Raw genomic sequence first — 56,863 nt, 5'->3', positions numbered from 1 at the left:
GCACCCCCGGGCCAACTGGTCACCCCCTCAAGGACGGCCCTGCCCTCACCGCCCGCCGGTCGCCGAACTCCGCCGCGGACCGCCCACTAGGCTGGCGTGCGTGAAGGTACTGGTCACCGGCGGCGCCGGCTACATCGGGTCGGTGACCGCGACGGCGCTCGAGCAGGCCGGGCACACCCCGGTGATCCTGGACTCGCTGCTCAGCGGCCCGCGCACGTTCACGACGGGCCGGATCTTCTACGAGGGCGACGTCGCCGACCGGGACCTGCTGCGCCGGGTCGTCGCGGAGCACCCCGACATCGAGGCCACCATCCACATGGCGGCCCGGATCGTGGTCCCGGAGTCGGTGGCGCAGCCCTACCTCTACTACCGGGACAACGTCGCCAAGTCGTTGGAGCTCTTCGACGAGCTGACCGCGCTCGGCAAGCCACGGGTGCTGTTCTCCTCCTCGGCCTCGCTGTACGCGCCGAAGGAGGGGTTCGAGGTCACCGAGGCGGACCCGCTGGACCCGACGTCCCCGTACGCGCGCACCAAGCGGATCATCGAGCAGATCCTGCAGGACCTGGCCGTCGCCACCGATCTGCGCGCGGTGATCCTGCGCTACTTCAACCCGATCGGCTCGGATCCGGACCTGACCAGCGGGATCTACGACAAGGAACCTTCACACGTGCTCGGCCAGCTCGTCCTCGCCGCCCGCGGGGAGCAGGCGGCGTTCACGATCACCGGCACCGACCTGCCCACCCGGGACGGCACCGGGCTCCGCGACTACATCCACGTGTGGGACCTGGCCCGCGCCCATGTGCGCGCGATCGAGACGTTCGACGACGTCCTCGCGCGAGTCGACGCCCCGAGCGTGATCATCAACATCGGCACCGGCTCGGGGGTGACGGTGCGGGAGCTGATCACCGCGTTCGAGCGGGTCGTCGGTGCCGAGGTACCCACGGTGACGGCGCCGCCGAGGCCGGGGGACGCCGTCGGGGCCTTCGCGAACGCCGACCGGGCGACCGCGTTGCTCGACTGGCGGGCCGAACTCAGCCTCGAGGACGCGATCGCGTCCGCGTTGGCGTGGGCGGATAGACGCGCACAGGTGCTCGGCCAGGGGTGAGCCCGCGAGCAGACAGCGGCGCACCCTCAGTCCGGTAGCAGCGCAGCCAGCTCAACGGCGACGGCCCGGGCGGTCTTCCCGTCGGTGTGCAGGACATGGTCCGACGGCGTCCGTTGCGCCTCGTCGTAACGGCGCCGATAGAAGTCGCCCAGTTCGGGACGACCGGGGTCGGCCTCGAACCGGCGTCGCCAGGTCGCGGGCTCGGCGTGCAGCTGCACGCTGACCGTAGCGAGCCCGGTCGGCGCGAGCGAGCGGACCAGGTCCTGCATCCGGGCGTCCTGGAACACCCAGGTGACCAGGACGAGTTCCATCCCGGCTGCGTCGGCATTGGCGATGACGGCTCGTAGGTTCGCCTGCACCATCGCGGTCGTCCGATCGCTCACCTCCCAGGGTTGGTGCGCCCAGAGAGCGTCCACATCCACCCATTGGGTGAGGCGGGCGCCGGCGGCGGCGAGGCCCAGGCACTCGCGGGCCACGGCGGACTTCCCGATGCCTGGCGCGCCCCCGAGAAGGACCATGCACATCGGAGCGGCCCGCTTCTGGCTGGGATCTGGCGTCGTGACCGGATCTGGCATGCCTGCACGGTGGCAGTCATTCGGGCACGGATCAACCGGATTGCTTTCGAGGGATCCGTCCACAAAATCAAGTCTCTACGGAACGAGGGGATTGCCACCACCCTTCTGATGTGGGCCGATGATGTCGGCCTGCTCCCGGCCGCGAGCAGCGGCAAACTAGGACCCATGCGATACACGACGACGATCCATCAGACCGGAAACAACACTGGCGTTCCTGTTCCGGAGGAGGTCATGACGGCCCTGGGGCCCGCGAAACGGCACCTCGTCGTCGTGACCATCAACGGACACACCTACCGCAGCTCGGCCGTCTCCTATGAGGGCCAGTTCATGATCTCTCTGAGCGCCGCGAACCGTGCGGCGGCGGGCGTCGCCGGCGGCGACACGGTCGAGGTGGACGTCGTGCTCGACACCGAACCCCGCGTGGCCGAGGTTGCACCGGAGCTCGCGGCGGCACTCGCCGAGGACCCCGCAGCCAAGTCCTTCTACGAGTCGCTCTCGGCCAGCAAGCAGAAGCGCTTCACGCTGCCGGTCGCCGACGCGAAGACCGACGAGACCCGGACCAGGCGGGTCGAGAAGGCCATCACCGCGTTGCGCGAGGGTCGGGTGCTCTGACCCCGGACCGATACGGATCGAGGCGATACCAATCGCCGATCACTTGCGTCTGACAAGGGCAATCGGACCTACCATCACCAGATGGCTTCCAACATCGTCTCCGTCAACGGCACCGTCGGGATCCGGGAGCGCATCGCGCTGCCGGAGGGCTCGGTCTTCACGGTCAAACTGGTCGCCCACGACGGCGAGGTGCTCGCCGGGGCGGCCTTCGATGCGGGCGTGGGGGACGCGGACTTCACCCTCACCGTGGACGCGGCCGACGCTCCGAACCGGAAGAAGCTCGGCCTGTGGGCGAAGCTGACCTCATCGGCGGGCACGTGGGGCACCCCGGAGCTCGTCCACGTGTACGAGCCGCTGACCGACCTGCTCCTGGTCCGCGTGGAGAACTGACGAGTCCGCGCGGAGAGTTGACCGCCGCGGGAGTGCGAGTCTGCGGCTCACCCGGGGGATGCGCCGCAAGATCGCACGCTCACGGGCCTGATCAGCCGGGGATCCGGTTCCGCAGTCGGTGCTCCAGGTTCGCTCGGACCGCCGGCCACTCCGAGCGCAGGATCGAGTAGAGGACCGCGTCCAGCAGGGCGCCGTTGCGGTAGCGCCGGTTCGCGCGCAGCACGCCGTCCTGCTTCGCACCGAGACGTTCGATCGCGGCACGCGACTGGTGGTTCACCCACTGCGTCCGCAGGCCCACACACTCACACCCCAGGGTCTCGAACGCGTGCGTGAGCAGCAGCAGCTTCGACTCCGCGTTCGTGCCGCTCCCGTGGGCCGAGGCCCGGTTCCAGGTGTATCCGATCTCCAGGCGCGGCACCGCGGGGTCCCAGTCGTAGTAGGTGGTCATCCCGAGCACGGTGTCGTCAGGCCGGATCGCGGTGAACGCCAGCATCTCGCCGCGAGCCTGACGCTCCAGCCGGCTCCCGATCTCACCAGCCATGTCCTCCGGCCGGGGGATCGAGGTGTACCAGCGGTCCCACATCTGCCCGTCCTGCACCGCGTCCACGAGGCCGTCGTGGTGCGCGGGGGAGAGTGGCTCGAGCCGGACCAGGTGGCCGGTCAGGGTGACTTGTTCGAGCGGATTCGACATGCGCCAAGGGGATCACGGCCGGCCGGAGCCGCTCCACTCGCCACGCCCGGCGAGACAACGGCCAGTCCTGCACCCACCCAGGACTCAGGCCCGGGCGGCGGCCACGTCGGCCATGCGCATCCGCCCGAGCCAGCCCGGGATCGCCTGCCTGACGTCCGCGGGCCCGTCGACGGTGACGTCCCCGGAGCGCAGTGCGCCCTCCCATCGGGCCTCCCCGCGCCACAACCGGACCAGGGTACGCAGCGTCGTCCGGACCGTGGCGACCGTCTCGAACCCGGGGTCGTAGTCGCAGACGTCCACGTCGTCACCGGTGACCACCAGCCACCACCCGCCGACCCGGTGGGGTAGGTCGGAGAGCCGGAACTCCAGCACCGTGCGCGTGCGTGGCCACGCCGCCACCGGGATGGTCCGGCGCATGTCCCAGAACAGCAGGTGCGGGTCGAGGTCGTCCTCGCCGAGGTCACCGACCCACCGCAGGCCCCAGACCCCGAGTGCCTCGACCACCTCCTGCAGGTCCAGCCCGGACTCGGTCAGGGCGTAGCTGACCTTGCCGCCCACCTCCACCCGGCGCACCAGGCCGGCCCGGTCGAGGGTGCGCAGGCGCTTGGAGAGCAGCGCCGGTGACATCTTCGGCAGCCCGCGCCGCAGTTCGTTGAAGTGGCTGCTCCCGGAGATCAGTTCCCGGATGATCAGCAGCGTCCAGCGCTCGTCGAGCACCTCCATCGCCTTCGCGACAGGGCAGAACTGACCGTACGTCGCCATCGTGACCTCCTCGTCCTGCGCCAATTAGACGCCTGTCGCGTCCCGCGGACCAGTACAGATCGTGAACCGCCTCCGGTTCAGAGATGGCACTGGAGGCGCGGGCCCGCCGGCCGCACGCTGGGAACCCCTAACGAAGGAGCGCCGAACCATGGCACAGCCGATCACCACCGACCCTGTCGACCGCGAACTCAAGGCGAAGCACCGCACCATGTGGGGCCTCGGCGCCTACGACCGGGTGGCCGCCGAGATCATCCCCTCCCTCGGACCCGTGCTCGTCGAGGCCGCCGGCATCACCCCGGGACAGCGGGTCCTGGACGTCGCGGCCGGCACCGGCAACGCCGCCATCCCTGCGGCGCGCGCAGGCGCACACGTGGTCGCGAGCGACCTCACCCCCGCCCTCCTCGAGATCGGCGAGCGGACCGTCGCCGGCACCGGCCTGCACCTGGACTGGCAGGAGGCGGACGCCGAGGCGCTGCCGTTCGACGACGGCGCCTTCGACGTCGTCGTGTCCTGCGTCGGCGTCATGTTCGCGCCGCACCACCAGGAGGCCGCCGACGAACTCGTCCGGGTCACCCGGCCGGGCGGAACCATCGGGCTGCTGTCCTGGACGCCCGAGGGGTTCATCGGCCAGATGTTCGCCACCATGAAGCCGTTCGCCCCACCGCCCCCGCCCGGAGCCCAGCCCCCACCGCTGTGGGGTCGGGAGGACCACGTCCGCGCGCTGCTCGGAGACGGCGCCGAGATCCGCTCGGCGCAGCGGCGCAGCCTCGTGGTCGACGCCTTCGCGGACGGCGAGGCGTTCCGCGACTACTTCAAGGAGACGTACGGGCCGACGATCGCGATCTACCGCGCCATCGCCGCCGACCCTGAGAAGGTCGCCGCCCTGGACACCGCGCTGGCCGATCTCGGCGAGCAGTACGGGCGTGACGCCGGCGGGTCGTTCGGAATGGAGTGGGAGTACCTCCTGCTCACGGCGACCCGAACCTAGCGAGCAGGTGCCAGACCCGCTTGAGGTCCTGCTCGTCGTAGTGCCCGCCGTGGGCGGCGGTGCCGATCATGGTCGCGTCCAGAACGCCGTCGACGGCGAGGCGCAGTCCGAGGTCCACGAACCGCCGCCCGCGGTACTCCGGGTGCGCCGCCAGCACGTCGGCGGTGATCCGGAACCCGGGATGCCACTCGACCACGCAGCCGAGCCGGGCCGCGCCGGTCTCCACGGTGGTCCCCCGGAAGCACGGGTCGAGCACCAGCGCCTCGACGTCGTCGGGGATCCGGACCGGCCCGTGCACGTGCGCCTCGATGCAGTCGTCGAGCAGGTCGACCGAGTCCGCCTCGGCAATCTCGATCAGGGGCATCCGCTCGGCCACCCCGAAGTCCACCGGCTCGAGCACGCTGTCCGGGTAGCAGAACGTGGTGCGGGCGTTGACGTCGGCGGTCAGCCGGAGGTGGGCGGAGCCGAAGCGCTGCGCGCCTCCCACGGCCCGACGGCGGTGGTTCAGCGCGCCGTACACCGGTCGCTGGTCCGGCGGTGCGTCGTCGTACGCACTGCCGAACAGGCGGCTCTCCCAAGCCCAGCGGTCGCCGCCCGGGTGGGCGGTCAGCCCGCCGTTGCTCGTGCCGGTCTCGAACTGCGAGCGGTACCGGCCGTCGTCGGCCATCGCCGCCAGGATCGGACGGCCGCCCGCGAGCCGGTCCGGGTGGAACTGCAGGGTCACCCGCTCCTGCGCCCCGAGCGGCGGCCCGGCACACTGCGCGGCCACGTGCGCAAGCGCACGTTGCTGTGCCGGGGTGAGCGGGGGGCCATCGCGCAACGATTATGCCGCCGGGGGCGGCCACGTGTGCGCGCGGCCGCGTGACGCGCGCACGTTGGCCCAATCGCTAGGCAAATCCGTGCCGTGGGGTACAGAGTTGGCAAGGCAGTGTCGGTCCTCACGCCGTCGGCCCATCGCCGGGGCGCAGATGCGAAGGAGCAGTCATGAAGAAGTTGATCAACGACCCGCAGAACGTGGTCGCCGAGAGTGTCGAAGGTTTCGTGGCCGCCCATGCGGACCTCGTCATCGCCAGCGACAGTCCCGAGGAACTGTTCGTGTCCCGGGCCGGTGGGGCGGTCCAGGGCAAGGTGGGTCTGGTCAGCGGCGGCGGTAGCGGGCACGAACCGCTGCACGCGGGCTTCGTCGGTGTCGGCATGCTCGACGCGGCGGTGCCCGGCCCGGTGTTCACCTCGCCCACCCCGGACCCGATCCTGGCCGCCACGAAGGCGGCCGACGGCGGCGCCGGCGTGCTGCACATCGTGAAGAACTACACCGGCGACGTGCTCAACTTCGAGACCGCCGCCGAGCTGGCCGACGCCGAGGGGATCAACGTCAGGGCCGTGGTCACCGATGACGACGTGGCCGTGCAGGACTCCCTGTACACGGCCGGCCGCCGCGGTGTGGCGGGCACCGTGCTCGTCGAGAAGATCGCCGGCGCCTCCGCCGAGCGTGGCGACGACCTGGACACCGTGGCCGAGATCGCCACCCGGGTGAACGCCGGAGCCCGCTCGATGGGCGTCGCACTGACCGCCTGCACCGTGCCGCACGCCGGCAAGCCCTCCTTCGACCTCGGCGAGGACGAGATCGAGATCGGCATCGGCATCCACGGCGAGCCGGGCCGACGTCGCATCCCGCTCGCCGGCGCCGACGAGATCACCGACCTGCTCCTGGACCCGATCGTCGAGGACCTCGCCGTCACGAGCGGCGACCAGGTGCTCCTGTTCGTCAACGGCATGGGCGGGACACCGTCCTCGGAGCTCTACATCGTCTACCGCCACGCCCGCGCCCAGCTCGAGGCCAAGGGTGTCACCGTGGCCCGCTCCCTGGTCGGCAACTACATCACCTCCCTGGAGATGCAGGGCGCGTCCATCACCGTGCTGCGCCTCGACGACGAGCTCACGGCCCTCTACGACGCGCCCGTGCACACCCCGGCGCTGCGTTGGGGCATCTGATGGCGGACGTTCTGGACGTCGCCTGGGCGACCGAATGGGTCCGCCGCAGCGCCGCCGTCGTCGGTGAGCACCGGATGGAGCTGATCGATCTGGACCGCGCCATCGGCGACGGCGACCACGGCGAGAACCTCGACCGCGGCTTCAAGGCGGTCCTGGTCAAGCTGGACAATCCGGACACCCCGGAGCCGGAGTCGGTCGGCGACGTGCTCAAGCTGGTCGCGACCACGCTGATGTCCACGGTCGGCGGGGCGGCCGGCCCGCTGTACGGGACGGCGTACCTGCGTGCCGCCAAGGTCGCCGACGGCGCCACGGTCGATGCCGCCGGCGTCGCGGCACTGCTCGACGCCGCCGTCGGTGGCATCGTCGCGCGCGGCAAGGCCGAGGTGGGCGACAAGACCATGGTCGACGCGTGGACCCCCGCCGCCGCGGCCGCTCTGGAGGTCGCCGACGGCGGTGGGACGGCCACGCAGGCGCTGCGCGCGGCGGCGACGGCGGCCCGCACCGGTGCCGAGTCGACCGATCCGTTGGTGGCGCGCAAGGGCCGGGCCAGCTATCTGGGGGAGCGGGCCATCGGGCACCGCGACCCAGGTGCGGAGTCCTCCGCCCTGCTGCTCGCGGTGGCCGCCGACGTGGCCGAGGGGGCGGAGTGAGCGCCGCCACGGCGCTCGTGCTCGTCTCCCACTCCGCGCAGCTGGCTGCGGGCGCCGTCGAGGTGGCCCAGCAGATGGCACCGGACGTCGCCATCAGGGCGGCCGGGGGGACCGAGGACGGCCGGATCGGGACGAGTTATGACCTGGTCGAGCGGGCGGTCACGGCACTGCTCGACGGCGGCGCTGCCGCGGTCGCGATCCTCACCGACCTGGGGTCGGCCGCGCTCACGGCGGAGTCCGTCGTGGACGTGCTCGACGACGACCGCGTGGTCATGGTCGACGCCCCGTTCGTCGAGGGGGCGGTCGCGGCCGCGGTCGCCGCCCAGTCCGGCGGCGATGCTTCCGCGGTGGGCACCGCCGCCCGCACGGCGATCGACTCGTTCGGCGGTTCGACGGCGGTCGGGGCGAGCACCACGGCGGGCGACGTCGCCGCGGAGGCCGCGGACGCCGTCGAGCGCTCCGTGGTGCTGCGCAACCGGCTCGGGCTGCATGCCCGGCCGGCGGCAACCCTGGCCCGCAAGGCGGCGGACTTCGACGCCGAGGTGACGCTGAACGGGGTGGACGCGGCCAGCGTGCTGGCGCTGATGGGCCTTGGCCTGACCGGCGGTGCCGAACTGCGCCTGCGCGCCACCGGGCCGCAGGCCGCGCAGGCCCTGGAGGCGATCGTCGCGGACGTGGAGGCCGGTTTCGGCGAGGAGTGAGGCATGGCGACGGGGCTGATGTGGTGAACGCCACATCGGCCCCGTCGGCCTGCGAGGCCCGGCGAACCGCGTCGTCTCCACCCCAGGACGGACCCTGGTGGGGCACATTTCCCCACTGGGGACGATTCACGCGCCGTCGGCATCCCGCACCATTGATCTGATCGGTGCGCCCTGCCCAGCAGCTCCGCACGAGAACCGAACGCCGAGGAATCCATGGCACACGCCCCCACGCTGACCGACGACAAGCCGAAGATCGTCCTGAACCAACGCATGGTCTGGCTCATCTTCGGTGCACTGATGGCCGGGATGTTCATGTCCTCGCTGGACCAGTCGATCATCGGCACCGCGATGCCGACGATCGTCGGCGAGCTCAGCGGCGTGGAGCACCAGGGCTGGCTCGTCACGATCTACATCCTGTCGCTCGCGGTCGTGATGCCGCTGTACGGGAAGTTCGGTGACCTCTGGGGCCGGCGGTGGCCGTTCCTGATCGCCATCGCGCTGTTCACGATCGCCTCGGCGGGTGCCGGGTTCGCCCAGGACTTCAACCAGCTGGTGATCTGGCGGGGTGTCCAGGGCCTCGGCGGTGGTGGCCTGATGATCCTCTCGCAGGCGATCATCGCGGACATCGTCCCGGCCCGGGACCGGGGCAAGTACATGGGTCCGATGGGCGCGCTGTTCGGCATCTCCGCGGTGATCGGCCCGCTCCTCGGCGGCCTCTTCACCGAGAACGCGGACTGGCGGTGGTGCTTCTGGATCAACATCCCGATCGGGCTCATCGCGTTCGCGATCGGCTGGTTCACGCTGAAGCTGCCGAGCCACCGCTCGGGCCGGCGGATCGACGTCGGCGGCATCGTCTTCATGGTGCTGGCCACGTCCGGGCTGGTCCTGGCCACGAGCTGGGAGAGCTGGAGCGGCTCGCGGGGCTACGACTGGAGCGACCCGATGCTGCTCGGCCTGGTGGTCGGCACCGTCGTCTCGGTGGTGGCGTTCGTGATCGTCGAGAACCGGGTCGCGGACCCGCTGCTGCCGATGCACCTGTTCAAGAACCGCACGTTCTCGATCTCCACGGCAGTCGGGCTCATCATCGGGGCCGGCATGTTCGCCGCCCTCGGCTTCCTGCCGACGTTCCTGCAGATGTCCACCGGCGCCGGGGTCACAGAGTCCGGATTCCTGCTGCTGCCGATGATGGTCGGAGTCATGGTCACCGCGATCGGTTCCGGTCTCGCGATCACGAAGATCGGCCGGTACCGGATGTTCCCGATCGCCGGCATGGCGATCGCGACCCTCGGCCTGATCTGGCTGACCCGGATCACCGGGGACATGTCGATGGTCCTGTTCGGGGCGATGATCTTCACGCTCGGTGCCGGCCTCGGCCTGGTGATGCAGACGATCGTGCTCGCGGTGCAGAACTCGGTGGATCCGCACGAGATCGGGACGGCCACCAGCGCCAACAACTTCTTCCGGGAGATCGGCGCCGCCGTCGGCGCCGCCCTGTTCAGCACGATCTTCACGACCCGCCTCGTGGACAACCTCAACGAAGGGCTCGCCACGATCCCACCGGACGAGCTGCCCGCGGACGGGCTCGGCATCGAGACGCTCACGCCCGGGGTGGTGAACCAGCTGCCCGACGCACTGAAGGAACTCGTCGTGAACAGTTACGCCGAGTCGCTGGCGCCGTCGTTCTGGGCGTTCGTGCCGCTGCTCGCGTTCGGGTTCGTCCTCACCCTGTTCCTGCGTGAGGTGAAACTGTCCGACACCGCCGGGATGGTCGCCCGGGGAGAGGCCGTGGTGGAGGGGCCGCCGCACGACCACGGGCACTGGCACGGCCGGCACGTGGCCGATCACGAGGACGAACCGGCTCCGGACGGCACGGTGGGCGCACCGGGACCTGCCGACGGGGAGCCGGTCGCGGAGGATGCTGGCTCCCGGGCCGGCTGAGCCGCATTAGCCTGGGATCGTGACCACGCCCCCCAACCCAGAGCCCGAGGCGCGCCGCGCCGGTGAGGCGAGTTCCGCCGTCGAGGGTTCGGCGCCTGTGCGACCGGCCCGGCGTCCGCAGCGTTCGGCGCGCCTGATCTTCTGCCTGACCGTGCTCTCGCTCGAGGTGTTCGTGGTCTTCTTCGCCACCCTCGTCGCGTTCGGGCTGGAGCTCTCCGAGCCGGGGGTGACCTGGGTCGTCGGTGGCGTCGGCATGCTCCTGTGCATCGTGGCCGCCTACCTGCAGAAGTACCCGATCGCTCTGGTGGCCGGGTACGTGGTCCAGGCGCTGCTCCTGCTCAGCGGGATCCTGGTCCCGATGATGCTCGTGATCGGCATCGTGTTCGCCGCCATCTGGGTCACGGGTGTCTGGCTCGGCGGGAAGATCGACGCCGAACGCCTCGAGCGGCTGCGGGCCGAGCGGGCCGCCGCAGCATCCTGACGCCAGTACTGTGAGTGCCATGACGACCAGCACCGAGCGCACCCTGATCCTGATCAAGCCCGACGGCGTCCGGCGCGGTCTCGTCGGCGAGATCCTCCGGCGGGTGGAGGCGAAGGGGTACACCCTCACCTCCGTCGAGCTCCGGACCGCCGACGACGACCTCCTGGCTGCGCACTACGCCGAGCACGAGGGCAAGCCGTTCTACGCCCCGCTCGTGGAGTTCATGGGCTCCGGCCCGGTGCTCGCCGCGATCGCCGAGGGCAACCGGGTGATCGAGGGTTTCCGCGCGCTCGCCGGGGCCACCGACCCCACCGCGGCGCTGCCCGGCACCGTCCGCGGCGACCTCGGTCGCGACTGGGGCTTGAAGGTACAGCAGAACCTGGTGCACGGCTCGGACTCCGTGGAGTCCGCCGAGCGTGAGATCGGGCTCTGGTTCCCGGGTCGCTGACGGCTCGAAAGGGGTGACGCGGGGCCTCGCGACGGGTAGAACTGTGGGATACCCCAACGAGGAGGACCCCATGGGCGCACCCACTGTGGAGCACGTGATCAACGGCCGGCGGCGCAGCACCGGCGGCGATCCCATCGACGTCACCGATCCCGCCACCGGCAGTGTGATCGCCGTGATCCCGGCGGCCGGTCAGGCCGAGCTGGACGAGGCCGTCGCCGCGGCACAGGCCGCGTTCGACCAGTGGTCCCAGACGTCGCTCACCAAGCGGGCCGGGGTGCTGTTCGCGTTCCGGGAACAGGTTGCGACCCGGCGCGCGGAGATCGAGGAGATCATCTCCCGCGAGCACGGCAAGACCCGCCCGGACGCCGCGGGGGAGATCACCCGCGGGCTGGAGATCATCGAGTTCGCCTGTGGACTGCCGCAGCTGCTCCAGGGGTCCTACGCCGACCAGCTCTCCACCGGGGTGGACACCTACGCCTACCGGGAGCCGCTCGGGGTGTGCGCCGGGATCACGCCGTTCAACTTTCCGGCCATGGTGCCGCTGTGGATGGCCCCGATCGCGATCGCGGCCGGGAACTCGTTCATCCTCAAGCCGTCCGAGCGGGACCCCAGTGCGTCGCTGAAGCTCGCCGAGCTCTGGGCCGCGGCAGGACTGCCCGACGGCGTGTTCTCGGTCCTGCAGGGCGGGCCGGCTCTGGTGGACGCGATCCTCGCGCACCCCGGCATCGAGGCCGTCTCGTTCGTGGGCTCCACCCCGATCGCCAAGCACGTCTACGAGCGCGGCTCCGCGCACGGCAAGCGGGTGCAGGCCCTCGGCGGCGCCAAGAACCACGCCGTCGTGATGCCGGACGCCGACATCGACGAGGCCGCCGACCACCTCGTCGCGGCCGGCTACGGGTCCGCCGGGCAGCGGTGCATGGCAATCTCCGCCGTCGTCGCCGTGGGCACCGAGGAGGAGACCGGGCCGCTGATCAAGGCGATCGCCGAGAAGGGCAAGGCCGTGGTGGTCGGGCCCTCGACGAGCGAGGACTCCGAGATGGGACCGGTCATCACGGCCGCGTCCCGGGACCGGATCCTCTCGATCATCACCGAGACCGAGGCCGAGGGCGCCCAGGTGGTGCTCGACGGCCGGGGCCTGACCGTCCCCGGCCACCCGGAGGGCTACTTCGTGGGTCCCACGCTGATCACCGGGATCGACCGGTCCTCGCGGGCGTACACCGAGGAGGTGTTCGGGCCCGTGCTCGTGGTGCTGCGCGCGGCGGACGTCGACGAGGCCATCCGGATCGTGAACGAGGGCCCCTACGGCAATGGGGCGGCCATCTTCACCTCCTCCGGTGCGGCGGCGCGCAAGTTCCAGCGGGAGGTGCAGGCCGGCATGGTCGGCATCAACGTGCCGATCCCGGTGCCGGCCGGCTCCTTCTCGTTCGGTGGGCGCAAGGCGTCCCTGTTCGGTGACACCCACATCTACGGCCGTGAGGGGCTGAACTTCTACACCCGCGCCAAGGCCGTCACGAGCCGGTGGCCGGACAGCGCACTGCGGCCGGCGGCCTCGCTCGCGTTCCCGTCCGAGCCCCGGCACTGAGCCCGGGTGGGGGAGAGCATGAACCGGGTCCTGGCCTGGGAGCCGCGGACCGTGCCCGCGCGGATCGCCGTGACCGCGGCGATCATGTTCGCGGGCGGGATCATGCTGAGTCTGATGAACGGCGAGACCTGGTACGGCCGGAGCACCTGGTTGATGTTGGTGCTCGGGACGGTCGTGGCGGGGATCCGGGAGACGGTCCGGTACTGGTTCGGCGCGCGACGGCGACGCACCTCGACGACCTGAGCGCCGCCGTCGGGCCTCGACGGCGACCCGCGCACCTACGCGGGTGCGCCGACGTGGGAAACTGCCTGTCGTGAGCAAGGGACGTATCGCGTATCAGGGCGAGCCGGGCGCCAACTCGGACATCGTGTGCAAGCAGCACTATCCGGAGTGGGAGGCCGTGGCGTGCGCGTCCTTCGAGGACGTGTTCGCGGCTGTCGAGCACGGCGACGCCGATCTGGCGCTGATTCCGATCGACAACTCACTCGCCGGGCGGGTCGCGGACATCCACCACTTCCTGCCCACATCCGGGCTGCACATCATCGCCGAGCACTTCCTGCGGATCCGGTTCAACCTGATGGCGATCCCCGGGGCGTCCCTGGACACGATCCGGACCGTGCACAGCCACGTGCACGCGCTCGGGCAGTGCCGCAACGTGATCCGGGCGCTGAACCTGACGCCGGTGATCTCCGGTGACACGGCCGGCGCCGCCCGGGAGGTGGCCGAGGCCGCCGATCCCACCATGGCCGCCATCTCACCACCGCTGGCGGCCGAGATCTACGGGCTGGAGATCCTCGCCACGGACGTGGAGGACGAGGACCACAACACCACCCGGTTCGTGGTGCTGTCCCCGGACCTGGTCCGGGCGCCGGCGGGGAACGGGCCGGTGGTGACGAGTTTCATCTTCAACGTGCGCAACCTCCCGGCCGCCCTCTACAAGGCGCTCGGTGGGTTCGCCACGAACGGCGTCAACATGACGAAGCTGGAGAGCTACATGGTGGGCGGGGAGTTCGCCGCCACCCAGTTCCTCGCGGAGGTCGACGGCCACCCCGACGAGATCGGGCTGCGGCGCGCGCTGGAGGAACTGGAGTTCTTCACCACCGAGGTGAAGATCCTCGGCGTCTACCCCGCGGACGAATACCGCCAGCACCAGCCCAGGAGGTGACGGCGGGCGTGGGCGCGCGGCGCCGGACCGCTGGCCCGGGAGCCGCCGGTGCCCGGGGGTGGGCCGCCCCGACCCGGTTCGACGCCGTGCTGCGGGCCCTCGGGCTCTCGACCGCGGCATTCCTCGCGACGGGCATCTTCCTGACGTTCGTCGGCGTCCCGATCGGCCGGGACGTGCTGTATCTCGGATGTGAGGTCTCCGGTGCCCCGGGCCACCAGGACTCAGTGTGCCCGGACGGGATCGGTTACGCGGCGGGCGGTCTACTCATCCGCGCCGCAGTGGCCCTGGTCGTGTTCGCAGTCGTCCTCATCCGGGAGTTGCGAACCGGCTCGGGCGTGGGTGGCGGCGCGGCCACGGACGGTCCACTATGGGCAGACCCGAGTCGAGGAGGAGTCATGAGCACGCTTCCCGGTCACGAGTCCTGGCGCGACGCCGGTCTCGTGGAGGACGACGAGACGGACCCGAAGAACCTCGTCGAGGAGATCGCGCACCCGGACCCGACCGGCGTGGGGGAGGACTACCACCCCGGGACCGCGCGTCCCGACCTCGACGACCTCGCCGAGGAGGCGGACGTGGTCGACCAGTCGGTCGTGGTGCCCGACGAGGACGCGGACGCCGAGGGCGACTGAGTCACCGAGTGCCGGGTCGCCGAGCGCGGCCGGCAACCCTGACGCGGAACCCCCGATCGAGTCCTGGTCACGATCAGGGGAGGTTCAGGGGCACCACCGATACCGGCGGGCACCCTGGGCCGCTTGGCTTGAGACATGAACCCGAGCCAGGGGCAGGTCCTGAGCCAGCTCACTCGAAACGCCATCCGGCGCAACCCGACGACCGCCGTCGTCCTGGTGCTGTTCGTGGCGCTGTCCGCCGCACTCGCGAGTTCGGCGGGCGCGCTGATCGTCACCGTCACCGGCGCCAGTGCCGCGCTCATGCAGCGAGCACAGACGCCGCACTTCCTGCAGATGCACGCCGGGTCCGTCGATGAGGGGCGGATCGCCGCGTTCGCCGCCGGCAACCCCCTGGTGGACGCCCACGACGTGGTCCCGATGCTGAACGTGGACTCCTCCGCCATCCGGGTCACCGGCGAGGGCACCGACACCACCCTGGCCCCCGGGCTGCAGGACGACGCGTTCGTGACCCAGAACGAGCAGTTCGACCTGCTCCTGGACACCGACGGCGCAGTCATCGACCCCGAGCCCGGCACCGTCTGGCTGCCGCTGTTCTACCAGCAGCTGCTTGGCCTGGCGGAGGGTCAGGTTCTCACCGTGTCCGGCCCGGGCGGGCACGTGGAGCTGGCCGTGGCCGGGTTCCTGCGGGACTCCCAGATGAACTCCTCCTACGCCTCGTCCAAGCGGCTGCTCGTCTCCGCCACCGACCTCGAGGAGCTGACGACCGCCGTCGGCCCGGCCGGTGCCATCGAGTACCTGATCCAGTTCCGCCTCACCGACGCCGACGCCGTCGGGCAGTTCGAGACCGAGTACCAGGCCGCGGGGCTGGAGGCGAACGGGCCGACGATCACCTGGACCCTCTTCGTCCTGGTCAACTCCCTGTCCGGGGGGATCATCTCGGTGATCATCACCTTGGTCACGGTGCTCCTGGTCGCGATCGCCCTGCTCTGCGTGCGGTTCACCCTGCTCACCACGCTCGACCGTGACTACCGGGAGATCGGGGTCCTCAAGGCGATCGGCGTCCGCGACCGGGACCTGCGCCGGCTCTACACGCGCCGGTACCTCGTCCTCGCCGCGGCCGGTGCCGTGGTCGGCCTGATCGGCTCGCTCGCGCTGAACCAGCTGCTCCTGGCCGACGTGCTGCTCTACTTCGGGCCGGCCGGCCGCGCCCTGCCCGCCTTCCTCGTCGGCGCCGGGCTGAGTGCCCTGATCGTCGCCGTGGTCGCGCTCGCGGTCCGGAGCACGCTCCGGCGCCTGCAGACCGTCTCCCCGGTCCAGGCGATCCGCACCGGTGAACCCGCTGCCTCGGCCTCGCGCCGCCGCCCGGCGCGGTTGCTCTCCGCGCTCGGCGACCGCCCCGGGGCCCCGGTCCGGCTCGGTCTGCGGGACCTGCTCCGGCGCCCCGCCCTGTACCTGGTCCCGCTCGTGGTCTACGCCCTCGGCGCGTTCATCCTGATCCTCCCGCAGAACCTGCACACCACGGTGACCGCCCCGACGTTCGTCACCTACATGGGCGCCGGCGTCAGCGACCTCCGGGTCGATGCCCAGGGCGGCGCGACCACCGGCCGGATCGCCGACCTAGACCGCGATCTGGCGCAGGACCCGCAGGTGACCGGCCATGCCATGTTCACCACGGCTTCCTACACGGCCCTCGATGCCGATGGCGTGCCCGCCATCGTGAAGATCGAGTCCGGGGACCTGGCCGCGTTCCCGCTCACCTACTCCGAGGGCGTCGCTCCGACCGCCGACACCCAGATCGCCCTCTCCCGGCTGCAGGCTGACGCGCTCGGTGCCGCGGTGGGGGACCGGATCGCCGTGACCCCGGTCGCGCCCGTCCCGGAGTCATCGGGCGCGCTCGAACTGACCGTCACCGGGATCTACCAGGACATCACCAACGGCGGGCGGACCGCGAAGATGGTCGGCCCGCACACCAGTGCCGACCTCTTGGGGAGCACCGTCTACGCCGACGTCGACCGTGGCGTCGACGTGCCCACGACGATCGCGAGGTACGCCGCGGCGTACCCCGAGCTCGAGGTCAGTTCGGTGCGTGACTTCGTCGACGCCAGCATGGGCGGCACCATCGACTCCCTGCGCACCGTCGCCATCGCGGCGCTCGCCATCGGGTTCGCCGTGGCCGCGCTGATCACGGCCCTGTTCATGAGGCTGCTGATCGTTCGTGACGCCTTCGGGATCGGCGTGATGAGGGCGCTCGGCTTCCGTGACCGCCAGGTGCAGATCCAGTACGTGGTCCGGTCCGCGGCGGTGCTCGCCGCCGGCGTGCTCGTCGGTGCGGTCGGTGCGAAGGTGCTCGGCGGCGGCCTCGCCGGAGTGTTCCTCTCGGGCATCGGCCTGTCCGAGCTGCACCTGGTCGCGGATCCCTGGCTCGCCTACGCCGCCTCCCCGCTCGTGCTCCTCGCCGTCGTCGCCGTCGCCACCGTGGCGAGCACGCGGCCGGACGCCCGCCTCGCCATCTCCGCCACCATCAAGAACCAGTGAGGACTCCGCCGATGATCACCACCGTTTCGCCGACCGACACCGGCACGGCACTGCTGAGTGCCCGCGGCCTCAGGAAGAGCTTCACCCTCGACGGCCAGGACGTCGAGGTGCTGCACGGTGTCGACCTGACCATCGCCGAGGGCGAGTTCGTGACCGTGATGGGCGCCTCGGGCTCGGGCAAGTCCACCCTGCTCCACAGCCTCTCCGGGATGGACCCGGTCGACGCCGGGACCGTGCGGCTCGACGACGTCGAACTCACCGCGCTGAGCCCCGACGAGCTCGCCGACCATCGCCGGGAACACATGGGGTTCGTGTTCCAGCAGCCCACCCTGCTCAGGGATCTCGGCCTGCTCGAGAACATCGTCCTGACCAGCTCCCTCGACCGGGTCGGCACCCCCGCGGACCGCGTCGCCAGGGCCAAGGAGCTCATGACCAGGGCCGGGATCTGGGACCTGCGGGCCAGGATGCCGGCCCAGGTCTCCGGGGGTCAGCTGCAGCGGGCCGGGATCTGCCGGGCCCTGATGCGCCGACCCCGGATCGTCTTCGGCGACGAGCCCACCGGGGCGCTCAACCGCGACTCCGCCGAGCAGATCCTGGCCCTGCTCGCCGAACTCAACCGCGAGGGCACCACCATGCTGGTCGTCACCCATGACGTGCGCGTGGCCGCGCGCGCCGACCGGGTGGTCTTCATGATCGACGGCCGGATCGCCGACGAGCTCACCCTCGACGATCGCGGCCCGGTCGCCGGTCCCGCCCGGGTGGACGCGGTCATCGCCCGGATGCGGCGCCTCGGGATCTGACCTGGCACCTGAGTGGGCTCGCTCAGCCGCACTCCGGCTGCGCCACCCTGACCTCGGTGTCGATGAGGACCGTGACCGACTCCGCGGAGCAGGTCAGGGTGCCCACCACCTCGGAATCGAGCAGGACCAACGTGCCGCCGGGGGCCAGTGCACCGACCGGCCCCCGAACCGTGCTGGCCTCCACCCACATCGAGGAGGAGTCCCCGGACAGCTGCACCGGACCGTTGATCGTCGTGTCCGTCACGATCACGGCGCCAGCGCTGGGCACGGTCACCGGGCCCGCGATCGTGGACCCATCGATCCGGACGGACGTGCCGTCCGCGGCGGTCACCGGCCCGCGCACATCGGCGTCGACGATGCACGCCATCGACCCCGTCAGGGCGATCGCGCCGGAGAGCGGTCCGGTCACCGTGGACGTGCACGCCGTCGCCTCGGCCCAGTGCAGGACGAGCGTGGGGCCGCCCGCGCCGCGCTCGCGGGACCACACGGAGGTGCCGAAGGCCTGTCTGTCCTGAGCGTTCTGGAGCAGCGCGAAGCCGAGGCTCGCCTCGCCTTCGCCGAGCGCCGCCGCCGCGGCGCCGGTCACGTCGATGGTCACCGGGGCCACCGCGCTGCCTGCCGTGAACTGCGCGATCGGGGTGCCGACGGCGGGGCGTGAGTTCCAGGTCAGCGTCGCCTCGGTCCAGTCCGCGGCCGCGGTGCTCACGTCGACCACCATGGTGCGGTCCGTGGTGACTCCCGCCGTCAGGACGAGTTCGGCACCGACGAGCTCCCGCCCGTCGGCTGGCTCCAGGTCGAACGCCAGGTACGTCTCCCGGTTGAAGCCGGCGTTGTTGCCGCTCGGGTCGCGCTTGACCGTCATCGAGGCGGCCGAGCCGAAGGAGGTGTCGGCATAGGTGCCGTCGCGCACATAGCCGTCGCGGGCCGCGGTCAGCATGGTCGTCGCCGGATCGGTCACCGCCACGGTGGCCCGCCCACCCACCAGAGTTCCGGTCGGTGAGCGCCAGAGCGCCGTCAGGACGGCGCTGCCGAGCGCCCGGGCCACGACCACGCCATCGCCGGTGAGTTCGGCGACCGCGGGATCGGAGGACCGCAGGGTCGCCGTCGTCGGATCCAGCGCGGTCGTCGAGCCGTCTGTCATCGATACGCTCAGGTCCGGGGTCTGCACGGTCTGTGGGTGTATCCCCAGGGCGCCGGATCCGATCGTGATCGCGGCCGGCTCCGGAGCAGGCCGTTCGATCTGCGGCCACTCGCCCGCGGTGGTGACGACGCGTAGCTCCGTCAGGCTCATCCACATGTTGGCGTTGTTGCCGTGCGCGAGGATCCGGACGTGAGCCGCCTGGACGGGGTCGAACGTGACGTCCTCGAGCTGCAGCGTGGTGCCGGAACTGGCGCCGGACCACACCGTCGACCACTGTTCGCCGTCCAGCGAGGTCTGGACGTCGTAGGTGTACACCCGCGAGGCGCCCTGGCTCCACGCCACGCGGACCCCGTCCACGGTCCTCACCTCGGGGAGGTTGGCGCGCAGCCACTGGCCGTCGCCCTGGGCCGACCAGAAGGTGCCGAGATCGTCGTCGATCGCATACGACGTCGGGTTCGTGCCGACGATGCTCCCCGTGAGCGGGCCGGTGTACGGGCGGGTCAGATGGACCTGGTACCGGGTCTGGCAGTCCTCACCCGCGGGGCCGACGCAGACGACGGCGGTCCCGGGCAGTGCGGTCGGCATCTGGACGTCCACCTGGTCGGTGCCCGTCGCCGGGACCGCCTGGATGGCGCCGAGGTCGGCGGTCTCGAGCACGAACGTGCGGGCGTCGGTGGAGAAGCCCGGGATCGTGACGCCGTCGTGGGTCAGGTCGCTCAGCGTCGCGGCGCCGGAGGCCGGCACGGTCCAGTCGGCCAGGTCGGTCACCGCCGGAACCGGCTCGCCCGTGCCACCGACCGGTAGGGGCTCCAGCAGGATGGACAGGCGCAGGTCGGTGACCCCGGGCAGGTGCACGGTCAGCTTGGACTGGCCGTTCGCCGCCTGCCCGTCCGGGTTCGGCGACGTGGGCAGCGGCTGCGCGGCCATCACCGAGAACTGCGCCTGCGCCGGGGCGTCGACCAGCCGGGCGAGCAGTTGCCGGCCCTCGATGGTCAGCACCGCGCTGCGTCCGTCCTCGGCGATCTCGACGTCCGCCGACGTGTGCATGAACCACCACGCCTCGACCGGGGTGGTCGAGCTCAGCTCGTCCTGGACGACCACCCGGGAGCGGTCGTCGATCATCGCGACGCCCCGCTGCCAGGAGGTCACGTCCTGGTCGGCGTAGGCCTCGGTCAGGTCCGCCACGGCGAACGAGCCGGCGGGGGAGTACCCCTGGTCGATGATGTGCCCGGTCGCCGCGACTGACTGATCCGCTCCCGACCCGGGGTTGATGACGAGGGTGTTCTGGCCCTCCGCGCGCTTGCGGTAGTAGGTCCAGCGCTCTCCGTCGGGCCCGGTGCTGAAATAGCCCGGCAGGCTGTAGGAATCGGCGCCGAGCTCGTCCGCCCAGCGGGTGCCGAGGGCGTCGAGGACGAACGTGCCCATGTCCAGGTCGCCGTGGTTGCTGGAGTTGTCGCCTGCCTTGAACCCGGTGAACAGCGCCGTCGGGGCATCCCACGCCGAACGCGACAGGACGGTCTCGGTGCCGCTGAAGTACCGGTCCAGGGGCATCGCGCTCTCTGCCGGCGTGGCCCGTTCGGACAGGCCGTACCAGAGCAGGTCCTGGGGGTTGGCCGGCGTGGTCAGCCCTTCGTCGCCCCACCACGCGTACCCGGGCTGGTCGTAGCGGTCGGCCATCCAGTAGGTGGCGGGGGAGCCGCCGTAGCTCGAGGACGCGTCGGCGTAGTTGAACGTCCGCCCGGACGGCCCGGCCATGTACATGGAGAAGTCCGCGGTCCGGTCCAGACCCGGCGCGTCCGAGAGCCCGAAGTCGTCCCCGACGGCGGTGCCGAGGCTGGCCAGGTACGGCACCAGGTAGCGGGTGGCGTAGTCCCAGTACGTCGCGCCCTCGGGGTAGCCGCCGTCCGGTGCGAACTCGTCGAGCGCGATCCCGACGTGCGACAGGCCGGCCTGCAGCAGCGACTCGGCCCGGTCGGGTTCGACGTCCGCGAGGGCGAGCGCGGCGATCCCGATACCACTCGTGCACACGACGTTCCAGTTGCTGTTCGTGGTCGTCCAGGACGCACCGGCGTCGTAGCCCGCCTGGGCGGGCTCGAAGCCGAGGGTGACCATGGCGTTCTCGAGCACGCCGCGCTGCTGCGTGGTCAGGGCCGGATACAGCCAGTCGTATCCGATCGCGAACGCATGCAGCATCTCGGCCACGGACAGGAAGCTCTCCGGATTCCAGTCCGGGAACTGCGCCGCCGCCTCGAGCTCCGCGTACGCCCGGTCCAGGAACCGGGTGTCCTCGGTCAGCCGGTAGGACAGGGACAGCACGTAGGTCCGGTTGAGGATGACCCGGACGGGTGTGAGCAGGCTGCGCCCGTCCGGGAAGTCGTAGATCGTGACCGGTGCGGTCAGGAGTGCCTCGGCCTGCCCGAGCACATCGGTGGCCAGCCCCGCGGCCGTGTCGTCGGTCGCGATCCACTGCTCGACCTGGCTGAGGGCCGTGTCGTCGAGGATCAGTCTCGGGTGGTCGGTGCGGACCAGATCGACGATGTTGTCCGGTGCCTCCGGCGTGAAACCGGGGTCCGCGGCCACGGGCGCGGCCACGGCCAGCGACGTCGCGACCATCGCCACCGCGGTCGCGACGGACGTCACGACTCTCGCTCGAACTGTCCTCACTCGAAGCCTCCGTTGCTCCAGACGATGCGTCGTTACATCGAACGGCGCTCAGCGTCGCCCCGCATGATCGGCCCGGTCCAGCAGTTGCGGAGAAGCGATCAGAACCGGTCACGTTGCGCGGGGGCCCCCGACCCGCTATTCCTGGGGGGTGCTCACCGAGGAACGCCGTGCCCGCATCGCTGCGGAACTCATTGCCAGCGGCGCCGTGGAGGTTCGCGAGCTCGCCGCGAGGTTCGACGTCAGCGTGATCACGATCCGGCGCGACCTGGCCTCGGTGGTCGCCTCCTCGCCGCCATCACGCCGGGTGCGTGGTGGTGCGATTCGCGAGCCTGCCCGGGCCGCTCCGACACGGTCGCGTGCTCGCAGCGCTCGCAGTGCGCGCGAGACGGCTCACGACGGCGAGGGTGCCCTGGTCGGGATCGTCGTGCCCGCGCGGGACTACTACTACCGTGCTGTCGTGGACGGCGCCCACGACGAGGCGGACCGGCTCGGGCTCCGGCTCCTGCTCGGGGTGTCCGACTACTCCAGGGATGACGAGGTGACCCTGGTCGAGCGGATGCTCGCGCGCGGCGTGGACGCCCTGCTCGTCACGCCGGCACGGACGCAGTCCGCGGACGCCCGCATCTATCGCCTGCTCGCCGACGCCCGGATGCCGGTGGTGCTGATCGAGCGCGAGGTGCCCGATCCGTTCTCCGGCATCGAGTCCGTGCATACCGACCACGCACTCGGGATGGCCGCGGCCATGCGTCACCTGATCGCCCTCGGGCACCGCAGGATCGGGCTCGCCATGCGCAGACACAATCCCACCGGACCGTGGCTGCGCGCCGGGATGGCGCTCGCTCGCGAGGAGGCGGGTCCGTCGGTGCTGACGTTCGAACACACCGTCGGCCCGGGCACCGGCGCGGAGTACGCCCGGAGCCTGCGCGACGTCCTGGACTCGGTTCGCGCGGCCGGCGTGAGCGCCGTCGTGGTGCTCTCCGACCACGAGGCCGTCGACCTCGCCGACGCCGCGCCGGCGGCGGGACTGCGGGTGCCGGAGGACCTGGCGATCGTCGCCTATGACGACGAGCGCGCCGCGGACGCCGCCGTTCCGCTCACGGCCGTCGCGCCGCCCAAGCGCGATCTCGGACGCCTCGCCGTGCGCATGTGCGCCGACCGGTTCGCGGAGCGGGACGCACCGGGGGAGCAGGCCCTGAGCCCGCGCCGGCAGGTGCTGCTGCCGACGCTGCGGATACGTGCGTCCACGACGATCTGAGCGACGCTCAGGCGCAGATCGCCAGCACCCGCCGGTCGGGGTCCTCGAGGCGGTACGGCCCGGTACCCCAGGATGAGGCGACCGTGACCGACGGACCGGTGATCCGCCGTCGGGCCCCGTCGATGTCCACGAGCACGGAACCCTCGGCCGCCAGCGCGACCAGGTCCTCACCGAGTCGCAGCAGCATCGGGGTGTGCAGCGGGTCCGGTGTGGCGTCCGGGCGCACCCCGACGCTGATCGAGGTCCGGCCGGCCTGCACGCCCGCGAGGATCGACTCCGGCGTGTTCTCCTGCGCGGCCACCCATGTGGTCGGCGTGCCGAGCGTCCAGCCCTGGCCGGGCTTGTGGAAGTCCGAGCCGCCGATCGGAACCACCTCGCCCCAGCGCGCCCAGAACGCCCACGGGAATGAGGCGGTCAGATCCCGGAACCACGAGATGTGCCACAGTTCCAGGGCCCGCGGCAGGGTGGTGAGCGGGTGCTGCCAGGCGCAGTCGCCGTCGACGGCGTGGTTCACCGAGAGCACCCCACCGCGGGCGGCGACCTCGTGCACCCACCGCTGCGCGCTCTCGCGGAAGTCGATCCAGCCGATGTCCCCGAACGCGTTCGCATGCCCGCGCGCGGTGGTGACCTCCTGGCCCGGGAGCAGGTTGACCGAGTGCCGGGCGCCGGCGCCGGGCAGATGTGGGTGGTGGCTGGTCGTGTTGTGGTCGGTGACCGCGAGGAAGTCGAGCCCCGCGGCGGCCGCCCGGGCGGCGAGCTGGTCGATGCTCTCCGCGCCGTCGGAGTGCAGGGTGTGGGCGTGGAAGTCGCCCGCGAACCAGGTCAGGCCGTCCGGTGCGGGTAGGTCTCGGGTGGACCCGCGCGGTGCGCCCTGCCCGACGGCGGCGGCCGGTTCGGTCTCGACGGCACCGGTCGCGGGGACGTCGACCTCGAGCACGACGTCCAGCCCCACGCCGGGCAGCTGGTGCAGGCCGAGGATCACGTGCCACGTGCCGGCCTCGAGCTCGCCGGGCAGGTACCCGGGCGTGGCCGCGGTGGGCGTGATCACGAACCGGGTGCGTGCGCCGCCGGACCAGCCGCGCCACCCGGCCGGGCCCTCGCAGCCGAGGTCCAGCACGCCGGCGGAGGTGTCGTAGGACAACCGGACCTCCACCGAGTCCGACCCCGGCGGCACCTCGAAGGCGACCGGCAGGTACCGGTTCTCGATCTGGTCGTCGATGGTCACGTGCAGCCGGTGGGTGAGGGTCATGCTCAGCCGATCAGGTCGGTGGTCTCGGAGTCGAACAGCAGGCTACGGCGGGGCGTGGGCAGGACCCAGCCCCGGTCACCGGGTGCCGGCTCGTCATCCTCGTCCAGGACGAGCTGCAGCCGGGTCTCGCCGCGGTGCGCCGAGACCAGCACCGACGCGCCGAGGTTCTCGATCACGCTCACCTCGGCCTCGATGCCGCCCTCGACCGGGGTGGTCGACCATTTCAGGTACTCCGGACGTGCGCCCCAGACCACCTTGGCGCCGTCGCCGACCCGGCCCTGCGCGCCGGCCGGCAGCGGCACCGGTGCTCCGGCGACCCGGACCGCGCCGTCGGCCGTCTCGGACTCGACGAGGTTCATCGGCGTGGACCCGATGAACCCCGCGACGAACGTGTTCACCGGGCGGGAGAACACCTCCCGTGGCGTGCCCACCTGTTGCAGGCGGCCAGCCTTCATGACCGCGATCCGGTCGGCGAGGGCGAGCGCCTCCGCCTGGTCGTGGGTCACGAACACCGTGGTGACGCCGAGCTCGCGCTGGAGCTCCTTCAGGAAGGTGCGTGCCTCGAGGCGCAACCGGGCGTCCAGGTTGGACAGGGGCTCGTCCAGGAGCAGCACCTCCGGGCGGGTGGCGACGGCCCGGGCGAGCGCGACCCGTTGCTGCTGTCCGCCGGAGAGCTGAGCCGGGCGTCGCTGCATCAGCCCGTCCAGCGACAGCCCGTCGCCCACCTCGGTGGCCGTCTGGCGGCGGGGCCCCTTGCCGACCCTCTTGATCTTCAGGGGGTAGGCGATGTTGTCCGCGACGTCCATGTGCGGGAAGAGCGCGTAGTCCTGGAACACCATGGCCACGCCCCGCTCACCGGGCTCGAGGTCGGTGACGTCCCGGTCGCCGATCTGGAGGGCGCCCTCGGTGATCGACTCGAGACCCGCGATCGAGCGGAGCAGGGTGGTCTTGCCGCAGCCGGATGGGCCGAGCAGTGCGAAGAACTCGCCGTCGGCGATGGTGACGTCGACGCCGTCGACCCCGCGGACGCCGCCCGGGTACTCCTTGACCAGAGCGGTGGTGGTGATGACTGCCATCAGGACTTGATCCCTCCGTGGAACCGGAATCCGTACCGGCGGTTGACGAGGAAGTACATCGCGATCACCGGGACGGAGAACACGAGCGAGAAGGCCGAGAGCAGGCGCAGGTCAGGCTGCCCGCCCTCGGTGTAGAAGGTGTACATCAGCACGGCCGCCGGCTGGGACTCCGGGGTCCGCAACAGCAGGAACGGCACCAGGAAGTTGCCCCAGACCTGAACCACGGTCCACACCGCCACGAACGCCAGCCCCGGGCGCGCCGTCGGCACCACCACATGGGTCAGGATCTGCAGCGGGCTCGCCCCGTACAGTCGGGCGGACTCCTCGTAGGACTTCGGGATCGAGTCCATGAAGTCCTTGAGGATGAAGATGACGGTCGGCAGCACGCCGCCGGCGAGCACGAGGATCACCCCGATCTGGGTGTTGATCAGCCCGATCTGGGTGATCAGCTGGAACGTCGGCACCATCGCCGCGGTGCCGGTGACGATCGAGGAGAGCAGCAGCAGCGCGTACAGCAGCCCGTCCCGGCCCGGGATCCGGACCCGGGACAGCGCGTACGCGGCGAGCGAGCCGAGGGTGAGTACCAGAGCCATGGTGCCCAGGCCGAGGACGAGCGAGTTCCGCAGCGAACCGAGGGCATACCGGTTCTCGGCGATCCGGGCGAAGTTCGCCAGGGTCCAGTCCGGCCAGCCGACCGTGAGGGACGGATCGGCGTCGAACGGGGCGGTCACCAGCCACAGCATCGGCAGCGCGAAGAACGCGAGCACCAGGCCCATCGCCACCACGAACAGCACCCGGGACAGGTAGTGCCGCACCATCCGGCGGCCCAGCGACGGTGGGGGAGCGGCCGTGCGGGGACCCGGCGCGTCGGCCGCCTGCGGCAGCAGGGGCTCGCCGGTCACTTCGAACCTCCCGAGGCGGCCCGGGCCACGCGCAGGTAGCCGAGCGCGATGACGAGGTTGATGCCCAGCATGATCAGCGAGATCGCGGCGCCCATGCCCAGCTGCCCGCCGGGGATCGCGGTCGTGTAGATGTAGACCGCGAGGATCGAGGACTCGTCGCGCGGGCCACCTGCGGTGAGCAGGTACGGCGTGAACGTGTTGAACGTCCACAACGTGATGAGCAGCGTGTTCGTCAGGATGTGCCCACGGATGTTCGGCAGCACCACGTCCCGCAGCTGCTGCCAGGAGCCGGCGCCGACCATCCGGGCGCTCTCCATCTGCGAGGGCGGCACCGCGGCGAGCGCGGAGGAGAACAGCAGCATCGAGAACGCCGTGCCCACCCACACGTTGAACACGATGATGCTGACCATCGGGTACTCGATCAGCCAGGCGGTGCCCTCGGTGCCGAGCAGCGCGTTCAGCGTGCCGGTACGCCGGTCGAGCAGTGCCAGCCACAGGAACGACGCGACCGACGCCGGGACCACCCAGGCGGCGAGCACCAACGTCTCGATGACCGACTTCGCCCACCCGCGCACGTGCCGCAGCGCCCACGCGATCGAGAACCCGAGCAGGGTCTGCCCGATCACCCCGGAGACCAGCACGAAGATCAGGGTCAGCCAGAGCGAGTGCCAGAACGCGTCGTCGGTGAGTGCGCTGGCGAAGTTGTCCAGACCCACGAACTCCGGGTTCGCCGCCGCGAGGCCGGTGAGCCGGTAGTTCGTCATGCCCAGATAGATGGTCCAGACCGCCGGGAAGACCAGGAACAGGCCGATCAGGGCCAGTGCCGGCGCCACGAACACGCCGGCGCGCACCCGCCCGAGCCCGGCGACGTCGTCCGCGCGCCGGCCGCGGCGGCGGAGCCGTGGCCCCGCCGCCGCGTCGATCGCGCTCACCGCGCCGGCCGGTGTCGGCCTCGGTGGTGAGCGTCAGCCATTGTCGACGTTCTCCTCCCCGACGATCCCGGCGACGGCGTCCGCGTAGTTCGCGAGCGCGTCGTCCACCGGGTCTCCGGCCACCACGGCCTCGGTGGCCTCCTGCAGTGCCAGCGAGACCTCCGGGTAGGCGGCCAGGCCGGGCCGGTAGGCCGTGATCGGCAGCACCTCGTCGCTGACGAACGTCAGCATCGGGTCGCTGGCGAGCAGCTCGGCGTTGACGTCCGCGCGCGGGGTGATGTTCAGCCCGTCCACGGCGCGGGCCTCGTAGGCCTCCGCGGAGTTCATGAACGCGAGCAGCTCCCAGGCGAGCTCGGGGTTGTCGCTGTTCGGGTTCAGCACCCGACCGGTCCCACCGGACATCGACACGAAGTCCTGCCCGTTGATACCGCTGCCCGGCTCCTGCGCCGGGATCCGCGTGTACCCGACGACCTCGTCGCGGTTCGTCATCGGTGCGGTCCCGACGCCCTCGGCCGGGTTGATCACCGAGCGCCAGAAGTAGTCGCCCTCGAGCAGGATCCCGATCTCCCCGGCGGCGAACTGTGCGAACGAGGTGTCCCGGCCCGCGGCCTCCTGCTGGAGCACGGCGTCACCGAGCTGCTCGTCGACGTAGATCGTGCGGTAGAACTCGAGCACGTCGCGCAGTTCGTCGGTGCCGCCGATCCACTGGTCGTCGCGGTACACCTCGGCCCCGGTGCCGACCAGCAACGGCAGCAGCCCCTGCATGGTGGTGGCCTCGCCCATGGCCGTGCCCGCGTTGATCTGCAGCGGGATCGCCACGCCCGACTCCGCCAGCGCCCGGCCCGCGTCGAGCACCTCCTCCCAGCTGGTCGGCTGCCAGTCCTCGGGCAGCCCGGCCGCGGCGAACAGGTCCTTGTTGAAGTAGAGCACCCGCCCGTCCGCACCCTGGGGGATGCCGTACCGCTCGCCGTTGAAGGAGAGGGCGTTCTGCACCGCGTCGGAGATCTGGTCCCAGCCCTCCCACTCCTCCACGGCCGAGCCGCCGACGGCGCTGAGCGGCTGGATGTAGCCGGCCTCGGCGAACTCGCCGACCCAGATCCCGTCCATGCCGATGATGTCGGCGCCGCCGCCGGACTGCAGGTCGAGCGAGATCTTCGTCTTGTAGTCCTCGTCGTCGACGCCCTGCGGCTCGAACACCACGGTGACGTCCGTGCCGTCGGCGGCCATGGCCGCCTCGAACTCCGGGATCACCCAGTCCTCGATCCAGGCCGCCTCGGCGGCGTTCTTGCCGCCCGCGATGGCGTTCAGGGTGATGGTGAGGGTGACCGGGCCGTCACTGCCCTCGCTACCGCCGTCGGTCGGATCGTCCGAGCCGTCGTTGCCACAGGCGCCGAGCAACAGGGCCGCCGTGGCCGTGCCGGCGATGATCGCTGCCAACTTCCTTCTCATGCTGGATCCTCCGGGAATCGACCACGAGGCGCGCGCATCGTGGGACGGACGTGGATGATGTCGTTCGGTGACGGGCGAATCCCGCGTCGGCATGACGATGCCGCCCCTGTGGGTTCCCCTGGTGACGCATGGTGCGTTTCGGTCCTCCCCGACCGTGGTATGTCCATATGTCCGGACGAACTCGACTCTAGGGCGTCGGCTGCCCCGGGGTCTAGGGGGCGCCTCCACGGCGCGGGCCGGCCCCGGCGCTAGGCTGCGGGGGTGCACCTGAAGACGCTGACCCTGCGAGGATTCAAGTCCTTCGCGTCGGCGACCACGCTCCACCTCGAACCCGGCATCACCTGCGTGGTCGGGCCCAACGGTTCGGGCAAGTCCAATGTGGTGGACGCCCTGTCCTGGGTGATGGGGGAGCAGGGCGCGAAGACCCTGCGGGGCGGCAACATGGCGGACGTCATCTTCGCCGGCACCTCCTCCCGTCCGCCGCTGGGCCGCGCCGAGGTGTCCCTGACCATCGACAACGCCGACGGCGCCCTGCCGATCGAGTACTCCGAGGTCACCATCTCGCGGACCCTGTTCCGCAACGGCGGCTCCGAGTACGCCATCAACGGATCGAGCTGCCGGCTCCTGGACATCCAGGACCTGCTCTCCGACTCCGGCCTCGGCCGCGAGATGCACGTGATCGTCGGGCAGGGCCGCCTCGACTCCGTGCTCTCCGCCAGCCCCGAGGAGCGCCGCGGCTTCATCGAGGAGGCGGCTGGGGTCCTCAAGCACCGCAAGCGCAAGGAGAAGGCGCTCCGCAAGCTCGAGGCGATGGCCGCGAACCTGGCCCGGGTGAGCGACCTCTCCACCGAGATCCGCCGTCAGCTCGGACCGCTGGCGAAGCAGGCCGACGTGGCCCGCCGGGCCCAGGTGGTCCAGGTGGACCTGCGCGACGCCCGCGCCCGCCTGCTCGCCGACGACCTCGTCCAGCTCACCTCCACCCTCGCGCAGGAGGTCGCCGACGAGACCGCGCTGCGGGCCAAGCGGGCCGAGGTGGAGACCGCGCAGCAGCAGGCTCGGGCCCGGCTCACGGACCTGGAGGCCGCCGCGGCCGCCGCCGCCCCGCACCTGTCCGACGCCACCGAGCAGTGGTACCGGCTGTCCAGCCTGCGCGAGCGGTTGCGCGGCACGCACACGCTCGCCGCCGAGCGCTGCCGCCTCCTCGGCGGACCTGTCGAGTCCGAGCAGTCCCGCCGGGACCCGGACGATCTCGACGCCCAGGCCCGCCGGGCCCGGCAGGCCGAGGCGGATCTGGACACCGAGATCGGCAAAGCGCGCGCAGACCTCGAGGCCGCGACCACCGAACGCCGGTTCGCGGAGGAGAAGGCGGCCGAGGGCGAACGGGCGCTCGCGGCCGTTCACCGCGGCGTCGCGGACCGCCGGGAGGGCCTCGCTCAACTCACCGGCCAGGTCGGCGCCCGGCGCAGCCGCCTCGAGGCGACCGAGGCGGAACTGCAACGCCTGCGCGCGAACCTGGACTCCGCCGTCGAGCGGGCCGAGACCGCACAGCAGGCGTTCGCCGCCCTGGAACAACAGGCCGTCGGCGCCCAGGAGGGTGAGGAGGGCCTCGATGAGGCCCACGAGGCTGCCCTCGCCACGCTCGAGGCCGCCACCGAGAAGGTTCGCGAGCTGCAGGAGGCGGAGCGGGAGGCTGAGGGAGCCCGCGCCACCTGGACCGCGCGACGCGATGCCCTCGACCTGTCCCTGGCCCGCAAGGACGGCACCGGCTCGCTGCTCGAGGGGAACCCGGTCCCGGGTGTGCTCGGCTCGCTCGCCGACGTGCTCACCGTCGAACCCGGTTTCGAGAACGCGATCGCCGCGGCGCTCGGGCCGCTCGCCGACGCGGCCGCCGTCGAGTCCGTCGAGGTCGCCGTCGACGCGCTCCGGCACGTTCGCGAGCAGGACGCGGGGCAGGCCCGGCTGGCGATCGCGGCGGAGCCCGACGGCGCCGGCTCGCTCGGCGAGGCGCCCGCCGGTGGTCGGTGGGCGCGTGACCTCGTTCGGGTCGAGGGTCCGATGGCGCCGACCGTGGCCCGGCTGTTGCGCGGGGTCGTGGTCGTCGAGGACCTGCGCTCGGCGCGGGCGGCCCTGGCCGGCGCCCCGGCGGCCGACGGCGCCGGACTCGTCGTGGTCACCAGTGACGGCGACGTGCTCAGCCACACCGACGCCCGCGGCGGCAGCCCCGGTGGTCCGAGCGTGCTCGAGGTGCACGCCGCCCGCGAGGAGGCACAGACCGAGCTCACGGCCGCGATCGCCCGGGCCGAGCAGACCCGGTTCGCGCTCGGCCCGGCGAAGCAGGCGCAGGCGGACGCGAAGGCCGAGGCGGACCTCACCCTGACCGCGCTGCACGACTCCGACGCGCAGCTCGCCGCGGTCTCGGAGAAGCTCGGCCAGCATGGGTCCGCGCTGCGGGCCGCCACCGCCGAGGCCGAGCGGGTCCGGCCGGCCATCGAGGCCGCCGAGGCCAAGCGGACCACGTACGCCGCCGAGCTGGCGGAGATCGCCGAACGGCTCCAGCATGCCCAGCGCGAGCCGGACCAGGCCGCGACGGATCTGGAGGGCGCCACCGCCGCGCGGGACGCGACCGCGGCCGCGGCGACCGCCACCCGTGCGAAGGAGACCGACGCCCGGCTCGTGCTGCGCACCGTGGAGGAGCGGGTCCGGGCGATCTCCGGTCGCGCCGAGTCCCTCGAACGGGCCGCGAAGGCGGAGCGGCACGCGCGTGAGGTGGCCGCCCAGCGCGCCCGCCGCCGCGCCGAACAGTCCCGGGTGGCGGCCGCCGTCCGGGCCGGTGCCGCCCGCGCGCTCGAGCAGATCGAGTCATCCCTTGCCCTCGCCCACACCCAGCGGCAGCAGGCCGAGGACGCCCGCGCCCAGCGGGATGCGGAGCTGACCACGGTGCGGGCGGACCTGGACGAACTGTCCAAGCAGTATTCCGAGCTCACCGACGTGGTGCACCGCGACGAGGTGGCGCGGGCCCAGCAGAAGCTGCGGATCGAGCAGTACGAGCAGCGCGCCGTCGAGGAGCTGGGGCTGGACCCGCAGGTGCTCGTCGCCGAGTACGGGCCGGACCAACTGGTGCCCGCCGTGCCCGCACCGGGCACGCCCGAGGACGAGGTGCCCGAGCCGCGCCCGTACGTACGCGCGGAGCAGGAGAAGCGACTGCGCTCGGCCGAGCGGGCGCTGTCCCTGCTCGGGCGGGTGAACCCGCTCGCCCTCGAGGAGCACGCCGCGCTCGAGGAGCGGCACCGGTTCCTCACCGAGCAGCTGAACGACCTGAAGAAGTCCCGCGCGGACCTCCTGGAGATCGTCAAGCAGATCGACGAGCGGGTCGAGCGGGTGTTCACCGAGGCCTATCGGGACACGGCCGAACAGTTCGAGGGGGTCTTCTCGCGGCTGTTCCCCGGCGGGGACGGCCGGCTCATCCTCACCGACCCGGAGAACATGCTCACCACCGGCATCGAGGTGGAGGCCCGCCCGCCCGGGAAGAAGGTCAAGCGGCTCTCGCTGCTCTCCGGTGGCGAGCGCTCGCTCACCGCGGTGGCCCTCCTGGTCGCGATCTTCAAGGCCCGGCCGAGCCCGTTCTACGTGATGGACGAGGTGGAGGCCGCGCTCGACGACGTGAACCTCGGCCGCCTGCTGGATATCTTCCGCGAGCTGCAGGAGGACTCCCAGCTCATCGTGGTCACCCACCAGAAGCGCACCATGGAGATCGCGGACGCCCTGTACGGGGTCACCATGCGCGGCGACGGCGTCACGACCCTGATCAGTCAGCGGCTGCACGAGAACGTGGGCTGAACATCCAGCGACCAGTGAGTGAGGTCATGGTCACGATCCGATGACGACTCGGCGAGTCCGGACCGACCCGGTCCCTGCGCGGGTGATACTCACGTGGTGATGGATGCAGTGGTCGTGGTCGCCATCGGCGTGTTGCTCGCCGTCGTCGTGGCGGCTGTCCTCGTGCGCCGGCACGTCCCGGCCGAGGGTGTGTTCTCGTGGCTCGGCGAGTCGCTGCGGTCCGTTCGCACCCGCACCGAACCCGCCGCCCAGGGGGAGTTCCTGGAGCGGGCCGCCGTCGATGCCCAGCGGTCACTGACGGTGGCCGACATCCTCGATCTCGCCGAGGACGGACCGGCCTACCACACCCCGGTGGACCTGCGTGAGGTCATGGACCGGGCCCGCCCCGGCCGCTGACGCCTGACCCCACGCCGGGAGTGGCTCCGAACCGGCGGTGTGGGCCACACTGAGGTCGTGCTCGAAGACATCTGGATCTACCTCGTCCTGGCCGTCGTCGTCATCGGTGGCGGCGCCGTCGCCCTGTTCCGGGGGCGCGGCGGCAAGCCGCGCGACCTGCCGCCGGGGTCGGGTGACAGCGGCGGTGCCCGTTCGGGGACCGCCACGCTCGAGGTGGACGCCGACGCTGCCGCCGGTCCGGTCGCCCCGCCCGAGGCGGACACGGACACGACGGCGCAACCCACCGCCGTCGAGCCGGCCGAACCCGAGGCGCCCGCGCTCGAGCACCCCGAGCCGGCCGCCGGCCGCCTGGTCCGCCTCCGGGAGCGGCTGGCCCGCTCCGGTGCGCTCGGCTCGACGCTGCTGCGGCTGCTCTCCCGCGGGGACATCTCCGAGGCGGACTGGGAGGAGATCGAGGAGACCCTGCTCCTCGCCGACATCGGCGCCGGTCCCACCGACGAGCTCATGCAGGCGCTGCGCACCCGGGTCAAGGTGCTCGGCACCACCGATCCGGAGCAGGTCCGCGACGTCCTCCGGGAGGAGCTGCTCACCCTCGTGGACCCGGGCATGGACCGCCGCCTGGCCGCCAGCCCCGTGATCGGCGACGACGGCGAACCGCACCCCGCCACCATCCTCATGGTCGGCGTCAACGGCACCGGGAAGACCACCACGGTCGGCAAGCTCGCCCGGCTGCTCGTGGCCGAGGACCGGGACGTGCTGCTCGGCGCGGCGGACACCTTTCGCGCCGCCGCCGCGGACCAGCTCGCCACCTGGGGTGAGCGCGTGGGCGTGCCCGTGGTCCGCTCGGACCGGGATGGCGCCGACCCCGCCGCGGTGGCCTTCGACGCCGTCAAGGCGGGTCGCGAGGCCGGCGTGGACGTGGTCCTGATCGACACGGCCGGCCGCCTGCAGAACAAGGCCGGACTGATGGACGAGCTCGGCAAGATCAAGCGGGTCGTCGCCCGCCAGGCACCCGTGGCCGAGGTGCTGCTCGTCCTGGACGCGACCACCGGGCAGAACGGGATGCGGCAGGCGCAGGTGTTCGCGGACGTCGTCGACGTCACCGGGATCGTCCTGACCAAGCTCGACGGGACCGCCAAGGGCGGCATCGTGGTGGCCGTCCAGCGCGAGCTCGGGGTGCCGGTGAAGTTCGTCGGACTGGGGGAGGGGCCGGACGACCTGGCGCCGTTCGACCCGAAGGGCTTCGTCGACGCGCTCGTCGCCTGACCCGCCGGCGCTCCTGCCGGAGCCTCGTCGGCGTCTCAGGATCCGGGATCAAGGTCTCGCGAAACCTGACGTTCACATCGATCGGGAATCTGTCACACGCCCGTAACACCAGGGGTGGGGCAGTGAAACGCCGCTCCAAGAGTCTTCTCCACAGACCGGCCGCCCGGCCGGCGTGTGGAAAGGCGAGCGAATGGAAGAGCTCAACTACGGAGCCACGGCCTGGATGCTGACGTCGGCGTCCCTCGTGCTCCTGATGACACCCGGCCTGGCGTTGTTCTACGGCGGCATGACGCGGAGCAAGTCCGTCCTGAACATGATGATGATGTCGTTCGGCGCCATGGGCGTCATCGGCGTGATCTACGTGCTCTGGGGCTGGTCGATGTCCTACGGAGCGGACGTCGGCGGAATCTTCGGGAACCCGTTCGACCAGTTCGGGCTGGTCGGCACGATCTACGACGAGAGCGGCGAGTTCATCATCGATGGCTTCGGCGTGCCGGCCATCGTCGGCGTCGCCTTCCAGGTGACGTTCGCGATCATCACGACCGCCCTGATCAGCGGCGCGATCGCGGACCGCACCAAGTTCTCCTCCTGGATGGTCTTCGTGGCCCTCTGGGTCACCCTCTCCTACTTCCCGATGGCGCACATGGTCTGGGGCGGCGGGCTGCTCTCCGGTGATGGACCGTTCGCCGGGATCGCGCCACCGATCGACTTCGCCGGTGGCACCGTGGTGCACATCAACGCCGGTGTGGCGGGCCTCGTGCTCGCGCTGATCATCGGCAGGCGCAAGGGCTTCGGCACGGACCCGATGCGTCCGCACAACCTGCCGCTGGTGATGCTCGGTGCGGCGCTGCTCTGGTTCGGCTGGTTCGGCTTCAACGCGGGCTCGGCGTTCACCGCCGACGGCACCGCGGGCCTGGCCTGGGTGAACACGACGTCGGCGACGGCGGCCGCCATGTTGGGCTGGCTGCTCACCGAGCGCATCAAGTACGGCAAGGGCACGTCGCTGGGCGCCGCGTCCGGGGTCGTCGCCGGTCTGGTCGCGATCACGCCGGCCGCCGGTGCGCTGAACCCGGTCACCTCGATCGCGCTCGGCGCCATCGCCGGGGTGCTGTGCGCGCTGGCCGTGGGACTCAAGCACAAGCTCGGCTACGACGACTCGCTCGACGTGGTCGGCGTGCACCTGGTCGGTGGGCTGGTCGGCACCGTCCTGATCGGGGTCTTCGCCACCGACGGGGGCCTCATCTTCGGCGGCGGCCTCAACCAGCTCGCCGTGCAGATCATCATCGCCCTGGTCGCGATCATCTTCTCCGGAGTCATCACCGCCGTCATCGGGCTCGCCATCAAGGCCACCATGGGCTGGCGGGTGCCGGAGGAGGATGAGGTCCGGGGCATCGACCTGGCCGAGCACGCCGAGACCGCCTACGAGGAGATCAACTCATGAAGCTCATCACCGCAGTGATCCAGCCGCACAAGCTGGACGACGTCAAGTCCGCCCTCGAGGCCGCGGGTGTCCGTGGCATGACGGTCAGCGAGGCCAGCGGCTACGGCCGCCAGAAGGGTCACACCGAGGTCTACCGCGGTGCCGAGTACACCGTGGACCTGGTGCCGAAGGTGCGCGTCGAGGTGCTCGTCGAGGACGGCGACGCCACCACCCTCGCCGGGGTCGTGGTCAACGCGGCCCAGTCCGGCAAGATCGGCGACGGCAAGGTCTGGGTCAGCCCCGTCGAGGACGTCATCCGGGTCCGCACCGGAGCCAGCGGGCCGGACGCCCTGTAGACGTGATGTCCGCGTCCCCAACCGGGCAGGAGGAGGCCCCGCAGCCCTTGTTGCGGGGCCTCCGCCGGGCTCGGCTCGAGCACCCCACCAGCCCCGCGGGCGCCCGCTACCGACAGGCGCTCGCCGACCTCGTCGACGGCGCGCTGGTCGACCTCTGGCACGACGCCGCGGAGCGCAGCGGCGTGGACGTGAGCACCGGCGTGGCGCTCAGCGCCGTCGGTTCCCACGGGCGCCGCGACGCCGGCCCCACCAGCGACCTCGACCTCATGCTCGTCCATGACGGACAGACCCACGCGCCCGAGCAGGTCGCGGCCCTGGCCGAGGCGCTCTGGTACCCGATCTGGGACTCCGGGCTGGATCTGGACCACTCGGTACGGAGCCTGGCCCAATGCCGACACGTCGCGTCCGCGGACCTGCCGGCCGCCGTCGGGCTCCTCGACGTGCGCTGCCTCGCCGGTGACGCAGGGGTGCTGCACCGGGCCCGCTCGTCCGTCCTCGCGGACTGGCGCTCGGCGGCCCGTCGCCGGCTGCCCGAGCTCCTGAACTCGACCCGTGCCCGCGCCGAACGACACGGCGAGCTCGCGTATCTGACCGAGCCGGATCTGAAGGAGGCCCGCGGGGGGATCCGGGACGCCATCGTGACCTGGGCGCTCGCCGCGACGTGGCTGACCGACCGGCCGCACGGGGACGTCGACGGCGCCTATGAGCACCTGCTCGACGTGCGCGACGCGCTCGCGTCGGTCACGGGCCGGCCCGCGTTTCGGCTGCTGCGGGTCCACCAGGACGACGTGGCGGCGCGGCTGGGCCACGCGGACGCCGACGAACTGCTCGCCGGGATCGCGCATTCCGCCCGGGTGGTCGCGTACTCCCTCGACACCACGGTGCGCCACGCGAAGCAGGCCCTGCGGCGGCCCCCGCTGCGGCTGCGCCCAGCGCTCGTCCGGGGGCGGCGGGTGCCGCCCCGGCTGCGGACCGTGGCCGACAACCTTGTGGAGCACGACGGCGAACTCGTCCTCGGCATCGACGCGAGACCCGAGGTGGACGCGGAACTGGCGCTGCGCGCCGCGGCGATGGCCGCCCGCACCAGGCTCCCGCTGTCGCCGGTGACGATCGCCTCGCTGCAGCGGACGGTGGACCTGCCGACGCCCTGGTCGGCGTCGGCGACCGAACACCTGCTCTCGCTGCTGCGCAGCGGCGAGGCCCAGATCCCGATCTGGGAGGTGCTCGACCTGGCCGGCTTGGTCACGCGGTGGTTCCCCGAGTGGGCCGCCGTCCGGAACCGGCCGCAGCGCAGCCCGGTGCACATCTACACCGTGGACCGGCACCTGGTGCAGACGGTCGCGAACGTGCACGGTGCCACCCGCCGCGGCGAGCTCGACGGCGGCGGCGACCCGGCCGACCGCGACACCGTCCTGTGGGCCGCCCTGTTCCACGACATCGGCAAGGTCGCGGGAGCGCAGGACCACAGCGAGGTGGGGGAGCGGACCGTCGGCCCGATCCTCGAACGGCTCGGCCTGCCCGAGCAGACCCGCCACGACGTCGGGCTCCTGGTGCGCCACCACCTGGTGCTGGCCGAGACCGCCACCAGAGCGGATCTGGAGGACCCCGCCGTCGCCGCACGCGTGGCCACCACCATGGAGGACCGCCCGGCCATGGTGCGGCTGCTGCGAGTGCTCACCGAGGCCGACGCCCGCGCCGCCGGCCCCAAGGCGTGGACGGCCTGGCGGGCGCAGCTCGTGGACACCCTGACCACGCGGGTGCTGGCGCAGCTGGCCGCGACGCCCCGGCCCTGACCGCACCGCAGCAGACCGCGGCCGGGCCGCGGCCGGGGCCGCGGGCCGAAGCCGGGCGCCGGGAAGATATCCTGGAAGGTAGTCCCGCCCACTCGCTTAAGGAATCCGCGTGTTCGCCAGCCTCTCCGATCGGCTCTCCGCCACCTTCAAGTCGCTACGTGGCAAGGGGCGGTTGTCCGAAGCGGACATCGAGACCACGGTCTCGCAGATCCGCCGAGCCCTGCTCGACGCCGACGTCGCCGTCCCGGCGGTCCGCGCGTTCACCTCCGCCGTGCGCGAGCGGGCCACCTCGGCCGAGGTGTCCCAGGCGCTGAACCCGGCGCAGCAGATCGTCAAGATCGTCAACGAGCAGCTCATCGAGATCCTCGGTGGCGAGAGCCGCGAGCTGGCCTTCGCCAAGCACCCGCCGACCGTGATCATGCTGGCCGGTCTGCAGGGTGCCGGTAAGACGACGCTCGCCGGGAAGCTCGGGAAGTGGCTGAAGGCGGAGGGCCACACCCCGTTGCTGGTGGCCTCGGACCTGCAGCGACCCAACGCCGTCACCCAGCTGGAGGTGGTCGGTGGCCAGGCCGGCGTGCCCGTCTGGGCGCCCGAGCCGGGCAACGGGGTCGGGAACCCGATCGAGGTCGCGCGCAGCGGTGTGGCGCATGCCCGGGAGAAGTACTACGACGTCGTGGTCGTGGACACCGCCGGCCGCCTCGGCGTCGACGCCGAGCTGATGCAGCAGGCCGCGGACATCCGCGATGCCGTGAACCCGGACGAGATCCTGTTCGTGGTCGACGCCATGATCGGTCAGGACGCGGTCACCACCGCCCAGGCGTTCGCGGACGGCGTCGGCTTCACCGGGGTGGTGCTCTCCAAGCTCGACGGCGACGCCCGAGGTGGTGCGGCGCTGTCCATCCGGACCGTCACCGGCAAGCCGGTGCTGTTCGCGTCGACCGGTGAGAAGCTCACCGACTTCGAGCGCTTCCACCCGGACCGGATGGCCTCGCGCATCCTCGACATGGGTGACGTCCTGACCCTCATCGAGCAGGCCGAGAAGGCCTTCGACGAGGGCCAGGCCGAGGAGATGGCGAACAAGATCGCCGGCGACGGCGACTTCACGCTGCAGGACTTCCTCGGCTACATGCAGCAGATGAAGCAGCTCGGCTCGATGAAGAAGATGCTCGGCATGCTGCCGGGCATGGGCCAGATGCGCGAGCAGCTGGAGAACTTCGACGAGCGTGAGGTCGTGCGGGTCGAGGCCATGGTCCAGTCCATGACCCCGGCCGAGCGGCAGAACCCGAAGATCATCAACGGCTCCCGCCGGTCCCGGATCGCCAAGGGGTCCGGCTCCACAGTGAGCGAGATCAACGGGCTCCTGGACCGGTTCGAGCAGGCGAAGACGATGATGCGCTCGATGGCCCGGGGCGGGATGAAGGGCGGTCTGCCTGGACAGGGGGGTATGGGCGGACTGTTTGGACAGGGTGGGATGCCCGGCGGCGGGAAGAAGTCCCGTGGCCGGATGGCCCCGCCGCCCAAGCGTGGCAAGAAGGGCAAGTCCGGGAACCCCGCCAAGCGCGCGCAGCAGGAGCGGGAGGCCGCCGAGCGTGCGTCCGCCCCGGCGAACGCGCCCGCAGGGTCCGCGTTCGGGATGGGCTCGGCGGACCCGACCACGGTGGATCCCTCGGCGCTCGAGCTGCCGAAGGGCTTCGAGAAGTTCCTCGGTCGCTGACGCCCGGCCGTCATGACCTCCTCCGGCGACGTGATCGCGCTCAGCGGCACGATCGTCGCCGATGGCGAGCGCGAGTACGGGCGCGCCTGGGTTCGTGACGGGCGGCTCACCCTCGGTGAGCCCGGTTCGAGCCCGACGGCGGAGGTCACCATCTCCGGGTGGGTGCTGCCGGGACTGGTGGACATGCACTGCCACCTCGGGCTGGGGCCGGATGGCGCCGTCGACGAGGCGTCCACCCTGGCCCAGGCCGCGGCCGACCTCGCCGCCGGGACCCTGCTCGTGCGTGACGCCGGCTCTCCGATCGACTCCCGCTGGCTGCAGCATGCCCCTGCCCGGACTCCGTCGCGAGCGAGCGGCTCCGCGGCGCAACCGCCGGCTTCCGCCGAGGGATCGCGCCCTCGTGTGGACGCGCCGGAGCTGATCCGGGCCGGCCACCACCTCGCCCGGCCGAAGCGTTACCTGCGCCACTACGCGACCGAGCTCGACGACGTCGCGGACCTGCCCGCCGCGATGGCCGAGCAGGCCCGCTTCGGCGATGGCTGGGTCAAGATCGTCGGGGACTGGATCGACCGGGCCCGCGGGGCCGACAGCGACCTCGAGCCGCTCTGGCCGGCGGACGTGGTGACCGCGGGCATCGCCGCCGCGCACGACGCCGGCGCGCGCGTCACGGTGCACACGTTCGCGACCGAGACCATCGACCCGCTGCTGGACGCGGGCGTGGACTGCCTCGAACACGGCACCGGGCTGACCCCTGTCCAGATCGAGCGTGCGGCCGCCGCGGGCGTCGCGGTGGTGCCGACCATGCTGCAGATCGACCGGTTCGAGGCGATCGCGGCCCAGGGCGAGGCGAAGTACCCGCGCTATGCGGCGCGGATGCGGGCCATGTACGCGCGGCGGTACGCCCAGGTCCGCGACCTCCACGACGCCGGGGTGCGACTGTTCCTCGGCACCGACGCCGGCGGCACCATCGGCCACGGCCGGATCGCCGACGAGGCCGCCGAACTGGTCCGGGCCGGCCTGCCGGTCGCCGCGGTGGTGGCCGCGGCAAGCTGGCTCGCCCGTGACTACCTCGGCCGCCCGGGCATCGCCGACGGTGCGCCGGCCGACGTGGTCGTCTACCCGGCCGACCCCCGCGAGGACATCGCCGTCCTCGCCCACCCGAGCGCCGTCATCCGCGCCGGGCACCTGCTCCGGCGCTGACCCCGGGCACCTGCTCCCGCGCTGACCCCGGGCACCTGCTCCCGCGCTGACCCGCCCGCTTTCCCCACACCGGCGCGCCCCAGCCCCTCGCACCCACCGCCCAGCCCCTCGCACCCACCGCCCCGCCCCTCGCGCCCACCGGCCCGCCCTCGCTCGGGCGCCGGCCGGCCGAAGGCTGCCGAGTCAGTCGCCAACGCCTCGAGGTAGTCCTGAGTTTCCGGCTGACTCGAGGTGTTGGCGACTGGGTCGACGAGGCTGCGCGCTGGTCGGGACTCATGCCGGATCACTTCTTGACACCTCTTCGGTTCTATGGTTCATTAGTCGAGTAATGAACCAGAGAACGGAGGTAGTCGTGTTCGACGGTCGTGAACCCATCTACATCCAGATCGCGGACCAGATCCGCGGCGACATCCTCGCGGGACATCTCGCGGAGGGAGAACAGGTGATGTCGACCACCCAGTACGCGACGACGTACCGCATCAACCCGGCCACCGCGGCCAAGGCCTTCGCCCAGCTCGTGGACGAGGGCGTGCTCTACAAGCAGCGAGGAGTCGGCATGTTCGTCGCCGAAGGTGCGCCCGCCCAGCTGCGGGCGGCCCGCCGCGAGACGTTCCTTGAGGAACTGCTCGAGCCGGTCCTGGCCGAAGCCCGGGTGCTGGGGATCACCACCTCGGAACTGACCCGCTGGATCGAGCGCTCCAGCGCCGAATCCGACCTGACCGCCACCAACACCACCACTGAAGGAGAGCAGCGATGAGCGGCTACGCCGTCTCCGTCCGCGACCTGACCGTCCGCTACGGTCGCACCATCGCCGTCGACAACGTCTCGTTCGATCTCGAACCGGACGGCATCTACGGCCTGCTCGGCCGCAACGGCTCGGGTAAGACGAGCACCCTCTCGGTGCTCGCGTCGATGCGCAGGCCGGCCGCGGGTTCCGTGCTCATCGACGGCGTCGAGCCGTTCGAGAACGAACGCATCATGGCCGGCGTCAGCCTGATCCGCGAGAGCGGCGACGTCCTGACGAACGAGAAGATCGCGGCGAGCCTGTCCTACTACGAACAGGCCCGCCCCACGTGGGACGCGGCGTTCGCGGACGAGCTCGTGGACGCGTTCGGGCTGAACCGGAAGAAGCCGATCAGCACGTTCTCCCGGGGTCAGCGCTCCGCGTTCGGCGCGGTGATCGGCCTCGCCGGTCGGGCACCGCTGACGATGTTCGACGAGGTGTACCTCGGCATGGACGCGCCGTCGCGGTACCGGTTCTACGACCTGCTGCTGGCCGACTACGCCGAGCACCCGCGCACGATCATCCTGTCCAGCCACCTGATCAGCGAGATCGAACGGCTGTTCTCGGGCGTGGTCATCATCGACGGGGGCCGGCTCCTGCTGAACGAGGAGGTGGAGGACTTCCGCACCCGCGGCGCCACCCTCACCGGCCCAGCCGCGCAGGTCGACGCCGTCACCACGGGCCTGCGGGTCGTCGCGAGCCGCTCGCTCGGCCCCACCAAGGAGGTCACCGTGTACGGCGACCTCGACGGCGCGGCCCTTGATGCCGCCCGTGCCGCGGGCGTCGCCATCGGCGGCGTCGGCGTGCAGGACCTGTTCGTCCACCTCACCGAGAAGGAGTCCCGATGACCTCCGCCGCACCGCTGTGGGCCCGCACCGCCGGGCGGATGACACGTGCCTCGCTGGTATCCCTGGCCTGGTTCTGGGCCGTCTGCGTGATCGCCGGAACCGCGGTGACACTCGTGCTCGACTGGCGGCTGGGAGAGCCGCCGTTCTCGATCATGTCGACCATCCGCTACGGCGGGATCTGGTACCCGTTCTCCGTCGCCCTGATCGTGGTGAGCGCCACGATCAACGTGCACGTGGCGGCAGGGCTGACCCGCCGGTCCTTCGTGATCGGGGCGGTGATCAGCAACGTCGTGATCGGAGTGGTCAACGGCGTCGCGATGACCGCCGTCCTGGTCATCGAACGCGGGATCTACCTCGACCAGGGCTGGTCCCACGCCGCCACGTCCGCCGCGCCGATCCCCGAGGCGTGGGGAGTCTCGCTGGTGTTCCACTGCGTCATGTTCCTGGCCGGCGGCCTCTCCGGTCTGCTCGTCGGGCTGACCTACTACCGGTGGGGCGTCTGGGCCACCGCGGCGCTACCACTGACCGTCCTGCCACCCATCATCGCGAGCGGCCTCGACCCTGCCGCCCTCACGGTCGCCGTGATCGCGGCGACCACGGCCGCCACCGCCGTGGCCAGCTACGCCCTCGCCCGCACCATTCCGATCCGCAAGCCACTGGAGATTTCATGAGCATCGTCGTGCAGGTCGAGAACCTGCAGAAGTCCTACGGAACCAAGACCGCCGTGGCGGACGTCAGCTTCGCCGTCGAACGGGGAGAGATCTTCGGGATCCTCGGCCGCAACGGCGCCGGCAAGACCACCACCGTGGAGACCCTGGCCGGCCTGCGCCGCGCCGACGCCGGGTCGCTGTCCGTGCTCGGCATCGACCCCAGGAAGGACCCCCAGGCCATTCGGGCCGTGCTCGGCGTGCAACTGCAGGAGGCTCGCCTGCCCGCGAAGATCACGGTCATCGAGGCCCTCGAACTGTTCGCGTCGTTCTACCCGGACCCTGCGGACCCCGAGGTGCTGATCGGCATGCTCGGCCTCACCGAGCACCGTGGCAAGCAGTTCGCGAAGCTGTCCGGGGGTCTCAAGCAGCGACTGTCCATCGCCCTGGCGCTCGTGGGCAATCCGCAGGTCGCCGTCCTGGACGAGCTGACCACGGGCCTGGACCCACAGGCCCGGCGCGACGTCTGGGACCTGGTGGAGCGGGTCCGGGACTCCGGCGTCACGATCATCCTCGTCACACACTTCATGGACGAGGCCGAGCGGCTCTGCGACCGGCTCGTCGTGATCGACGAGGGGCGGGTCGTGGCCGCCGGCTCCCCGAAGGAGCTGATCCGGGGCGGGAGCGACGAACGCACGTTCCGGATGCGGCTGCCCGAGAGCACGGCGGACCCGATCGACCTGATCGAGTCCCTCACCGACGTCCACACGGTCGCCATCGTCGATGACGAGGTGGAGGTGACCGGCACCACCCATGTGCTGCCCGCCGTCATCCTCGCGCTCGCCGAGGCCGGCGTCGTCCCGGACGAGATCCGCACCATGACCAGAACGCTCGAGGACGTCTTCGTGGACGTGACCGGGCACCCGGCAGAAGAGGAGTTGGCAGCATGAGCGCCACGACCGCAGTACGCACCACGCCCGCAGCGCACCGGATGCGCGGCCTCGGCGCCCTGATCGCCTCCGAGTTCCGCCTCTTCCTTCGCGAAGCCGGCAGCGTGGTGTTCGCACTGCTGTTCCCGGCCGTGCTCGTGGTCGGCGTCGGGTACGCGCTGCCCGGGATGCGGGACCCGATCGAGGGGATGGGGCAGCCCTGGGACGGCCACCTGGCCATCCACCTGTACATCCCGATCGCGCTGTCCTTGGCGGTCGCGACGGTCGCCCTGAGCACACTGCCGACGCAGATCGTCACGGCACGCGAGCTCGGCGTCCTCCGGCGCATCTCGACGACACCGATGCGCCCGCAGGGTGTGTTGATCGCCCAGGTCGTCGTCAACCTCGTCACGCTCGTGGCGGCCAGCCTGCTCGCGCTGACGGTCGGGTCGCTCGCGTTCGGGATCCCGGCACCACAGAACCCGGCCCTGGCCGCGGTCGCGTTCCTCCTCGGAGCCGCGGCGACCGCCGGAATCGGGCTGTTGATCGGAGCGCTCGTGCGGAAGGCCTCGGCGGCTGGCGGGATCGGGATGCTGATCTACTTCCCGATGCTGTTCTTCGCCGGCATGTGGACACCCGGGCCGCTGATGCCGGACGCGGTTGCTGCGATCGCTCGGTTCACGCCGCTCGGTGCGCTCAGTCAGGCGCTCAGCGAGGCCTGGTTCACCGGGGAGTTCCCGGCCCTGCAGATGGTGGTGATGGCCGCCTACATCGCGGTCCTGTACCCGCTGGCCGCGAAACTGTTCCGGTGGCAGTGACGCTGCGCCCGTGACCGAGTCGCCATACAACGCCCGGGGTGAGGCATCTCACCCCGGGTGTCGTCATGTCACAGGGTGGCCGGGTGGAACGCACCCGTGCGCGTCTGGCAGAATGACCCGCTGTACCCGCTGGTGTTCGGCCCTCTCACCGAGCAGCCGGCGTGTCCCGAGCCCGATCCGCAGCGCCGGCCCCACTGGCGCCCTCGAACGGGCTCACCCACACATGAACCAGGAGTGACCACCACAGTGGCCGTCAAGATCCGTTTGAAGCGTCACGGCAAGATCCGGACGCCGTTCTACCGTGTTGTCGTGGCCGATTCGCGCACCAAGCGCGACGGCCGCGTGATCGAGGAGATCGGGAAGTACCACCCCACCGAGGAACCCTCCCTGATCGAGATCAACCGCGAGCGCGCGCAGTACTGGCTCGGTGTCGGCGCCCAGCCGACCGAGCAGGTCCTCGCCCTGCTCAAGGTCACCGGTGACTGGCAGACCTTCAAGGGTCTCCCGGGCGCCGAGGGCACCCTGCGGGTCAAGGAGGGCGCCGCCGAGGCTGCCGCCGCGGTCAAGGCCGCCGAGGACGAGGCCGAGCTGCGCAAGGCCAAGGCGTCCGAGGCGAAGGCCGAGAAGGCTGCCGAGGAGGCGAAGGCTGCCGAGGAGGCGAAGGCCGCCGAGGCTGCCGAGGCCCCCGCGGCCGAGGAGAGCGCCGACGAGCCCGAGGCCCAGGCCTGATGTTGGCCGATGCCCTCGAGCACCTCGTGCGCGGCATCGTCGACCACCCCGACGACGTCGAGGTCACGGCGCGAACGCTGCGTCGCGGTGACCTGCTCGAGGTCCGGGTGAACCCCAGCGACCTCGGCCGGGTGATCGGCCGCTCCGGCCGTACCGCCCGCGCGCTGCGGACCGTCATCGGTTCGCTGTCCACCTCCGGTGCCGTCCGGGTGGACGTGGTGGACGTCGACCGCCGCTGAGGCGCGAGTGTCATCGAATCAGGCCCGCCCCGGCCTCGCCGGGAGCGGGCCTGATCCGTCTCCGCCGCCGGCGCATGGCCGTGCCACGGACCGGCCGTTCGCCCGGCACGGTGCCGATGCGCCATGATCGACCAGTGAACGCATCTGAGAGCCTGCTCCGGGTCGCGACGGTGGGAGGCGCGCAAGGTCTGCGCGGTGAGGTGCGACTGGCTGTGCACACGGATGATCCCGAGACGCGCCTGGCCCCGGGTACGAGCCTGCAGACCGAGCCCCCCGCCGCCGGGCCGCTGACCATCGCCGATCTGAGCCACCGGGGCAAGCACTGGTACGTCCGCTTCGAGGGCGTGACCGACCGGACCGCCGCCGAGGGGACGCGTGGCGTGGTGCTGCTCGCCGAACCTCTGAATGATGTCGAGGAGGACGCGTGGTACCCCCACGAGCTGGCCGGCCTGCGTGCCGAGACCCCCGACGGCGAGCACCTGGGTGAGGTCGAGGGGATCCGGCACCTGCCCGCTCAGGACGTGCTGATCCTGCGCGAGCACACGGGCGAGCGCACCCTGGTGCCGTTCGTCCGGGCGATCGTGCCGACGGTCGACGTGGCCGGCGGACGCGTCATCATCGACGCACCGCTCGGTCTGCTCGCCGGCTCCGACGTGCCCGACGACGAGGACCCCGAGCAGGGGGAGGACCGGTGAGCGGACGGATCGACGTCCTGACGATCTTCCCCGGCTACCTGGCGCCCCTGGAACTCTCCTTGGTGGGGAAGGCGCGTCGCGACGGCCTCCTCGACATCGGCGTCCACGACCTACGGGACTGGACCAGCGACCGGCACCGCACGGTGGATGACACCCCGTTCGGCGGTGGCGCCGGCATGGTGATGCGGCCGGACGTGTGGGGCGAGGCACTCGACGGCGTCCTGGTCGCCGACAGTCCGTCCCGCACGGTGCTCGTGCCGACGCCCGCGGGGGACCGGATGACCCAGGCCGTGGCCGAGGAGCTGGCGCTGCTGGTGTCCGCCGGTGGGCAGCTGGTGTTCGCCTGCGGCCGGTACGAGGGCATCGACGCCCGCGTGACCGAGCACTACTCCGGACGCGACGATGTGGCCGTCCGGGAGATCTCCCTCGGCGACTACGTGCTCAACGGCGGCGAGGTGGCCGCGCTCGTGGTGATCGAGGCGGTTGCGCGGCTGTTGCCCGGAGTGATCGGTAACCCGGAGTCGCTCGTCGAGGAGTCGCACGGCGCCGCGGGACTGCTCGAGTACCCCGTGTACACCAAGCCGCCGTCGTGGCGCGGCCTCGACGTGCCCGACGTGCTGCTCTCCGGGGATCACGGACGGATCCGGTCGTGGCGCCGCGCCCGCGCCGTGGAGCGCACGGCCCGGCGCCGCCCGGACCTCATCACGGGTCAGGGCTCGCCCGAGATCCGTCTCGCGCGCCCCGTGGACGCCGAGGCGATCGCCGACGTCGCCGCCCGGACGTTCCCGCTCGCCTGCCCGCCACAGCTGCCCGCCGAGGACGTCCGGGCCTTCATCGAGGAGCACCTCACCGCCGTCGACTTCCGCCGCTACCTGCGCGACCGGGATCGGGACGTGCACGTGGCCGAGGTCGCCGGCACCGTCGTCGGCTACACGATGACCGTGCACGGCGAGCCGGCGGACCCGGACGTCGCGGCCGTCGTCGCCGGCCGCCCGGCGGCGGAGCTGTCCAAGTGCTACGTGCTGCCGGAACATCACGGGGCCGGGGTGGCGCGGGCGCTCGTCGCGGCGACGGCGGCCCGGGCGCTCGAGCGGGGCGTGCACACACTCTGGCTCGGCGTGAACCAGCAGAACGAACGCGCACAGCGCTTCTACCGGGCCTGCGAGTTCACCCGCGCCGGCACCAAGAGATTCACCGTCGGGACGTTCCGGGCCGACGACTACGTGATGACGCGCACACTCGTGGCCGTGTGATTTCCGCCTGCCCACGCCGTATGGCAAACTAGGTCAGTCGCGCGGGCCGCGACGTGCTCTGCCACAGGGGAGCGCGACTTCAGCCGCCCACCAACGCGACCACCACTGACATCAGGTGGCTCCGGCCGCCCTGACCATCGCGCGTGACCTGTGCGCACGAGCGGGAAGGCATCACCATGCAGATTCTGGACAGCATCGACGCAGGCTCCCTGCGTTCGGACATCCCCTCGTTCCGCGCCGGCGACACCCTCAAGGTGCACGTGAAGGTCATCGAGGGCAGCCGCTCCCGTATCCAGGTGTTCCAGGGCGTCGTGATCGCCCGCTCCGGCGGCGGGGTTCGCGAGAGCTTCAAGGTCCGCAAGGTCAGCTTCGGCGTCGGCGTCGAGCGCACCTTCCCGCTGCACTCCCCGACGATCGACCACATCGAGGTCGTCACCCGCGGTGACGTTCGCCGCGCGAAGCTGTACTACCTGCGCAAGCGCCACGGCAAGGCCGCCAAGATCAAGGAGCGTCGCGACACCCCCGCGAGCTGAACGTAGTGACCAGCGGGCCCGGCCCGCTTGAGGATGACGGGACGGCGCGGTGACGCAACGGCATGACGGTCCAACGGACCTGCCCGAGGAGTCACCCGCCGACCCGGAATCCGACGCCGTCGAGACCGACGACGCGACGCCGTCGGCCATCATCGACGATGAGGCGACCGACGCCGAAGGCGACGAAGCGAACGACGGCGACGATGACGGCGCGGACGGCGAGCAGAAGTCCCGTCGTGGTGCGCTCCGGTCGTTCCTGCACGAGTGCGTCATCGTGCTGGTCGCCGCGCTGGCGCTGTCACTGATCATCAAGACCTTCCTGGCGCAGGCCTTCTACATCCCGAGCATCTCCATGGAGGACACCCTCCTGGTGGGCGACCGGCTGGTCGTCAGCAAGCTCACCCCGGGTCCGTTCGAGCTCGAACGCGGAGACATCGTCGTCTTCCTCGATCCGGGCGGCTGGCTGGACAACCCCGAGTCGGAACCCCTGAACCCGGTGGAGCAGGTGCTCACGTGGATCGGGATCCTGCCCGAGCATGCCGACGAACACCTCATCAAGCGGATCATCGGAGTGGCCGGCGATCACGTCGTCTGCTGCAACGAGGCCGGGCAGATCACGGTCAACGGCGCCGCCATCGACGAGCCGTACGTGATCGACGGCGCCGCGCCGAGCAACGACCCGTTCGACGTCGTGGTGCCCGAGGGGCACCTGTGGGTGATGGGGGACAACCGGCCCCGATCGGCGGATTCGCGATACAACGCCGCGTCGGTTGGCGGAGGGTTCGTTCCGATACGTAACGTGGTGGGTACCGCCTTCGTCATCATCTGGCCATTGGATTCGATCACGTGGTTGAGCAACCCCGAGCAAACGTTCGCCGACGTCCCCGACCCGTCGTGAGCCGCCCGCCCACCCGGCTCCTGGAGCGTGAGCTCCTCGCCGGTGGGCGACGCTATGTGGCCGGGATGGACGAGGTCGGGCGCGGCGCACTGGCCGGTCCGGTGAGCGTGGGGGTCGTGGTCATCGACGCCGACACCGGTCGAAGCCCCGCCGGTCTGAGGGACTCCAAGCTGCTGCGTCCCGAGGCTCGGGAGCGGCTCTGCGCGCCGATCCGCCGTTGGAGCGTCGCGAGCGCCGTCGGCCACGCAGGCGCGGCGGAGATCGACCGGATCGGCATCATCGCGGCGCTCCGGCTCGCCGGTACCCGGGCGCTCACCACGCTGGCCCGCGACGGCATCGAGGCGGACGTGGTGATCCTCGACGGCAACCACGACTGGCTCAGCGCGCCGGCCGACCTGTTCACCCCGGCCGCGGCGACGCCACCGGTGACGACCCGGATCAAGGCGGACCTGACCTGCTCCGTGGTCGCGGCCGCGAGCGTGCTGGCCAAGTGCGAGCGGGACGCCATGATGCGCGAACTGCACGAGGGCTTCCCCGCGTACGGCTGGCACGGCAACAAGGGGTACTCGGCACCGGAGCACCTGGCCGCCCTCACCGAGCATGGCCCGTGCGAGCTGCACCGCAGGAGCTGGTCGCTGCCCGGCGTGGACACCGGCACGGGGACACCTGCGGTCGCCGGAGGGGGCATGATGGACCAGTGAGTGCAGAGGACCTCGAGAACTACGAGACGGACATGGAGCTCGCGCTCTACCGCGAGTACCGGGACGTCGTCGGACTCTTCTCCTACGTGGTGGAGACCGAGCGCCGCTTCTATCTGGCGAACCAGGTGGACCTGCAGGTCCGCTCGGCCGGCGGAGAGGTGTTCTTCGAACTGACCCTCGCGGACGCCTGGGTCTGGGACGTGTACCGGTCCGCGCGGTTCGTGAAGTCCGTGCGGGTCGTGACGTTCAAGGACGTCAACGTCGAGGAGCTGGCCAAGCCGGACCTGGAACTGCCCCGCTAGCCGGGCGTGCGCCGGACCCGGCGCGCCTGCCCTCTCCACAGTCGGGCCGTGATGCACCTGTCTCCACAGCTGCGCGCCCAGCCTGATCCGGCCTGTGCCGACGCGGGCAGCATCGCCTGCGGAGGTGGTCGCGATGCTCGCGAAGGACGGGGTGGGCAGGTCCGGGGAACTGCGTGCCCGCAGATGGCTCGAGCGCCAGGGCTACGAGGTGCTCGACACGAACTGGCGCTGCCCGGCCGGCGAGATCGACATCGTCGCCCGGGACGGTGACGACGTGGTGATCGTCGAGGTGAAGACGCGGACGTCGCTGAGCTTCGGGCATCCGGCCGAAGCCGTGGACCGGGCCAAGCTGGCGCGGCTGCGCCGCCTGGCCGGGCTGTGGCTGGCCGAGCACCCGACCCGGACCGCGGGGGTGCGGATCGATGTGATCGCCATCTGGCACCCCACCGGAGAGCGGCCTCGCCTCGAACACCTGCGCGGGGTGAGCTGAGATGGGACTCGGCCAGACCTGGTCGGTGGCACTGATCGGCCTGCTCGGTCACCCCGTGCAGGTCGAGACCCACCTGCAGTCCGGGCTGCCGCACTTCGGCCTCGTCGGTCTGCCGGACGCGTCCCTCGGCGAGTCAAAGGAACGCGTCCGGGCCGCCGTGAGTTCGAGCGGACTGGCCTGGCCGGCCTCCCGGGTCACGGTCAACCTCTCTCCAGCGGACCTGCCGAAGTCCGGATCCGGGTTCGACCTGGCGATCGCCGTCGCGAGCCTGCTCGCCGCAGGGAAGATCGACGGCGAGGTGGCTCGGCAGCGGGTCCACCTGGGCGAGCTCGGCCTCGACGGGCGGATCCACCCCGTGCGGGGGATCCTCCCTGCCGTCGCGGCGGCGGTCGCAGCCGGTCACCCGCACGTGGTGGTTCCCGAGGCCAACGCCGACGAGGCCCGTCTCGTGCCGGGCGCCGTGGTGCACGGCGCCGCGCACCTCGGTCACCTCGCCCAGCTCTACGGGGCCGACATCCCCGCGGCGCGGCTACGCGCCATCGCCGTCGTCCCGGCACCGCGCCGGGCACCCGCGCCGCCGAACGCGCTGGTCGTGAAGGACCTGGTCGACGTGCTCGGGCAGAGCGAGGCCCGTCGTGGCCTCGAGGTCGCGGCCGCGGGCGGGCATCACCTCTACATGGTGGGACCACCCGGTACCGGCAAGACGATGCTCGCCGCCCGGCTGCCCGGGCTGCTGCCGGATCTGACCGACGCCGAGGCGTTGGAGGTCACGTCGGTGCACTCGGTGGCGGGCACCTTCGATGCCGCCGGTGGCCTGTTGGTCCGGCCTCCGTTCGAGGATCCGCACCACACCGCCACACCGGCGTCCGTGGTGGGCGGCGGCTCCGGGCTGCCCCGTCCGGGGGCCGCCTCCCGGGCCCACCGCGGGGTGCTCTTCCTGGACGAGGCTCCGGAGTTCAGCGTCCGGGTACTGGAGACCCTGCGCCAGCCACTCGAGGAGGGGCAGTTGGTCATCCACCGGGCCCGTGGCGTCGCCCGGTTCCCGGCCCGGTTCCAGCTCGTGCTCGCGGCGAACCCGTGCCCGTGCGGCCGGTCCGTGGGCAAGGGCCTGGACTGTACCTGTACGGCGATGGCCAGGCGCCGCTACGAGGCGCGGCTGAGCGGTCCGCTGCGCGACCGCATCGACATCCGGCTCGAGGTGCCCCTGGTGACGCGCGCCGAGTTGAATGCGGCCGCTGCCCCGGAGTCGACGGCGGTGGTGGCCGCCCGGGTCCGGGGCGCGCGGGAGCGGCAGCGCGAGCGGCTCGCGGGCACAGGGTGGGCCACGAACGCGGAGGTGTCCGGCTCCTGGCTGCGGGAGCGGACCCGCCGCGTCGGTCCCGCGGTCGCGGGCCGGCTGGACGCCGAGCTCGATCGCGGGCGGCTCAGCCTGCGAGGGCTGGACCGGGTCCTGCGGGTCGCGTGGACACGTAATCAGCGTAAGTGGGAGCGTGCCAGCGAGGCCCTGCTGGCGCGTCGCGAGCTTCAAGCGTCGGCGAGTCGTGCCCCGGCGTGTCGCGCTCTGACCTGCGGGAACGCTACTACTCATCCTGTCTATAGGCCGCTCTGGCGAGTCGCACAAAGTCGTGCGCACGAGGTCCGCCTCACCCCTAGCCAATTGGGGCACGATGTCTCCTGACCAGCCACTAGAGCGCTGGTACGGCGGGTGGCCACACCAGAAGGGTGCTCGGTCCTCCAGCACGGGATGAGCCGTCAGAACTCCTGCGTACCTGGAGCTCTCCCATGTCCTCATCCGACCCCGTCTTGGTCGCGCGCAACCGGCTCGCCGGACTGTTCGCGAACCCGTCCCGCACACCCGATCCCGAGGCTGTCGCCGCTGCGAGGCGCAACCTCACCGCCGCCCATGTCAGGCGCGCGATCTGCAAGGCGCTCACGGCTGACCCGCCGCTGACGAGTAAGCAGCGCGCCGAGCTGGCCGAGCTCCTGTACGGCGGTGCCGAGTGAACGCCGCGGAGCGTGCGGCCGTCGACCGTGCCGTGGCCGAGCTCGTCGCCTCGGCACCGCCGCTCACGTCCGAGCAGCGCGACCGCCTCGCAGGTGTCCTCCGCCCGTCTACGTCGACGGGAGGCGTGCAGCGATGAAGCCCAAGGATGGCAGTGGCCGCCCCGGCTCTCACCGGGACGGCACACCTGGTAGACCTGCTGGGACTGCCGAGACCAGTTTCCCGCAGGATGGGGCAGAGGAGGCGGTCTACCAGCTGGGTTACGCCGACGTGGCGGACCTCTACACGGCGTTGGACTGGGCACCGGTCCCACTGCTCGACGCAGGCAAGGGCAGGACGCCGATTGGGGCGACTGGCTACGTGCCCGCTATCCCCGGCGAGCAGGTCGAGGCGTGGTCGCGGCGCTACCCGCGGAACGGCGTGTGCGTCCGACTGCAGGGTGTGGTTGGGCTGGACGTTGACGCGTACGGGGACAAGGCCGGAGCGGAGACTCTCGCGGCGCTGGAGGCGGAGTACGGGGAGCTCCCCGCGACCGTGCGGGTGACCTCGCGGGCCGACGCTCCGGACTACGACGGGACCTCCGGCATCCGGCTCTACCGGTTGCCCGCCGCGCTGGCGGCGCTGGAGCGCAAGCGGGTGTGGCTGAGTGGTCCCGGCGAGGGTATCGAGACGGTGCGCTGGGGTCACCGCCAGGCCAACGTCTGGCCGACGCGACACCCGAGGACGGGCCGCATCTACGGCTACCTGGACGAGCGGACCGGGGCAGTCGTGCACGGGCCGTTGTCCGACCCGAAGGAGCTGCCGGAGCTCCCCGAGGCTTGGGGGCGAGCGCTGCTGAAGCCGGGCGCGTCGGCTGGCGAGCCGGATGCTGTGTCGGCTGTGCGGACGCAGGTGCCGCCGGAGTGGCTCTCGGACGGGGAGCCGTGCCCGCCCGTCGAGCGGGCGCTGGATGAGTCTCTGGCGATGCTCGACGGCGACGGCAGGCACGACAAGGTCCTGCCGGCAACGCAGCGGCTGCTACGGCTGGGCGAGCAGGGTCACCGGGGCGCGGCAGCGGCACTGGACGAGTTGCACGCTCGGTTCGTCGAAGCCATCCAGGACCGGGCGAGCGAGACCGAGGCCGAGGCCGAGTGGGAGCGCCAGTACGAGGGCGCCGCGGGCCGTATCGAGGCCGACGGGCGGACCCCGGAGGCGGACCGCGGCTGCTGCGCGGAGCGTGGGGCGCCGGGGGAGGACTTCGACGTGGTCGCCAGCGTGGGCGCGACGCCCGAGGACACGTTCGCGCGGAAGGTCGCGGCCGAGGCCGACCTCATCCGGATCAGGGAGGCTGCCCGCGAGCTGGTGCACCGCGAGAGGGCTGGACCGCTGCCGCCGTTCGACAGTGGCACTCTCGCCGAGCTCCTCGCCCGTCCACCTGCGCCGCCGTACCGAGTCGAGAGCCTCATCCCGGCTGACGGCTCAGTGCTGCTCACCGCGCAGCGGAAGACGGGCAAGACGACGTTCGCGCTCAACCTGGCGCGGTCGCTCATCACCGGCGACGACTTCCTGGACCGCTTCGAGACGCGCGCCATCGACGGGAACGTGGCCGTGCTCAACTTCGAGGTCTCCGGGCACTCGTTCGCCCGCTGGGCGGCTGAGGTCGGCATCCCCGACGAGCGGATGTTCATCGTCAACCTGCGCGGGCGGCGGAACCCGTTCACCGCGCCGGAGGACCGGGCGGAGCTCGCGCGGGTACTCCGCGACCACGACGTGGAGTCGTTGATCGTGGACCCGTTCGGCCGCGCCTACTCCGGAGTCCAGCAGAACGACGCGGGCGAGGTCGGCGGCTGGCTCACTGCGCTGGACGAGTTCACACGCGCCGAGGTCGGTGCAACAGACCTCGTGCTGGCCGCGCATGCGGGCTGGGACGGCGAGCGGACACGCGGATCGTCGGCGCTGGAGGACTGGGCCGACGCGATCATCACGCTGACCCGAAGCGCTGACCCCGACGACCCGCTCAAGTACATGCGGGCGGTCGGACGCGATGTGGACGTGGATGAGGACGCGCTCGCCTTCAACCCGCTCACCCGCGAGCTGAGTCTCACGGGTAACGGCAGCCGGAGGTCGGCCAAGGACCAGCGCGTGCGAGAGCAGATACTCGCGGTCCTCGCCGAGCACCCGGACGGCTTGTCGGGCGCCGGGCTGGAAGGCGAGGGCGTGCCCAAGACCAAGGACGCGCGGGCTGTCCGTGACTCCCTCGTCAAGGCAGGCGCGGTCAGGCAGGAACCCCGCTCGGGCAAGGGCGGCGGGTTCACCTACCGGCTGTCGAGCGCCGCCGACGAGTTCGGGGCGAGCTGATGGATACCGCAACTCCCCTCAACTCGCCTCAACTCCCCTCAGGGGGACTTACCGAACCCCCCTACCCCCCCTTTATGGAGGGGGGTTCGGAGAACGGAGTTCCGCTGTGGAACGCCCCCTGCTGCCGGGCGGCGGGGAGAACCCGACCCTGCACCACCACCAGACCCGAGAGGCACCAACCATGACCACCGACCAGACCCTCACCACCCTGGCCCGCATCGCCAAGGCCCTGGAACGATCGGCCACGGCGCAGGAGCGCATCGCGACCGCGGTGGAGGAGCTCGACGTGAGCGAGCTGGCCAGGATCGCGACCGGCGTGTCCGACCTGGTCGACACGTTCGACCCTCCGGCAGCGCGGTGAGCACGCCGAGGAAGGCTGCCCCGCCGAGGCCGCTGTTCGCCCGGTCGGCGGAGGACCTCGCGGTGCTGCACGCGCTGGCCGACGTCTACGCCGAGGAGTTGCCGTGCCGGGGCGCCTCGACCGTGCTGGCGGAGGCGTGGACGAGCGAGGACCCCGCCGAGCTCGACCGGGCCGCGGCGGCGTGCGCCACGTGCCCACTCCTGGCCGAGTGCACCGACTACGGCCGCACCTACCGGCCCGAGGCCGGGCAGTGGGGCGAGTGGCGCCGTCGCCCCCGAGGCCGGGCCGCTGCCCGTGACGCGGCGGACCGTGCCGCCGAGGCCCAACTCATGATCACCCACCCGAGTCCGAGGAGGACAGCATGACCACCACACCCGCACCGACCCCCGCCGAGCTCCGAGCCCGCAACCGTGCCCTGCGCGCGGTGCTGGCCATCGGCACCGACGACCTCGACGCTCTCGCCGTCGTGCTCAACGAGGCGAGCGAGGATGCCCCGCACGGCGTCGGGCAGCTCATCGTCGCCCTCGCGACCGCTGCCGCGGCCAACGCCGAGCAGCTCGCGCCGGACTGGGTCGAGCAGCTCCGGTTCATGATCGCCGCGGAGGACGCCGCGACGCCGGACGGGAACGCGTCATGAAGCTGCCCTGGCTCCGGGACCAGCCCGACGCGCCAGAGACGCTCAACCCTCGCGACGCCGAGCACACCGAGCGGGTGGTCACCCGGCGCGACCTGACGGGGGAGGCCGAGGTCGTCTACGCCCGACCGGAGGCGGCGGACCACTGGCGCGAGGACGTGTGGCGCCCGAACCCGTAACGGGCGCTGTGCTGGGGCAAGATTGCGATTGCAAGCGTTGGGCCAGCGGTCAACTGAGCGTCAAGTCGAGGGCTCCTTCGGGAGTCAAGACGAGGGCGCGAGGGTCAACCCGTCCGCTCACCGCGACCCGCTCCATCTGTGCTCGCCAGCGTGCCTCCAGCGCCGCCCGTAGAGCCCGAGAGCGGCTCCCCTTCACTCATCGCGCCCCCAAGGGCGCACCAGCACAGAGAGGGGTTCCCAAGTGAACCTCAAGCAGCAGCGCGCAGCCGCACTCAAGGCCGCGCAGGACATCGTCAACCGGGCCAAGGCCGCGGGCCGGGACCTGACCGACGCCGAGCTCGCCCAGGTCGAGGCGAAGGTCGCCGAGGTCCAGGAGCTCGACGTCAAGATCGCTGCGCAGGACGCCGCGGTCAAGGCCCGCCCGGACTTCGTCAGCCAGCTCAGCGCGGGCATCGACGACGCGAAGGACGGGCACGGTCGCCTCGACATGTCCGGCCTCAAGGACCGGATGCTCGCCGGGATGCAGACCTACTCCGGCCGCGTCAGCCCCGGCGTCAAGGGCCTGGTGCCCGCGGGCGAGACCGTGGTCACGATCCCGGTCGTCAACACCGAGCCGATCCCGAGCAGCCTCGCCCAGGAGCGCCCGCCGCGCCTGATCGACGTGCTGCCCGCGTCGGTGAAGGCCGCGGTCTACAAGGTCCTCAAGCAGACCGTGATCGCCTCGCCGGGCACCGCGGGAGTGGTGGCACCGGGGGACGTGAAGCCGACCAAGAAGCTCGGCCTGCACACC

57 protein-coding genes (1 of these 57 running past the window's edge) are annotated in these 56,863 nt (G+C 71.5%); 47 read left to right on the top strand and 10 right to left on the bottom strand.

Annotated features, from left to right (window positions below; all coding sequences use genetic code 11):
- Window positions 1–100 precede the first annotated feature (100 nt).
- Window positions 101–1,105 carry a UDP-glucose 4-epimerase GalE gene (galE, locus tag KCQ71_RS07705; RefSeq protein WP_223404502.1) on the top strand — a complete coding sequence of 335 codons (1,005 nt, stop codon included), beginning with the start codon at window positions 101–103 and terminating at the stop codon, window positions 1,103–1,105.
- Window positions 1,106–1,131: 26 nt separating this feature from the next.
- Here the strand turns inward: galE and KCQ71_RS07700 are convergent, their stop codons facing one another.
- A complete protein-coding gene (locus KCQ71_RS07700) occupies window positions 1,132–1,680 on the bottom strand; it encodes a nucleoside/nucleotide kinase family protein (RefSeq protein WP_223404500.1) in 549 nt (182 codons plus the stop codon).
- 108 nt (window positions 1,681–1,788) lie between these two features.
- Here KCQ71_RS07700 and KCQ71_RS07695 point away from each other — a divergent pair, with 108 nt between their 5' ends.
- On the top strand, window positions 1,789–2,292 hold the full coding sequence (locus KCQ71_RS07695) for a YdeI/OmpD-associated family protein (protein ID WP_308116618.1): 504 nt from the start codon (window positions 1,789–1,791) through the stop codon (window positions 2,290–2,292).
- An 81-nt stretch (window positions 2,293–2,373) separates the two neighbouring features.
- Entirely contained in the window at window positions 2,374–2,682 is a 309-nt protein-coding gene (locus KCQ71_RS07690) for a YbaY family lipoprotein (protein WP_223404496.1), read from the top strand.
- Between the two features lie 91 nt (window positions 2,683–2,773).
- Here the strand turns inward: KCQ71_RS07690 and KCQ71_RS07685 are convergent, their stop codons facing one another.
- Together KCQ71_RS07685 and KCQ71_RS07680 are read right to left on the bottom strand one after the other, a co-directional pair.
- The gene (locus tag KCQ71_RS07685; protein WP_223404494.1) at window positions 2,774–3,373 is read right to left on the bottom strand and encodes a GNAT family N-acetyltransferase; all 600 of its coding nucleotides are present in this window, start codon (window positions 3,371–3,373) and stop codon (window positions 2,774–2,776) included.
- A gap of 84 nt (window positions 3,374–3,457) precedes the next feature.
- Window positions 3,458–4,135, bottom strand: coding sequence for a winged helix-turn-helix transcriptional regulator (locus tag KCQ71_RS07680; RefSeq protein ID WP_223404492.1), 678 nt, complete (start codon window positions 4,133–4,135; stop codon window positions 3,458–3,460).
- Window positions 4,136–4,283: 148 nt separating this feature from the next.
- On the opposite strand from KCQ71_RS07680, the gene KCQ71_RS07675 reads away from it, so the two are divergent.
- On the top strand, window positions 4,284–5,123 hold the full coding sequence (locus KCQ71_RS07675) for a class I SAM-dependent methyltransferase (protein WP_223404490.1): 840 nt from the start codon (window positions 4,284–4,286) through the stop codon (window positions 5,121–5,123).
- Here KCQ71_RS07675 and KCQ71_RS07670 read toward each other — a convergent pair.
- Window positions 5,104–5,892: a DUF3626 domain-containing protein gene (locus tag KCQ71_RS07670; RefSeq protein ID WP_223404488.1), complete on the bottom strand. Its 789-nt coding sequence runs from the start codon at window positions 5,890–5,892 to the stop codon at window positions 5,104–5,106. The genes KCQ71_RS07675 and KCQ71_RS07670 overlap by 20 nt on opposite strands.
- Window positions 5,893–6,107: 215 nt before the next feature.
- Between KCQ71_RS07670 and dhaK the strand changes: the two genes are divergently transcribed.
- The 12 genes from dhaK to KCQ71_RS07610 all read left to right on the top strand — a co-directional run bounded on the left by dhaK (window position 6,108) and on the right by KCQ71_RS07610 (window position 18,044).
- Window positions 6,108–7,115 carry a dihydroxyacetone kinase subunit DhaK gene (gene dhaK, locus KCQ71_RS07665; protein WP_223404486.1) on the top strand — a complete coding sequence of 336 codons (1,008 nt, stop codon included), beginning with the start codon at window positions 6,108–6,110 and terminating at the stop codon, window positions 7,113–7,115.
- Complete coding sequence (gene dhaL, locus KCQ71_RS07660; RefSeq protein ID WP_223404484.1) at window positions 7,115–7,765, top strand: dihydroxyacetone kinase subunit DhaL; 651 nt, start codon at window positions 7,115–7,117, stop codon at window positions 7,763–7,765. The genes dhaK and dhaL overlap by 1 nt, the downstream gene beginning before the upstream one ends.
- Window positions 7,762–8,466, top strand: coding sequence for a dihydroxyacetone kinase phosphoryl donor subunit DhaM (gene dhaM, locus KCQ71_RS07655; protein ID WP_223404482.1), 705 nt, complete (start codon window positions 7,762–7,764; stop codon window positions 8,464–8,466). Before dhaL ends, dhaM begins: the two co-directional genes overlap by 4 nt.
- 213 nt (window positions 8,467–8,679) lie before the next feature.
- A complete protein-coding gene (locus KCQ71_RS07650) occupies window positions 8,680–10,404 on the top strand; it encodes an MDR family MFS transporter (RefSeq protein WP_223404480.1) in 1,725 nt (574 codons plus the stop codon).
- Between the two features lie 19 nt (window positions 10,405–10,423).
- Complete coding sequence (locus tag KCQ71_RS07645; protein WP_223404478.1) at window positions 10,424–10,885, top strand: DUF4233 domain-containing protein; 462 nt, start codon at window positions 10,424–10,426, stop codon at window positions 10,883–10,885.
- A 19-nt stretch (window positions 10,886–10,904) separates the two neighbouring features.
- The gene (gene ndk / locus KCQ71_RS07640) at window positions 10,905–11,333 is read left to right on the top strand and encodes a nucleoside-diphosphate kinase (protein ID WP_223404476.1); all 429 of its coding nucleotides are present in this window, start codon (window positions 10,905–10,907) and stop codon (window positions 11,331–11,333) included.
- A gap of 70 nt (window positions 11,334–11,403) precedes the next feature.
- Window positions 11,404–12,915: a CoA-acylating methylmalonate-semialdehyde dehydrogenase gene (locus tag KCQ71_RS07635; RefSeq protein ID WP_223404474.1), complete on the top strand. Its 1,512-nt coding sequence runs from the start codon at window positions 11,404–11,406 to the stop codon at window positions 12,913–12,915.
- Window positions 12,916–12,933: 18 nt separating this feature from the next.
- Window positions 12,934–13,158, top strand: a complete 225-nt coding sequence (locus KCQ71_RS07630) for a hypothetical protein (protein ID WP_223404472.1) — start codon at window positions 12,934–12,936, stop codon at window positions 13,156–13,158.
- Window positions 13,159–13,228: 70 nt separating this feature from the next.
- Window positions 13,229–14,080 carry a prephenate dehydratase gene (locus KCQ71_RS07625; protein ID WP_372453956.1) on the top strand — a complete coding sequence of 284 codons (852 nt, stop codon included), beginning with the start codon at window positions 13,229–13,231 and terminating at the stop codon, window positions 14,078–14,080.
- An 8-nt stretch (window positions 14,081–14,088) separates the two neighbouring features.
- On the top strand, window positions 14,089–14,709 hold the full coding sequence (locus KCQ71_RS07620) for a hypothetical protein (RefSeq protein ID WP_223404470.1): 621 nt from the start codon (window positions 14,089–14,091) through the stop codon (window positions 14,707–14,709).
- 135 nt (window positions 14,710–14,844) lie between these two features.
- Window positions 14,845–17,244 carry an ABC transporter permease gene (locus KCQ71_RS07615; RefSeq protein ID WP_223404468.1) on the top strand — a complete coding sequence of 800 codons (2,400 nt, stop codon included), beginning with the start codon at window positions 14,845–14,847 and terminating at the stop codon, window positions 17,242–17,244.
- A gap of 11 nt (window positions 17,245–17,255) precedes the next feature.
- A complete protein-coding gene (locus KCQ71_RS07610) occupies window positions 17,256–18,044 on the top strand; it encodes an ABC transporter ATP-binding protein (protein WP_223404466.1) in 789 nt (262 codons plus the stop codon).
- Between the two features lie 22 nt (window positions 18,045–18,066).
- On the opposite strand, the gene KCQ71_RS07605 is transcribed toward KCQ71_RS07610, so the two are convergent.
- A complete protein-coding gene (locus KCQ71_RS07605) occupies window positions 18,067–21,825 on the bottom strand; it encodes a CBM96 family carbohydrate-binding protein (RefSeq protein ID WP_223404464.1) in 3,759 nt (1,252 codons plus the stop codon).
- A 172-nt stretch (window positions 21,826–21,997) separates the two neighbouring features.
- On the opposite strand from KCQ71_RS07605, the gene KCQ71_RS27225 reads away from it, so the two are divergent.
- On the top strand, window positions 21,998–23,104 hold the full coding sequence (locus KCQ71_RS27225) for a substrate-binding domain-containing protein (RefSeq protein WP_223404462.1): 1,107 nt from the start codon (window positions 21,998–22,000) through the stop codon (window positions 23,102–23,104).
- 7 nt (window positions 23,105–23,111) lie between these two features.
- Here the strand turns inward: KCQ71_RS27225 and KCQ71_RS07595 are convergent, their stop codons facing one another.
- Genes KCQ71_RS07595 through KCQ71_RS07575 form a run of 5 tightly spaced genes read right to left on the bottom strand, consistent with a single transcriptional unit; the run spans window position 23,112 to window position 28,712 of the window.
- Window positions 23,112–24,353: a CehA/McbA family metallohydrolase gene (locus KCQ71_RS07595; RefSeq protein WP_223404455.1), complete on the bottom strand. Its 1,242-nt coding sequence runs from the start codon at window positions 24,351–24,353 to the stop codon at window positions 23,112–23,114.
- A 2-nt stretch (window positions 24,354–24,355) separates the two neighbouring features.
- On the bottom strand, window positions 24,356–25,429 hold the full coding sequence (locus KCQ71_RS07590) for an ABC transporter ATP-binding protein (protein ID WP_223404454.1): 1,074 nt from the start codon (window positions 25,427–25,429) through the stop codon (window positions 24,356–24,358).
- Window positions 25,429–26,331 carry a carbohydrate ABC transporter permease gene (locus KCQ71_RS07585; RefSeq protein WP_223404452.1) on the bottom strand — a complete coding sequence of 301 codons (903 nt, stop codon included), beginning with the start codon at window positions 26,329–26,331 and terminating at the stop codon, window positions 25,429–25,431. The genes KCQ71_RS07590 and KCQ71_RS07585 overlap by 1 nt, the downstream gene beginning before the upstream one ends.
- Window positions 26,328–27,263, bottom strand: a complete 936-nt coding sequence (locus KCQ71_RS07580) for a carbohydrate ABC transporter permease (protein ID WP_223404450.1) — start codon at window positions 27,261–27,263, stop codon at window positions 26,328–26,330. Before KCQ71_RS07580 ends, KCQ71_RS07585 begins: the two co-directional genes overlap by 4 nt.
- A gap of 33 nt (window positions 27,264–27,296) precedes the next feature.
- Window positions 27,297–28,712: an extracellular solute-binding protein gene (locus KCQ71_RS07575; RefSeq protein WP_223404448.1), complete on the bottom strand. Its 1,416-nt coding sequence runs from the start codon at window positions 28,710–28,712 to the stop codon at window positions 27,297–27,299.
- Window positions 28,713–28,973: 261 nt separating this feature from the next.
- Here KCQ71_RS07575 and smc point away from each other — a divergent pair, with 261 nt between their 5' ends.
- The 30 genes from smc to KCQ71_RS07415 all read left to right on the top strand — a co-directional run.
- Window positions 28,974–32,549 (top strand): chromosome segregation protein SMC, encoded by a 3,576-nt coding sequence (smc, locus tag KCQ71_RS07570; protein ID WP_223404446.1) that lies wholly within the window; start codon window positions 28,974–28,976, stop codon window positions 32,547–32,549.
- Between the two features lie 99 nt (window positions 32,550–32,648).
- A complete protein-coding gene (locus KCQ71_RS07565; RefSeq protein ID WP_223404444.1) occupies window positions 32,649–32,945 on the top strand; it encodes a hypothetical protein in 297 nt (98 codons plus the stop codon).
- A 57-nt stretch (window positions 32,946–33,002) separates the two neighbouring features.
- Window positions 33,003–34,211, top strand: a complete 1,209-nt coding sequence (gene ftsY / locus KCQ71_RS07560) for a signal recognition particle-docking protein FtsY (protein WP_223404442.1) — start codon at window positions 33,003–33,005, stop codon at window positions 34,209–34,211.
- Between the two features lie 190 nt (window positions 34,212–34,401).
- Complete coding sequence (locus KCQ71_RS07555) at window positions 34,402–35,652, top strand: ammonium transporter (protein ID WP_223404440.1); 1,251 nt, start codon at window positions 34,402–34,404, stop codon at window positions 35,650–35,652.
- Window positions 35,649–35,987, top strand: coding sequence for a P-II family nitrogen regulator (locus KCQ71_RS07550; RefSeq protein ID WP_154793537.1), 339 nt, complete (start codon window positions 35,649–35,651; stop codon window positions 35,985–35,987). The genes KCQ71_RS07555 and KCQ71_RS07550 overlap by 4 nt, the downstream gene beginning before the upstream one ends.
- Before the next feature lie 5 nt (window positions 35,988–35,992).
- Entirely contained in the window at window positions 35,993–37,780 is a 1,788-nt protein-coding gene (locus KCQ71_RS07545) for a [protein-PII] uridylyltransferase family protein (protein WP_223404438.1), read from the top strand.
- A 109-nt stretch (window positions 37,781–37,889) separates the two neighbouring features.
- Window positions 37,890–39,494, top strand: a complete 1,605-nt coding sequence (gene ffh, locus KCQ71_RS07540) for a signal recognition particle protein (RefSeq protein ID WP_223404436.1) — start codon at window positions 37,890–37,892, stop codon at window positions 39,492–39,494.
- Between the two features lie 12 nt (window positions 39,495–39,506).
- Window positions 39,507–40,694, top strand: coding sequence for an amidohydrolase family protein (locus KCQ71_RS07535; RefSeq protein ID WP_223404434.1), 1,188 nt, complete (start codon window positions 39,507–39,509; stop codon window positions 40,692–40,694).
- Between the two features lie 352 nt (window positions 40,695–41,046).
- Window positions 41,047–41,451: a GntR family transcriptional regulator gene (locus KCQ71_RS07530; protein WP_223404631.1), complete on the top strand. Its 405-nt coding sequence runs from the start codon at window positions 41,047–41,049 to the stop codon at window positions 41,449–41,451.
- Entirely contained in the window at window positions 41,448–42,326 is an 879-nt protein-coding gene (locus KCQ71_RS07525; protein WP_223404432.1) for an ATP-binding cassette domain-containing protein, read from the top strand. The genes KCQ71_RS07530 and KCQ71_RS07525 overlap by 4 nt, the downstream gene beginning before the upstream one ends.
- A complete protein-coding gene (locus KCQ71_RS07520) occupies window positions 42,323–42,997 on the top strand; it encodes a hypothetical protein (RefSeq protein ID WP_223404430.1) in 675 nt (224 codons plus the stop codon). The genes KCQ71_RS07525 and KCQ71_RS07520 overlap by 4 nt, the downstream gene beginning before the upstream one ends.
- Window positions 42,994–43,923 (top strand): ABC transporter ATP-binding protein, encoded by a 930-nt coding sequence (locus KCQ71_RS07515; RefSeq protein WP_223404428.1) that lies wholly within the window; start codon window positions 42,994–42,996, stop codon window positions 43,921–43,923. The genes KCQ71_RS07520 and KCQ71_RS07515 overlap by 4 nt, the downstream gene beginning before the upstream one ends.
- Window positions 43,920–44,720 (top strand): ABC transporter permease, encoded by an 801-nt coding sequence (locus KCQ71_RS07510; RefSeq protein WP_223404426.1) that lies wholly within the window; start codon window positions 43,920–43,922, stop codon window positions 44,718–44,720. The genes KCQ71_RS07515 and KCQ71_RS07510 overlap by 4 nt, the downstream gene beginning before the upstream one ends.
- A 246-nt stretch (window positions 44,721–44,966) precedes the next feature.
- Complete coding sequence (gene rpsP / locus KCQ71_RS07505; RefSeq protein WP_223404629.1) at window positions 44,967–45,449, top strand: 30S ribosomal protein S16; 483 nt, start codon at window positions 44,967–44,969, stop codon at window positions 45,447–45,449.
- A complete protein-coding gene (locus KCQ71_RS07500) occupies window positions 45,449–45,688 on the top strand; it encodes an RNA-binding protein (RefSeq protein ID WP_223404424.1) in 240 nt (79 codons plus the stop codon). Before rpsP ends, KCQ71_RS07500 begins: the two co-directional genes overlap by 1 nt.
- Window positions 45,689–45,822: 134 nt before the next feature.
- The gene (gene rimM / locus KCQ71_RS07495) at window positions 45,823–46,383 is read left to right on the top strand and encodes a ribosome maturation factor RimM (RefSeq protein WP_223404422.1); all 561 of its coding nucleotides are present in this window, start codon (window positions 45,823–45,825) and stop codon (window positions 46,381–46,383) included.
- The gene (gene trmD, locus KCQ71_RS27875) at window positions 46,380–47,636 is read left to right on the top strand and encodes a tRNA (guanosine(37)-N1)-methyltransferase TrmD (RefSeq protein ID WP_372453955.1); all 1,257 of its coding nucleotides are present in this window, start codon (window positions 46,380–46,382) and stop codon (window positions 47,634–47,636) included. The genes rimM and trmD overlap by 4 nt, the downstream gene beginning before the upstream one ends.
- Before the next feature lie 176 nt (window positions 47,637–47,812).
- Window positions 47,813–48,169 carry a 50S ribosomal protein L19 gene (gene rplS, locus KCQ71_RS07480; protein ID WP_223404420.1) on the top strand — a complete coding sequence of 119 codons (357 nt, stop codon included), beginning with the start codon at window positions 47,813–47,815 and terminating at the stop codon, window positions 48,167–48,169.
- Between the two features lie 49 nt (window positions 48,170–48,218).
- Window positions 48,219–49,067 (top strand): signal peptidase I, encoded by an 849-nt coding sequence (gene lepB, locus KCQ71_RS07475; protein ID WP_223404418.1) that lies wholly within the window; start codon window positions 48,219–48,221, stop codon window positions 49,065–49,067.
- The gene (rnhB, locus tag KCQ71_RS07470) at window positions 49,064–49,768 is read left to right on the top strand and encodes a ribonuclease HII (RefSeq protein ID WP_223404416.1); all 705 of its coding nucleotides are present in this window, start codon (window positions 49,064–49,066) and stop codon (window positions 49,766–49,768) included. Before lepB ends, rnhB begins: the two co-directional genes overlap by 4 nt.
- Window positions 49,765–50,070, top strand: a complete 306-nt coding sequence (locus tag KCQ71_RS07465; protein WP_154793551.1) for a DUF2469 domain-containing protein — start codon at window positions 49,765–49,767, stop codon at window positions 50,068–50,070. Before rnhB ends, KCQ71_RS07465 begins: the two co-directional genes overlap by 4 nt.
- A 124-nt stretch (window positions 50,071–50,194) precedes the next feature.
- A complete protein-coding gene (locus KCQ71_RS07460) occupies window positions 50,195–50,560 on the top strand; it encodes a YraN family protein (protein ID WP_223404415.1) in 366 nt (121 codons plus the stop codon).
- 1 nt (window position 50,561) lies between these two features.
- Window positions 50,562–52,238 (top strand): YifB family Mg chelatase-like AAA ATPase, encoded by a 1,677-nt coding sequence (locus KCQ71_RS07455; protein WP_223404413.1) that lies wholly within the window; start codon window positions 50,562–50,564, stop codon window positions 52,236–52,238.
- Between the two features lie 104 nt (window positions 52,239–52,342).
- Window positions 52,343–52,564: a hypothetical protein gene (locus tag KCQ71_RS07450; protein ID WP_223404411.1), complete on the top strand. Its 222-nt coding sequence runs from the start codon at window positions 52,343–52,345 to the stop codon at window positions 52,562–52,564.
- 133 nt (window positions 52,565–52,697) lie between these two features.
- Window positions 52,698–54,899: an AAA family ATPase gene (locus KCQ71_RS27220; protein ID WP_283248623.1), complete on the top strand. Its 2,202-nt coding sequence runs from the start codon at window positions 52,698–52,700 to the stop codon at window positions 54,897–54,899.
- A gap of 106 nt (window positions 54,900–55,005) precedes the next feature.
- A complete protein-coding gene (locus KCQ71_RS07435; protein WP_223404409.1) occupies window positions 55,006–55,260 on the top strand; it encodes a hypothetical protein in 255 nt (84 codons plus the stop codon).
- Window positions 55,257–55,625 carry a WhiB family transcriptional regulator gene (locus KCQ71_RS07430; protein WP_223404407.1) on the top strand — a complete coding sequence of 123 codons (369 nt, stop codon included), beginning with the start codon at window positions 55,257–55,259 and terminating at the stop codon, window positions 55,623–55,625. The genes KCQ71_RS07435 and KCQ71_RS07430 overlap by 4 nt, the downstream gene beginning before the upstream one ends.
- Complete coding sequence (locus KCQ71_RS07425; RefSeq protein ID WP_223404405.1) at window positions 55,622–55,897, top strand: hypothetical protein; 276 nt, start codon at window positions 55,622–55,624, stop codon at window positions 55,895–55,897. Before KCQ71_RS07430 ends, KCQ71_RS07425 begins: the two co-directional genes overlap by 4 nt.
- Entirely contained in the window at window positions 55,894–56,073 is a 180-nt protein-coding gene (locus tag KCQ71_RS07420; protein WP_223404403.1) for a hypothetical protein, read from the top strand. Before KCQ71_RS07425 ends, KCQ71_RS07420 begins: the two co-directional genes overlap by 4 nt.
- A 241-nt stretch (window positions 56,074–56,314) precedes the next feature.
- Window positions 56,315–56,863, top strand: the 5' portion of a protein-coding gene (locus tag KCQ71_RS07415) for a phage major capsid protein (RefSeq protein WP_223404402.1). Its footprint extends 609 nt past the window's final position; only the first 549 of its 1,158 coding nucleotides appear in the window; the start codon lies at window positions 56,315–56,317; its stop codon lies off the right edge, out of view.

The organism is Occultella gossypii (genome assembly GCF_019947135.1).
In the GTDB taxonomy this organism is placed as follows: Bacteria; Actinomycetota; Actinomycetes; order Actinomycetales; family Beutenbergiaceae; genus Occultella; species Occultella gossypii.
The sequence above is the reverse complement of the archived record's forward strand: the minus strand, read 5'-3'. Positions and strand labels throughout refer to the sequence as shown.

Bases quoted from the DNA above. Each gene is read 5' to 3' on its own strand.
- KCQ71_RS07590 (WP_223404454.1), bottom strand. From the start codon at position 25,429: ATGGCAGTCATCACCACCACCGCTCTGGTCAAGGAGTACCCGGGCGGC.
- KCQ71_RS07695 (WP_308116618.1), top strand. From the start codon at position 1,789: ATGTGGGCCGATGATGTCGGCCTGCTCCCGGCCGCGAGCAGCGGCAAA.
- KCQ71_RS07525 (WP_223404432.1), top strand. From the start codon at position 41,448: ATGAGCGGCTACGCCGTCTCCGTCCGCGACCTGACCGTCCGCTACGGT.
- KCQ71_RS07675 (WP_223404490.1), top strand. From the start codon at position 4,284: ATGGCACAGCCGATCACCACCGACCCTGTCGACCGCGAACTCAAGGCG.
- rplS (WP_223404420.1), top strand. From the start codon at position 47,813: ATGCAGATTCTGGACAGCATCGACGCAGGCTCCCTGCGTTCGGACATC.
- KCQ71_RS07610 (WP_223404466.1), top strand. From the start codon at position 17,256: ATGATCACCACCGTTTCGCCGACCGACACCGGCACGGCACTGCTGAGT.
- KCQ71_RS07520 (WP_223404430.1), top strand. From the start codon at position 42,323: ATGACCTCCGCCGCACCGCTGTGGGCCCGCACCGCCGGGCGGATGACA.
- KCQ71_RS07425 (WP_223404405.1), top strand. From the start codon at position 55,622: ATGACCACCACACCCGCACCGACCCCCGCCGAGCTCCGAGCCCGCAAC.
- KCQ71_RS07680 (WP_223404492.1), bottom strand. From the start codon at position 4,135: ATGGCGACGTACGGTCAGTTCTGCCCTGTCGCGAAGGCGATGGAGGTG.
- KCQ71_RS07450 (WP_223404411.1), top strand. From the start codon at position 52,343: ATGTCCTCATCCGACCCCGTCTTGGTCGCGCGCAACCGGCTCGCCGGA.
- KCQ71_RS07500 (WP_223404424.1), top strand. From the start codon at position 45,449: ATGTTGGCCGATGCCCTCGAGCACCTCGTGCGCGGCATCGTCGACCAC.
- KCQ71_RS07550 (WP_154793537.1), top strand. From the start codon at position 35,649: ATGAAGCTCATCACCGCAGTGATCCAGCCGCACAAGCTGGACGACGTC.
- KCQ71_RS07630 (WP_223404472.1), top strand. From the start codon at position 12,934: ATGAACCGGGTCCTGGCCTGGGAGCCGCGGACCGTGCCCGCGCGGATC.
- KCQ71_RS07555 (WP_223404440.1), top strand. From the start codon at position 34,402: ATGGAAGAGCTCAACTACGGAGCCACGGCCTGGATGCTGACGTCGGCG.
- KCQ71_RS07690 (WP_223404496.1), top strand. From the start codon at position 2,374: ATGGCTTCCAACATCGTCTCCGTCAACGGCACCGTCGGGATCCGGGAG.
- KCQ71_RS07685 (WP_223404494.1), bottom strand. From the start codon at position 3,373: ATGTCGAATCCGCTCGAACAAGTCACCCTGACCGGCCACCTGGTCCGG.
- KCQ71_RS07700 (WP_223404500.1), bottom strand. From the start codon at position 1,680: ATGCCAGATCCGGTCACGACGCCAGATCCCAGCCAGAAGCGGGCCGCT.
- KCQ71_RS07535 (WP_223404434.1), top strand. From the start codon at position 39,507: ATGACCTCCTCCGGCGACGTGATCGCGCTCAGCGGCACGATCGTCGCC.
- KCQ71_RS07635 (WP_223404474.1), top strand. From the start codon at position 11,404: ATGGGCGCACCCACTGTGGAGCACGTGATCAACGGCCGGCGGCGCAGC.
- ndk (WP_223404476.1), top strand. From the start codon at position 10,905: ATGACGACCAGCACCGAGCGCACCCTGATCCTGATCAAGCCCGACGGC.
- KCQ71_RS07455 (WP_223404413.1), top strand. From the start codon at position 50,562: ATGGGACTCGGCCAGACCTGGTCGGTGGCACTGATCGGCCTGCTCGGT.
- KCQ71_RS07515 (WP_223404428.1), top strand. From the start codon at position 42,994: ATGAGCATCGTCGTGCAGGTCGAGAACCTGCAGAAGTCCTACGGAACC.
- KCQ71_RS07650 (WP_223404480.1), top strand. From the start codon at position 8,680: ATGGCACACGCCCCCACGCTGACCGACGACAAGCCGAAGATCGTCCTG.
- dhaK (WP_223404486.1), top strand. From the start codon at position 6,108: ATGAAGAAGTTGATCAACGACCCGCAGAACGTGGTCGCCGAGAGTGTC.
- KCQ71_RS07615 (WP_223404468.1), top strand. From the start codon at position 14,845: ATGAACCCGAGCCAGGGGCAGGTCCTGAGCCAGCTCACTCGAAACGCC.
- KCQ71_RS07545 (WP_223404438.1), top strand. From the start codon at position 35,993: ATGTCCGCGTCCCCAACCGGGCAGGAGGAGGCCCCGCAGCCCTTGTTG.
- KCQ71_RS07575 (WP_223404448.1), bottom strand. From the start codon at position 28,712: ATGAGAAGGAAGTTGGCAGCGATCATCGCCGGCACGGCCACGGCGGCC.
- KCQ71_RS07510 (WP_223404426.1), top strand. From the start codon at position 43,920: ATGAGCGCCACGACCGCAGTACGCACCACGCCCGCAGCGCACCGGATG.
- KCQ71_RS07565 (WP_223404444.1), top strand. From the start codon at position 32,649: ATGGATGCAGTGGTCGTGGTCGCCATCGGCGTGTTGCTCGCCGTCGTC.
- KCQ71_RS07595 (WP_223404455.1), bottom strand. From the start codon at position 24,353: ATGACCCTCACCCACCGGCTGCACGTGACCATCGACGACCAGATCGAG.
- KCQ71_RS07420 (WP_223404403.1), top strand. From the start codon at position 55,894: ATGAAGCTGCCCTGGCTCCGGGACCAGCCCGACGCGCCAGAGACGCTC.
- dhaL (WP_223404484.1), top strand. From the start codon at position 7,115: ATGGCGGACGTTCTGGACGTCGCCTGGGCGACCGAATGGGTCCGCCGC.
- KCQ71_RS27220 (WP_283248623.1), top strand. From the start codon at position 52,698: ATGAAGCCCAAGGATGGCAGTGGCCGCCCCGGCTCTCACCGGGACGGC.